The organism is Bacillus sp. M5A3_1b (assembly GCF_053345335.1).
Genome location: NZ_JBKEZY010000001.1, coordinates 1,086,473 through 1,142,690, shown reverse-complemented (window position 1 = coordinate 1,142,690; position 56,218 = coordinate 1,086,473). Strand labels below are relative to the sequence as shown.

At 37.5% G+C, this 56,218-nt stretch carries 45 protein-coding genes, 22 tRNA genes and 2 rRNA genes (1 of these 69 only partly in view); 54 read left to right on the top strand and 15 right to left on the bottom strand.

Features of this window, described 5'->3' with window-relative positions:
* The 27 genes from ACLBWW_RS06165 to ACLBWW_RS06035 form a co-directional block, all read left to right on the top strand.
* Positions 1-85 (top strand): 23S ribosomal RNA (locus tag ACLBWW_RS06165); the annotation flags it as partial.
* 101 nt (positions 86-186) lie between these two features.
* Positions 187-302: ribosomal RNA gene (gene rrf / locus ACLBWW_RS06160) — 5S ribosomal RNA — on the top strand.
* Positions 303-307: 5 nt separating this feature from the next.
* Positions 308-383, top strand: a tRNA-Val gene (locus tag ACLBWW_RS06155).
* 4 nt (positions 384-387) lie between these two features.
* Positions 388-463: transfer RNA gene (locus ACLBWW_RS06150), tRNA-Thr, on the top strand.
* Positions 464-473: 10 nt separating this feature from the next.
* Positions 474-549, top strand: a tRNA-His gene (locus tag ACLBWW_RS06145).
* 21 nt (positions 550-570) lie between these two features.
* Positions 571-651 (top strand) — tRNA-Leu (locus ACLBWW_RS06140).
* Between the two features lie 29 nt (positions 652-680).
* Positions 681-755 (top strand) — tRNA-Gly (locus ACLBWW_RS06135).
* A gap of 16 nt (positions 756-771) precedes the next feature.
* Positions 772-860: transfer RNA gene (locus ACLBWW_RS06130), tRNA-Leu, on the top strand.
* 3 nt (positions 861-863) lie between these two features.
* Positions 864-937 (top strand) — tRNA-Arg (locus tag ACLBWW_RS06125).
* Between the two features lie 10 nt (positions 938-947).
* A tRNA-Pro gene (locus ACLBWW_RS06120) sits at positions 948-1,021 on the top strand.
* A 14-nt stretch (positions 1,022-1,035) separates the two neighbouring features.
* Positions 1,036-1,108 (top strand) — tRNA-Ala (locus ACLBWW_RS06115).
* 20 nt (positions 1,109-1,128) lie between these two features.
* Positions 1,129-1,205 (top strand) — tRNA-Met (locus tag ACLBWW_RS06110).
* A 4-nt stretch (positions 1,206-1,209) separates the two neighbouring features.
* Positions 1,210-1,286 (top strand) — tRNA-Ile (locus tag ACLBWW_RS06105).
* 17 nt (positions 1,287-1,303) lie between these two features.
* Positions 1,304-1,396, top strand: a tRNA-Ser gene (locus tag ACLBWW_RS06100).
* A 27-nt stretch (positions 1,397-1,423) separates the two neighbouring features.
* Positions 1,424-1,500, top strand: a tRNA-Met gene (locus ACLBWW_RS06095).
* Between the two features lie 3 nt (positions 1,501-1,503).
* Positions 1,504-1,579, top strand: a tRNA-Asp gene (locus tag ACLBWW_RS06090).
* A gap of 14 nt (positions 1,580-1,593) precedes the next feature.
* Positions 1,594-1,669 (top strand) — tRNA-Phe (locus ACLBWW_RS06085).
* Between the two features lie 14 nt (positions 1,670-1,683).
* Positions 1,684-1,759, top strand: a tRNA-Thr gene (locus tag ACLBWW_RS06080).
* Positions 1,760-1,769: 10 nt separating this feature from the next.
* Positions 1,770-1,845, top strand: a tRNA-Lys gene (locus tag ACLBWW_RS06075).
* Between the two features lie 13 nt (positions 1,846-1,858).
* A tRNA-Gly gene (locus ACLBWW_RS06070) sits at positions 1,859-1,929 on the top strand.
* Between the two features lie 10 nt (positions 1,930-1,939).
* Positions 1,940-2,016, top strand: a tRNA-Ile gene (locus ACLBWW_RS06065).
* A 7-nt stretch (positions 2,017-2,023) separates the two neighbouring features.
* A tRNA-Asn gene (locus ACLBWW_RS06060) sits at positions 2,024-2,098 on the top strand.
* A gap of 6 nt (positions 2,099-2,104) precedes the next feature.
* Positions 2,105-2,195: transfer RNA gene (locus ACLBWW_RS06055), tRNA-Ser, on the top strand.
* 5 nt (positions 2,196-2,200) lie between these two features.
* A tRNA-Glu gene (locus tag ACLBWW_RS06050) sits at positions 2,201-2,272 on the top strand.
* Positions 2,273-2,478: 206 nt separating this feature from the next.
* Complete coding sequence (locus tag ACLBWW_RS06045) at positions 2,479-3,009, top strand: sigma-70 family RNA polymerase sigma factor (RefSeq protein ID WP_048541170.1); 531 nt, start codon at positions 2,479-2,481, stop codon at positions 3,007-3,009.
* Positions 3,002-4,030: a DUF4179 domain-containing protein gene (locus ACLBWW_RS06040; protein WP_098077645.1), complete on the top strand. Its 1,029-nt coding sequence runs from the start codon at positions 3,002-3,004 to the stop codon at positions 4,028-4,030. The genes ACLBWW_RS06045 and ACLBWW_RS06040 overlap by 8 nt, the downstream gene beginning before the upstream one ends.
* Positions 4,031-4,608: 578 nt before the next feature.
* Complete coding sequence (locus ACLBWW_RS06035; RefSeq protein WP_048541166.1) at positions 4,609-5,553, top strand: L-lactate dehydrogenase; 945 nt, start codon at positions 4,609-4,611, stop codon at positions 5,551-5,553.
* A 326-nt stretch (positions 5,554-5,879) separates the two neighbouring features.
* Here ACLBWW_RS06035 and ACLBWW_RS06030 read toward each other — a convergent pair whose 3' ends face one another.
* Both ACLBWW_RS06030 and ACLBWW_RS06025 read right to left on the bottom strand, forming a co-directional pair.
* Positions 5,880-10,103 carry a S8 family serine peptidase gene (locus tag ACLBWW_RS06030; protein WP_048541164.1) on the bottom strand — a complete coding sequence of 1,408 codons (4,224 nt, stop codon included), beginning with the start codon at positions 10,101-10,103 and terminating at the stop codon, positions 5,880-5,882.
* Positions 10,104-10,135: 32 nt separating this feature from the next.
* Positions 10,136-10,741, bottom strand: coding sequence for a CalY family protein (locus ACLBWW_RS06025; protein ID WP_098047218.1), 606 nt, complete (start codon positions 10,739-10,741; stop codon positions 10,136-10,138).
* Positions 10,742-11,212: 471 nt separating this feature from the next.
* Here ACLBWW_RS06025 and glgB point away from each other — a divergent pair, with 471 nt between their 5' ends.
* From glgB to glgP, 5 genes are all read left to right on the top strand, one after another.
* Positions 11,213-13,150: a 1,4-alpha-glucan branching protein GlgB gene (glgB, locus tag ACLBWW_RS06020; protein WP_000382600.1), complete on the top strand. Its 1,938-nt coding sequence runs from the start codon at positions 11,213-11,215 to the stop codon at positions 13,148-13,150.
* Complete coding sequence (glgC, locus tag ACLBWW_RS06015) at positions 13,098-14,228, top strand: glucose-1-phosphate adenylyltransferase (protein ID WP_000057613.1); 1,131 nt, start codon at positions 13,098-13,100, stop codon at positions 14,226-14,228. Before glgB ends, glgC begins: the two co-directional genes overlap by 53 nt.
* Positions 14,229-14,246: 18 nt before the next feature.
* Positions 14,247-15,281, top strand: a complete 1,035-nt coding sequence (gene glgD, locus ACLBWW_RS06010; RefSeq protein ID WP_000504143.1) for a glucose-1-phosphate adenylyltransferase subunit GlgD — start codon at positions 14,247-14,249, stop codon at positions 15,279-15,281.
* Between the two features lie 113 nt (positions 15,282-15,394).
* Complete coding sequence (gene glgA / locus ACLBWW_RS06005) at positions 15,395-16,825, top strand: glycogen synthase GlgA (RefSeq protein ID WP_002203738.1); 1,431 nt, start codon at positions 15,395-15,397, stop codon at positions 16,823-16,825.
* An 18-nt stretch (positions 16,826-16,843) separates the two neighbouring features.
* Positions 16,844-19,252 carry a glycogen phosphorylase gene (gene glgP, locus ACLBWW_RS06000; protein WP_048541156.1) on the top strand — a complete coding sequence of 803 codons (2,409 nt, stop codon included), beginning with the start codon at positions 16,844-16,846 and terminating at the stop codon, positions 19,250-19,252.
* A 120-nt stretch (positions 19,253-19,372) separates the two neighbouring features.
* On the opposite strand, the gene ACLBWW_RS05995 is transcribed toward glgP, so the two are convergent.
* From ACLBWW_RS05995 to ACLBWW_RS05985, 3 genes are all read right to left on the bottom strand, one after another.
* Positions 19,373-19,507, bottom strand: a complete 135-nt coding sequence (locus ACLBWW_RS05995) for a hypothetical protein (protein WP_000911073.1) — start codon at positions 19,505-19,507, stop codon at positions 19,373-19,375.
* Between the two features lie 76 nt (positions 19,508-19,583).
* Entirely contained in the window at positions 19,584-20,306 is a 723-nt protein-coding gene (locus tag ACLBWW_RS05990) for a lipase family protein (protein ID WP_048541154.1), read from the bottom strand.
* Positions 20,307-20,480: 174 nt separating this feature from the next.
* Positions 20,481-21,263 (bottom strand): TIGR00266 family protein, encoded by a 783-nt coding sequence (locus ACLBWW_RS05985; protein ID WP_001147830.1) that lies wholly within the window; start codon positions 21,261-21,263, stop codon positions 20,481-20,483.
* Between the two features lie 321 nt (positions 21,264-21,584).
* Between ACLBWW_RS05985 and cspD the strand changes: the two genes are divergently transcribed.
* Entirely contained in the window at positions 21,585-21,785 is a 201-nt protein-coding gene (gene cspD / locus ACLBWW_RS05980; RefSeq protein WP_001193052.1) for a cold-shock protein CspD, read from the top strand.
* A gap of 43 nt (positions 21,786-21,828) precedes the next feature.
* Here the strand turns inward: cspD and ACLBWW_RS05975 are convergent, their stop codons facing one another.
* Together ACLBWW_RS05975 and ACLBWW_RS05970 are read right to left on the bottom strand one after the other, a co-directional pair.
* On the bottom strand, positions 21,829-22,560 hold the full coding sequence (locus ACLBWW_RS05975) for a yteA family sporulation protein (RefSeq protein WP_048541151.1): 732 nt from the start codon (positions 22,558-22,560) through the stop codon (positions 21,829-21,831).
* A gap of 148 nt (positions 22,561-22,708) precedes the next feature.
* The gene (locus tag ACLBWW_RS05970) at positions 22,709-23,662 is read right to left on the bottom strand and encodes a 1,4-dihydroxy-2-naphthoate polyprenyltransferase (RefSeq protein ID WP_447613933.1); all 954 of its coding nucleotides are present in this window, start codon (positions 23,660-23,662) and stop codon (positions 22,709-22,711) included.
* 194 nt (positions 23,663-23,856) lie between these two features.
* On the opposite strand from ACLBWW_RS05970, the gene ACLBWW_RS05965 reads away from it, so the two are divergent.
* From ACLBWW_RS05965 to ACLBWW_RS05890, 16 genes are all read left to right on the top strand, one after another.
* Positions 23,857-25,251 (top strand): isochorismate synthase, encoded by a 1,395-nt coding sequence (locus tag ACLBWW_RS05965; RefSeq protein ID WP_048541147.1) that lies wholly within the window; start codon positions 23,857-23,859, stop codon positions 25,249-25,251.
* The gene (gene menD / locus ACLBWW_RS05960) at positions 25,248-27,002 is read left to right on the top strand and encodes a 2-succinyl-5-enolpyruvyl-6-hydroxy-3-cyclohexene-1-carboxylic-acid synthase (protein ID WP_098131966.1); all 1,755 of its coding nucleotides are present in this window, start codon (positions 25,248-25,250) and stop codon (positions 27,000-27,002) included. The genes ACLBWW_RS05965 and menD overlap by 4 nt, the downstream gene beginning before the upstream one ends.
* Positions 26,999-27,811 (top strand): 2-succinyl-6-hydroxy-2,4-cyclohexadiene-1-carboxylate synthase, encoded by an 813-nt coding sequence (menH, locus tag ACLBWW_RS05955; RefSeq protein WP_048541143.1) that lies wholly within the window; start codon positions 26,999-27,001, stop codon positions 27,809-27,811. The genes menD and menH overlap by 4 nt, the downstream gene beginning before the upstream one ends.
* A gap of 68 nt (positions 27,812-27,879) precedes the next feature.
* On the top strand, positions 27,880-28,698 hold the full coding sequence (gene menB / locus ACLBWW_RS05950; protein WP_000963888.1) for a 1,4-dihydroxy-2-naphthoyl-CoA synthase: 819 nt from the start codon (positions 27,880-27,882) through the stop codon (positions 28,696-28,698).
* A 323-nt stretch (positions 28,699-29,021) separates the two neighbouring features.
* Positions 29,022-30,467, top strand: a complete 1,446-nt coding sequence (locus ACLBWW_RS05945) for an o-succinylbenzoate--CoA ligase (RefSeq protein ID WP_447613932.1) — start codon at positions 29,022-29,024, stop codon at positions 30,465-30,467.
* Positions 30,468-31,574: an o-succinylbenzoate synthase gene (menC, locus tag ACLBWW_RS05940; protein WP_048541139.1), complete on the top strand. Its 1,107-nt coding sequence runs from the start codon at positions 30,468-30,470 to the stop codon at positions 31,572-31,574.
* Positions 31,575-31,809: 235 nt separating this feature from the next.
* Positions 31,810-32,508, top strand: coding sequence for a response regulator transcription factor (locus ACLBWW_RS05935; RefSeq protein ID WP_048541138.1), 699 nt, complete (start codon positions 31,810-31,812; stop codon positions 32,506-32,508).
* Positions 32,501-33,607 (top strand): HAMP domain-containing sensor histidine kinase, encoded by a 1,107-nt coding sequence (locus tag ACLBWW_RS05930; protein ID WP_048541136.1) that lies wholly within the window; start codon positions 32,501-32,503, stop codon positions 33,605-33,607. Before ACLBWW_RS05935 ends, ACLBWW_RS05930 begins: the two co-directional genes overlap by 8 nt.
* Before the next feature lie 82 nt (positions 33,608-33,689).
* Positions 33,690-34,550 carry a M15 family metallopeptidase gene (locus tag ACLBWW_RS05925; RefSeq protein ID WP_098131965.1) on the top strand — a complete coding sequence of 287 codons (861 nt, stop codon included), beginning with the start codon at positions 33,690-33,692 and terminating at the stop codon, positions 34,548-34,550.
* A 275-nt stretch (positions 34,551-34,825) separates the two neighbouring features.
* Positions 34,826-35,926 carry an amidohydrolase/deacetylase family metallohydrolase gene (locus ACLBWW_RS05920; protein ID WP_048541131.1) on the top strand — a complete coding sequence of 367 codons (1,101 nt, stop codon included), beginning with the start codon at positions 34,826-34,828 and terminating at the stop codon, positions 35,924-35,926.
* On the top strand, positions 35,904-37,007 hold the full coding sequence (locus tag ACLBWW_RS05915; RefSeq protein ID WP_048541129.1) for a DgaE family pyridoxal phosphate-dependent ammonia lyase: 1,104 nt from the start codon (positions 35,904-35,906) through the stop codon (positions 37,005-37,007). Before ACLBWW_RS05920 ends, ACLBWW_RS05915 begins: the two co-directional genes overlap by 23 nt.
* Before the next feature lies 1 nt (position 37,008).
* Positions 37,009-37,764, top strand: coding sequence for a 2-dehydro-3-deoxy-phosphogluconate aldolase (gene dagF, locus ACLBWW_RS05910; RefSeq protein WP_044793624.1), 756 nt, complete (start codon positions 37,009-37,011; stop codon positions 37,762-37,764).
* Positions 37,757-38,773, top strand: a complete 1,017-nt coding sequence (locus tag ACLBWW_RS05905; protein WP_098642132.1) for a sugar kinase — start codon at positions 37,757-37,759, stop codon at positions 38,771-38,773. Before dagF ends, ACLBWW_RS05905 begins: the two co-directional genes overlap by 8 nt.
* Positions 38,773-39,498 (top strand): GntR family transcriptional regulator, encoded by a 726-nt coding sequence (locus ACLBWW_RS05900; RefSeq protein WP_098088832.1) that lies wholly within the window; start codon positions 38,773-38,775, stop codon positions 39,496-39,498. The genes ACLBWW_RS05905 and ACLBWW_RS05900 overlap by 1 nt, the downstream gene beginning before the upstream one ends.
* A gap of 199 nt (positions 39,499-39,697) precedes the next feature.
* Positions 39,698-41,023 (top strand): gluconate permease GntP, encoded by a 1,326-nt coding sequence (gene gntP / locus ACLBWW_RS05895; RefSeq protein WP_447613931.1) that lies wholly within the window; start codon positions 39,698-39,700, stop codon positions 41,021-41,023.
* A 169-nt stretch (positions 41,024-41,192) separates the two neighbouring features.
* Positions 41,193-41,390 carry a YjcZ family sporulation protein gene (locus ACLBWW_RS05890; protein ID WP_001290407.1) on the top strand — a complete coding sequence of 66 codons (198 nt, stop codon included), beginning with the start codon at positions 41,193-41,195 and terminating at the stop codon, positions 41,388-41,390.
* Positions 41,391-41,440: 50 nt separating this feature from the next.
* On the opposite strand, the gene ACLBWW_RS05885 is transcribed toward ACLBWW_RS05890, so the two are convergent.
* From ACLBWW_RS05885 to ACLBWW_RS05855, 7 genes are all read right to left on the bottom strand, one after another.
* Positions 41,441-43,414 carry an FtsX-like permease family protein gene (locus tag ACLBWW_RS05885; protein WP_098131964.1) on the bottom strand — a complete coding sequence of 658 codons (1,974 nt, stop codon included), beginning with the start codon at positions 43,412-43,414 and terminating at the stop codon, positions 41,441-41,443.
* Positions 43,411-44,163 (bottom strand): ABC transporter ATP-binding protein, encoded by a 753-nt coding sequence (locus tag ACLBWW_RS05880; protein ID WP_000393249.1) that lies wholly within the window; start codon positions 44,161-44,163, stop codon positions 43,411-43,413. Before ACLBWW_RS05880 ends, ACLBWW_RS05885 begins: the two co-directional genes overlap by 4 nt.
* Positions 44,164-44,183: 20 nt before the next feature.
* Entirely contained in the window at positions 44,184-46,139 is a 1,956-nt protein-coding gene (locus ACLBWW_RS05875) for an FtsX-like permease family protein (RefSeq protein ID WP_447613930.1), read from the bottom strand.
* A gap of 73 nt (positions 46,140-46,212) precedes the next feature.
* On the bottom strand, positions 46,213-48,186 hold the full coding sequence (locus ACLBWW_RS05870; RefSeq protein WP_048541116.1) for an FtsX-like permease family protein: 1,974 nt from the start codon (positions 48,184-48,186) through the stop codon (positions 46,213-46,215).
* A 94-nt stretch (positions 48,187-48,280) separates the two neighbouring features.
* Positions 48,281-49,303 (bottom strand): sensor histidine kinase, encoded by a 1,023-nt coding sequence (locus ACLBWW_RS05865; RefSeq protein ID WP_048541114.1) that lies wholly within the window; start codon positions 49,301-49,303, stop codon positions 48,281-48,283.
* Positions 49,304-49,305: 2 nt separating this feature from the next.
* Positions 49,306-50,001 carry a response regulator transcription factor gene (locus ACLBWW_RS05860; protein WP_000276736.1) on the bottom strand — a complete coding sequence of 232 codons (696 nt, stop codon included), beginning with the start codon at positions 49,999-50,001 and terminating at the stop codon, positions 49,306-49,308.
* Positions 50,002-50,250: 249 nt separating this feature from the next.
* The gene (locus tag ACLBWW_RS05855; protein ID WP_048541112.1) at positions 50,251-51,123 is read right to left on the bottom strand and encodes an AraC family transcriptional regulator; all 873 of its coding nucleotides are present in this window, start codon (positions 51,121-51,123) and stop codon (positions 50,251-50,253) included.
* Between the two features lie 306 nt (positions 51,124-51,429).
* On the opposite strand from ACLBWW_RS05855, the gene ACLBWW_RS05850 reads away from it, so the two are divergent.
* Positions 51,430-52,200 (top strand): ABC transporter ATP-binding protein, encoded by a 771-nt coding sequence (locus tag ACLBWW_RS05850; protein WP_000859659.1) that lies wholly within the window; start codon positions 51,430-51,432, stop codon positions 52,198-52,200.
* Entirely contained in the window at positions 52,187-54,136 is a 1,950-nt protein-coding gene (locus ACLBWW_RS05845; RefSeq protein ID WP_048541109.1) for an ABC transporter permease, read from the top strand. The genes ACLBWW_RS05850 and ACLBWW_RS05845 overlap by 14 nt, the downstream gene beginning before the upstream one ends.
* Positions 54,137-54,203: 67 nt before the next feature.
* On the opposite strand, the gene ACLBWW_RS05840 is transcribed toward ACLBWW_RS05845, so the two are convergent.
* A complete protein-coding gene (locus ACLBWW_RS05840) occupies positions 54,204-54,770 on the bottom strand; it encodes an epimerase (protein ID WP_088110437.1) in 567 nt (188 codons plus the stop codon).
* A 200-nt stretch (positions 54,771-54,970) separates the two neighbouring features.
* Here ACLBWW_RS05840 and ACLBWW_RS05835 point away from each other — a divergent pair, with 200 nt between their 5' ends.
* The 3 genes in view from ACLBWW_RS05835 to ACLBWW_RS05825 are tightly spaced (at most 28 nt apart) and all read left to right on the top strand, a layout consistent with a single transcriptional unit that may run on beyond the window.
* Positions 54,971-55,549, top strand: a complete 579-nt coding sequence (locus ACLBWW_RS05835; protein ID WP_048541104.1) for a class I SAM-dependent methyltransferase — start codon at positions 54,971-54,973, stop codon at positions 55,547-55,549.
* Positions 55,549-56,163 (top strand): DedA family protein, encoded by a 615-nt coding sequence (locus ACLBWW_RS05830; RefSeq protein ID WP_048541101.1) that lies wholly within the window; start codon positions 55,549-55,551, stop codon positions 56,161-56,163. The genes ACLBWW_RS05835 and ACLBWW_RS05830 overlap by 1 nt, the downstream gene beginning before the upstream one ends.
* Positions 56,164-56,191: 28 nt before the next feature.
* A protein-coding gene (locus ACLBWW_RS05825; RefSeq protein WP_048541099.1) for a response regulator transcription factor crosses the window boundary here: on the top strand, positions 56,192-56,218 show its 5' portion. 675 nt of this gene lie beyond the right edge of the window; the window shows 27 of its 702 coding nt (coding positions 1-27); the start codon lies at positions 56,192-56,194; its stop codon lies beyond the right edge, outside the window.

Sequence of the window (56,218 nt, the reverse complement as noted above, 5' to 3'; positions counted from 1 at the left end):
AAAGATGATCAGGTTGATAGGTTCGAGGTGGAAGCATGGTGACATGTGGAGCTGACGAATACTAATAGATCGAGGACTTAACCATATAATATGAAGCAATGTTATCTAGTTTTGAAAGAATATAAAAAACTTGTTGACTTTAAAAGTTAAATAAGTTACAATAATTCTTGTCTTAAATGAATACAGTCTGGTAATGATGGCAGAGAGGCCACACCCGTTCCCATACCGAACACGGAAGTTAAGCTCTCTAGCGCCGATGGTAGTTGGGACCTTGTCCCTGTGAGAGTAGGACGTTGCCAGGCAATTCGGAGGATTAGCTCAGCTGGGAGAGCACCTGCCTTACAAGCAGGGGGTCGGCGGTTCGATCCCGTCATCCTCCACCATTTAGCCGACTTAGCTCAATTGGTAGAGCAACTGACTTGTAATCAGTAGGTTGGGGGTTCAAGTCCTCTAGTCGGCACCAGAAAATCATGGCGGTTGTGGCGAAGTGGTTAACGCACCGGATTGTGGCTCCGGCATTCGTGGGTTCGATTCCCATCAGTCGCCCCATTTTTCTTTAAAAATTAATATGCGGGTGTGGCGGAACTGGCAGACGCACTAGACTTAGGATCTAGCGCCTTTGGCGTGGGGGTTCGACTCCCTTCACCCGCACTTTTAATAAAATAACTCATACATGTCTTGCGGAAGTAGTTCAGTGGTAGAATACAACCTTGCCAAGGTTGGGGTCGCGGGTTCGAATCCCGTCTTCCGCTCCAATTTTCAATATGACATGCCGGGGTGGCGGAACAGGCAGACGCACAGGACTTAAAATCCTGCGGTGGGTGACCACCGTGCGGGTTCGACCCCCGCCCTCGGCACCATATGCGCCCGTAGCTCAATTGGATAGAGCGTTTGACTACGGATCAAGAGGTTAGGGGTTCGACTCCTCTCGGGCGCGCTTTTATTAACGGGAAGTGGCTCAGCTTGGTAGAGCACCTGGTTTGGGACCAGGGGGTCGCAGGTTCAAATCCTGTCTTCCCGATTTTCCAAAAACACGGGGCCTTAGCTCAGCTGGGAGAGCGCCTGCCTTGCACGCAGGAGGTCAGCGGTTCGATCCCGCTAGGCTCCACTTATTTTAATATATTTTATGGCGGTGTAGCTCAGCTGGCTAGAGCGTACGGTTCATACCCGTGAGGTCGGGGGTTCGATCCCCTCCGCCGCTACCATAAAGGACCTTTAGCTCAGCTGGTTAGAGCAGACGGCTCATAACCGTCCGGTCGTAGGTTCGAGTCCTACAAGGTCCACCACTAAAGCTTTATATCTCGGAGGTATACCCAAGTTCGGCTGAAGGGATCGGTCTTGAAAACCGACAGGCGGCGAGAGTCGCGCGGGGGTTCGAATCCCTCTACCTCCTCCATTTTTTCTAAATTAAATATTTTATCATCGCGGGGTGGAGCAGCACGGTAGCTCGTCGGGCTCATAACCCGAAGGTCGCAGGTTCAAATCCTGTCCCCGCAACCAAATGGTCCCGTGGTGTAGTGGTTAACATGCCTGCCTGTCACGCAGGAGATCGCCGGTTCGACCCCGGTCGGGACCGCCATTTTTTTACATAAAGGCTCGGTAGCTCAGTCGGTAGAGCAGAGGACTGAAAATCCTCGTGTCGGCGGTTCGATTCCGTCCCGAGCCACCATTTTGAAGTCGCAAGCCGACTTAGCTCAACTGGTAGAGCAACTGACTTGTAATCAGTAGGTTGGGGGTTCAAGTCCTCTAGTCGGCACCACTTTCAAAATGAGCCATTAGCTCAGTTGGTAGAGCATCTGACTTTTAATCAGAGGGTCGAAGGTTCGAATCCTTCATGGCTCACCATTTACAATTTAATGCGGGTGTAGTTTAGTGGTAAAACAAGAGCCTTCCAAGCTCTGGTCGAGAGTTCGATTCTCTTCACCCGCTTTTCAATTATGGGCCTATAGCTCAGCTGGTTAGAGCGCACGCCTGATAAGCGTGAGGTCGATGGTTCGAGTCCATTTAGGCCCACCATAATTATTCCGCAGTAGCTCAGTGGTAGAGCTATCGGCTGTTAACCGATCGGTCGTAGGTTCGAGTCCTACCTGCGGAGCCATATTATAGAGAAGTACCCAAGTGGCTCAAGGGGCTCCCCTGCTAAGGGAGTAGATCGCGAACGCGGTGCGAGGGTTCGAATCCCTTCTTCTCTGCCAGAATTGGCCCGTTGGTCAAGTGGTTAAGACACCGCCCTTTCACGGCGGTAACACGGGTTCGAATCCCGTACGGGTCATACTAAAAGAGATAGCATAATCTGCTATCTCTTTTTTGTTTTGTAAAAGCGGACTTTGGATAGTCTGCTTTTTTTATGGATTTTTTGTGGCATTAGTGCTTGATAGTAATCATTGCAATAAGTTGTAGGAGATATATATACACTTATTTTTGCAACCTTTTTATTCTCTCATTCGACTATATTAGTAAAGGGAGGAAGAAATAAAAATGGACATAGCCTATCTAGTAAAACAAGCGACAAGAGGAAATGATCAAGCATTTGAACAACTTATTACTTTTGTTCGCCCAAAACTATATCGAACAGCTTATTCTTATGTAAGAAATGAACAAGATGCACTGGATATATACCAAGAAACAATTTATGAAGCATATCTTTCATTGAGAAAGTTAAAAAAGCCGGAGAAATTTCAAAGTTGGATTACTAAAATTCTTGTTTTTAAATCCATTGATTTTGTAAGAAAATCCTCTAGACAACTTGTTGCGAATGATGAAATGTTTTCTAATTTATGTGCAGAAGAGAGCATGAATAAATTAGAGCAATCGTTGGATTTAATCGAGGCATTTAATTTCTTAGATCCTACTTACAAAACTATTATTGTATTAAGGTATTATCACGATTTATCTATTAAGGAAATTGCTGAGGTTCTTAATTCTCCAGAAGGAACGGTAAAATCTCAATTACATCGAGCAAAGCAAGCTTTACGCCCCATTTTAAAGGAGGGATATAGTTATGAATAAAGAAGAATTTAATCACCATATCAATGATATTCCTATACCAGAAGACAGGTTAATTCAAAGAGAAAAAACAGCCATTCTTCAAGCTAAGAAAAATCAATACCGTAGAACCAAAACAATCAAGTATTCTAGTCTTGTTGCTTGTGGAATATGTGTTTCTCTCTTAGGTTTTGGATTCATTTCTCCTACTATGGCAAAGACATTATCGAGTGTTCCAGTTATAGGCCCCATTTATGCGCAATTTAATGATATTGCTTCTGATAAAATTGAAAAGGATGAGCTTGCTACATCAATTGAAAGACAAGATAACCATAGTGGTTTAACGATGAATGTGAAAGAAGCTGTTTACGATGGTGGACGTTTAGTGATCACAGTTGAATACAAAGGAGAAAATACTATTTCAAATACCAATGAAGAGAAAGCTGGACTTAGTTATGTAACCATTAATGGGAAAGAAGTCAGATCTGCAATTGGTTCTACTTCACAGAAATCAAAAGAAGGAAACACCATTATCGAGCAGCATGAATTTACTCTGGCTAATTACGGTGAATTTGGTGATAAAATTGATGTTTCCGTCCATGGGGAAGATTTATTTGGAAAAACAGGAACATGGAACGTAGCATTTCCTCTCACAAAAGTTGAAGGTGAGATTCATAAATTCACTCCTAATATAAAAACATTAACGAAAGATAATTTATATGCATTAACAGTAAATCAAGTAACCTTTTCTTCACTTTCAACGAGGATTGATTTGACCTTTGATTATCCAAAAGAAATGGAAGTTAATGATAGCTGGCCAGCACTTGATTATACAGTTACTGATGATAAAGGAAAAATCTACGAAGGAGTCAGCTTGCAAGTTGGTAGTACGGGACTATATGGACACCATATTGTTTTAGCTCTTCCGCCGATGGATAATCCTCCAAAATCCTTAACAATTGAGCCCGCGTATCTTAATGGTCTAAATGATACATTAAAAAATGGAGGTGCTGAAGATTTAAAAACGACTGTGTTGCTACAATAATTAAAGAGCTTTGCTAGGTTCACATGTTTATTGACTGTTAATAAGTGACGGTATGTTAATTTGACGTGTATGGAAAAAACATCGCTGTCCAGCTAAGATAAATTTGTATCCGTATAATCAAAAAACGCTATTCTTTTGTAGAAATATACAGAAAGGATGGCGTTTTTAATGCTGTTATTATTGTCGAGTTTTGTCGGTAAGTCGATATATTGCAAAAATCGCTGATATAATTTGAGTTACGGTCGATATATTCTAAAAATCGCTGATATATTTGGAGTTACGATCGATATATTCTAAAAATCGCCGGTATAATTTCACTTACCGACAAAAACCACAAGAAGAACCCTTTCACAATCTAAAGAAAACACCTAATTTGGTATGGATTCCACACCTATTCCAATAACTTTACACTCTATGTGAAAAAGTTCACAAATAGGTCATAATTTGTGAAGTAATTCACAATTATACGTGCTACAATATGAATGTAAAGAAGTTAAACAACATTAAATTAGTATTTTAATTAATTACTTAAACAATCATAAAAAAATAGATGTGAACAATAGAGAGGGGAAATTACCATGAAAAAAGGTATCAATCGTGTAGTATTAGTAGGAACAGGAGCTGTAGGTTGTAGTTACGCTTACTCAATGATCAACCAAGGTGTAGCTGAAGAATTCGTATTAGTAGATGTTAATGAAGCAAAAGCAGAAGGGGAAGCAATGGACTTAAGCCATGCGGTACCATTCTCTCCATCACCAACAAAAGTTTGGAGCGGTAGCTATGCAGATTGTAAAGATGCAGATCTAGTTGTTATCACTGCTGGATTACCACAAAAGCCAGGTGAAACTCGTTTAGACTTAGTTGAGAAAAATACAAAGATCTTTAAACAAATCGTGCGCGGCATTATGGATAGCGGGTTCGATGGAATTTTCTTAATCGCTACAAACCCAGTTGATATTTTAACTTACGTAACTTGGAAAGAATCTGGTTTACCAAAAGAGCGTGTAATCGGTTCTGGTACTACTTTAGACTCTGCTCGTTTCCGTTACATGTTAGGTGACTACTTAGATGTAGATCCACGTAACGTTCATGCTTACATCGTTGGTGAGCACGGTGACACTGAACTTCCAGTATGGAGCCACGCTACTGTAGGTGTACAAAAGTTAGAAACAATCTTAGCTAACAACGAGCAGTACAAACAAGAAGACTTAGATAAAATCTTCGAAAATGTACGCGATGCAGCTTATCATATCATCGAACGTAAAGGTGCAACTTACTACGGAATCGGTATGTCACTACTTCGTGTAACTAAAGCAATCTTAAGCAACGAGAACAGCGTATTAACTGTATCGGCATACCTTGAAGGTCAATATGGTGAGAAAGATGCTTTCGTAGGTGTTCCAGCTGTTATTAACCGCGAAGGTGTACGTGAAATCGTAGAACTTGAGCTAAATGAAGAAGAAAAAGCGAAATTCGCTCATTCTGTAAAAGTATTAAAAGAAACAATGGCACCAGTACTATAATAATTGCTAAATAATTCAGAGGCGGGAAACTGCTTCCTACCTCTGAGTTTTTATATAATTTAATATAAATTCCTTTTCCGGTTTCCCTTGTATATCCCCAATATACCCCTTTTGCTGGATAAGGGTCGTTTATAGAAAAGAGCACTCTACTTTATATAGAGTGCTCTTTATTATCCCGCTATTTGCCGGGCAGTAAGATCCCCACCTCAAAATGCAGCGAAAGCAACGAAGTTAGTTTGGTGATCAACTGCTCGTAAAAGCCCGATTGGTGAGGGCTAATAATCAGTGGGGGATGAACACCCCCCACTGATTAAAGTTTCACTTTATCATTTTTTAGGTGTTAATCCTAATTTCTTTAAAATATCTGCCAGTGTACCGCTTTTTGATTTTTCAACAGGTATTTGTGATTTAGATGCATCCGGTCCTTTTTTCAAGAAGTTCTTTTCAACGAAACGAATATCTTTTTCGTCGACAATGCCATCTTTGTTAAGGTCGCCGTCTTTTACAGATAGTCCTTTTTTACCATAGTTGCTAGCGATAATTTCAGCATCTTTTATATCAATTACTTTATCTCCATTTACATCACCGGCAAGATTTTCATCAGGTCGTGCATAATAATATTGGCCAAGCAGCTTACCATCTTTTTCAGTACCTAATTTCGTTGTTAGTCGGCTTGTTAAATGCCCTGGAACCTCCACGTATAAGTTATAATCACGTTTATTAACAGGAAGTCCATTTAGTTTAAAGTAACCGTATTTATCAAGTGAGCCTTCAAACTTATGACGGTAAGAATCCGTTGCATATACTTTTACACCAAGCTTTGTATAATCGAATTTCTCATCTAAATATCCACGTTCATTTAAGAATGCACCAGGTTTAATATTTCCTTCTACTTTTGAGTTTAAAGACATAACTGAGAATGTTTGATCTTGAAGGACACGCATTCTATTTGGCTCTGATTCACCTTGTTTCCAGTAAGCAAACACTGCTAAATCTAATTGAGCATTTGCTTCATAAAATTCATCATTTTCTACTTTGAAAGTTACATCAATGAACGGGAAATCACCATCTAATCCGCCGAAGTTTTTATCATCAATAGCCCCGCCTACTGTAACAGAACCTTCTTCTAGTTTCGGTTCATTTACTTTTGCTGTTACCCCTTTTTCGGAAAGGAGCTTTTCAAAAGCAGGATTCAATTTCGCATTTGCAAATTTGAAGTTTTTCTCTAGGAATTCTACGTTAAATTCTCCAGACACAAATTGTTTTACATGTTTGGCGTTTAGCGTCACAGTGAATTCATCATCTTTATATAATTCCTTTTTATCGTAACTAGCTTTTGCATATTGAGCGCCTTGCGGGATAAACCAATAGTTATTTACACCGCTCGGGTAGTCAGGACCTGCAGTTGCATAATCGAAAATATATACGCCTGTATTCATTGGGCCTTCCACCTTAAAGGATTCAGGAGTAATGCCAACTTTAAAGTCACCATTTGCATTAATAGGCAAAAACTTATGCAAGTATGGAGAATAATCATAGTACATAACACCGTTCGCTTCTTGCGTAATGTTAAATCCTTTTCCTTTTAAGTAGTCAACGTTAGAATCATATACATTTCCTTTAATCCATAGTGCTTTTTTACCGTCTTCTACTGTATAGTTTTCTTCATTTAATTCATAAATACCAGGCTGTAATCCAGTTAATTTCACTTCTGGCGGTGTATTATCAATTACGACATAATCGCCTTTCACACGTGCTTTTCCGGCTTTATCATAGCCAACAAATTCAATTGTGTAATCACCTTCTGGTAAGTCGATTTTCTCATCACCAATTGGTTTTGCAGGATCATTTGTAAAAGGATACACTCTGCCGTTAAAGAATGAATCTAAGTAGTAATACACGTCCGTTTTTAGTCCACTCGTGTTTAACGTTCCGATGAAGCCGAGAGCCTTATTTGTTTTCGAATCTTTCACGATAAGATCTAACGTCTCCAGTTCGCTATTTAATTGGAATGCCCCGTGCAAATACGATTCACGGTATGGATTGAATGTAGATGTATCAGTTGAGATTGTTTTTCTTGATAACAGTGCATTTTCAATACCAGGCTCTGATACACGAATAGAGAACGGAATTTGATACGTTTCTTCTTTATTTTTCGTGTTTGTAATATGGATGTATCCTTCATATCGGCCTTGCTTTGCACCAGCTGGAATATTAATTTTTGCTTCAATTTCATCTGATTTGCCGGCATCAATCGTAATTGTTTCAGCAGTAGAAACTTTTACACCGTTTGCGGCAGCATCGTTAATAGCAGAAGATGCTGGTGTATAAGAAATTTCTGTTTTAAATTCTTTCTTCTCTTGTTTATTGCGATTTTTAACTTTAATTTTTCGTTTTTGTTCAAGAGATTCCCCGTCTTTTTGATAGTACTTACCGAATGCAATGGATCCAGTTTCTTCAGGTACTTCAATCACTTCATCATTTACAATTGTTTTTGTCGTATCTAACACTTTAAAACTTGTTTCCGTATGAACAGAGTTATAAGCATCTACTCGTCCAGCTCCCACTTCATATACGGAATACTTTTCTTTTAAATCATCAGCTGTGTTCATAAGAGATGCTTTTACATCGAATGGAGAGTATTCTGGATGTTCTTGTAAAATAAGAGCAGCAACGCCAGCGATATGAGGAGATGCCATGGATGTTCCTTGCATACGTTCATAGGAAACATCGTAGTTTTCGCCCTCTTGTGGGTCGTTAATATATTCAGGTACTGTTGAAAGTACCGCAACACCAGGTGCTGTAATATCCGGTTTAATATCATCATTTGATGTAACAGGGCCGCGTGAGCTAAAGTCTGCAAGATGATCGCCTTCTGTTTGAATGTAATTGATTTCATCGAAAGTAAAGGATGTATTACCTTGTTCGATTTGAGCTTTTAGTTTTTCACCATCTTCTTTCGTTAGGCGGAATGCTGGAATGTATTTTGTGCTTTCGCCAACGTAGAAAGGGATTTCTCCGTCCACATTGTTATAAATAATAACTGCTTTTGCACCAGCTTGTTTCGCATTCGCGATTTTTTCATCAAATGAGAGTGTACCACGTGCAACGAGAGCAATTTTTCCTTTTACATCTTTTTTACTAAATTCGTCAGGCGTACCGATTCCGACAGATTCAATAGGTAAGGATTGTCCTTTGAAATCTTCTATTTTATCAGTGAAGTTTTTGCCGAATAAAATTAGGTTAGGGAATTGTAATTGTCCAGCATGACTTGATAATTTCGGTAAGGAAATAGAGCTATCACTTGCTCCAACTGTAATAGCAAATGGAGAAGCACCTGGTGATCCGAGTGTCGCTGGATTTGGACCAGAGTTCCCAGCAGCAACGACTGTAACAACACCAGAAAGCATCGCATTATTAACAGCGATAGACGTTGGATCAAGCGGATTGTTGTTATCGTCACCTAACGATAAGTTAATGACGTTCATACCGTCAGAAATAGATTTATCAATTGCAGCGATAATACCAGAACTATCTCCGCTTCCGTAAGGACCGAGTACACGATAGTTATACAGTTCAATGTCAGGTGCAACACCTTTTACAGCTGAATCTGATTTGTTTTTCTTTTGCGCAGAAACGATACCTGCTACGTGAGTACCATGCGCAGTGTAGAAGGAAGAACCACGATCATCAAATTCAGGAGCACCAGATTGTTGCCACTCTGCATACGTAGTCTCCATCGGATCTGCATCGTTATTAATAAAGTCCCAACCTTTTACAGAGTTTGGGTCTATTTTGCTAGAGTCCTCGCCATTTTTTGCACGGTATCCTTTATAAACATCTTTTAAGTCAGGATGATTGTAATCAATACCTGTATCTAATACACCAACTTTAATTCCTTTTCCAGTAATGCCCTCGCTATGTAACTTATCGACTCCAATTTGTGGAATGCTATCTGTTAGTTTTTGAGGTGCTTTCTGCTCTGCTTGTTTCGGTAAATTTAATTTCACTTCGTAATCTTTCCAAATACGCTTTACAACGCCAATTCGTAACAATTCTTCCACTGTATTTGCAGGTAACGTTAGAGCAACCCCATTTATAGCATGCTTATAAGAACGTTTAATTTGTACAGACTGGAAATTCCCTGATTTTACTGATGAGCTGAATTGATAAAGACGTTTGAGTCCTTTTTGGAATTCCTCATGTTCTTGATCAATACGTGCTTTTATATTTTCAGGAGCAGCTTGTAATCCTTTTTCTTTTTGTTTTAATTCATTAATCTTTACTGGAGCCGTTTGAAATTCTACAATGATATTTACTGGTTCGGAACTACTCGTATTAATATCTGGGGAAATAGTAAAACCAGGATTGGCATCTAACGTTTGTAATGCTTGGCGCTGTTCTTTAGAAAGTTTTGATAGTAAAGACTGGGCGTTTGAAGAGTCAATTTGGTTAATAGGGTTTTCAGCAAGTACATTGAACGGAAGGGTAGTTGAAAATAGAACACCAGCCGTTACAATTCCGGTAACAAAACGATTTTTCTTTTTCATATATAGGCCTCCGATAATTTATATTTTAAAAATTATTTCTCCACGCCTGGTGTTTGTTCTGCATGGAATGTCCAGTTTAGCTGCAGGGAATCACCTTGGAATTTATTTTGATCTTGGTCGTTGTCTTCAAAGGAGAAGAGAACGTGTAAATAATCTGTTTCACCAGATTTAATACCATCTATTAAGTTATGACGTTCTAGAGAAGTAGCTACATCCTCCGGTTTCATAGTTTTTAATTCTGATAGTTTTGTTTCCCACAAAATTTCATGATCATCGTTTGGATTAGATGGCTTTCCATCATTCACTAAAAATTTGACGGTGATGTGATCACCTAAATCTTCACCAGCATTATTTTGCTTTGCATCTGTAACCTCATAGGATGTTTCAAGTGCTACTTTTGCAATATCTAATGTTCCTTTGTTTTCAAGCTTGAAATTTCTTTCAATCAAATCACCTGGTTTTAAATCTTTCACATTAACAATTACGCTTGGGTTAATAGAAAGATCTAGTGTACCAGCTTGAAATGAGTTACTAGATGTTTCAGAATCACTGAAATAGGCGAATACACCGCCGAATGTAAGGGATAAGCCAAGCGTTGCTGTGACAACTCCCATTCCAACTTTTTGTTTTAATGACATAAGAAAGCCCCTTAATATAATTTTTTATCGAACTTTCGCCTGGAGCATGGATAGAGTAAACATAGTGTTTCAGTATGAATTATAGTTGCGAAGGTTCTATGTTCTTTATTGAGAACAAGTATATGCTTATGAATTTTCCATTTCAATAAAATTGTGACGAAAAATGTTGAGAAACATTTTTTTATGACAGATTATTTTGTTACGATTTTAAATGATAACTAGCGAGTAAAATAGGATAAATCTAATGAAATAAAGGTTGAGAAATAAATAATAGGATGAAAGACTAGTAGAGAATGAAGCGTTTGCAATGAATATTCGTCAAAATTCGATATTTTACACAATAAATTTGAATATTTTAAGCGGAATTAAAGAAAAAAACGAATATTTTTAAAAAAATAACAAGGATATTTCAGTTTTTCGCAGAAATGATAAAGAGTAAAAAATTTCTGTCATCTTAGTGAGGTGAACATATTGGATGTAATAAATTGTGAAGAAGTGAAACGAGATGAGTTTCATACAGAAAAGTACTATGACAGTTATAACATCTTTGGGGCACATATTGTGACGGAAGATGGGATGCGAGGTGTACGATTCACAGTATGGGCTCCTCATGCGAAAGCAATGAGTGTTGTTGGAGATTTTAATGAATGGGATTATGAGCAACATAAGATGCTACAAGTGACAGAAGAGGGGATTTGGTCCTTGTTTGTACCGCATATTGAAGAGAATGAGATATATAAGTATGCGATTGAAACGATGGATGGTGACGTTATTTTAAAAGCAGATCCTTACGCAGTATATGCAGAAGTAAGACCAAATACGGCATCTGTAGTTTTTGATATAGAGGGATATGAATGGAATGATAAAAACTGGATTCGTAAGAGAAAGAAAAAATCGATTTATAAAGAAGCGATGACAGTTTATGAATTACATTTCGGTTCTTGGAAAAAGAAAGAAGATGGCGCTCTGTATTCTTATAGAGAAATGGCCGAGGAGCTCATTCCGTATGTGGTGGAACATCAATTTACACATATTGAAATTATGCCGCTTGTTGAGCATCCATATGATCGTTCTTGGGGATATCAAGGGACGGGATATTATGCAGCGACAAGTAGATTCGGCACGCCACATGATTTGATGTATTTTGTCGATGAATGTCATAAATATGGAATCGGTGTCATTTTAGATTGGGTGCCGGGGCATTTTTGTAAAGATGCTCACGGTTTATATTTGTTTGATGGGACACCGACTTATGAATATAAAGATATAGATGTACAAGAAAATCTAGTATGGGGAACTGTTAATTTTGATTTAGGGAAGAGGGAAGTACGTAATTTTTTAATTTCAAATGCGTTATTTTGGATGAAGTACTTCCATATTGATGGTTTCAGGGTGGATGCAGTTGCGAATATGCTGTACTGGAATAAAGAAGGACAAGAGCAAAGTAATGAGTACGCTGTTTCATTTTTACGAGAGTTAAATGAAGCGGTGTTTGCAGAAGATGAAGATTTTCTTATGACAGCAGAAGATTCAACAGCTTGGCCACTTGTAACAGCTCCAACGTATGAAGGTGGGCTTGGGTTCAATTACAAATGGAATATGGGCTGGATGAATGATGTGCTGAAATATATGGAGTGTGCGCCTGAGTATAGGAAGTATATTCATGAGAAAATGACGTTCTCTTTAATATATGCTTACTCTGAAAATTTCATATTACCGCTTTCTCATGATGAAGTCGTTCATGGGAAAAAGTCGTTATTAAATAAAATGCCAGGAGATTACTGGGATAAGTTTGCTCAACTTCGTTTATTATATGGATATTTCTTTACTCATCCAGGTAAGAAATTACTCTTTATGGGTGGAGAATTCGGGCAGTTTGATGAGTGGAAAGACCTTGAAGATTTAGATTGGAATTTACATGATTTTGAAATGCATCGTTATATGCATGATTACTTTAAAGAGCTCATAGCATTGTATAAGCGCTCCAAACCACTTTGGCAGCTTGATCATTCACCTGAAGGATTTCAGTGGATAGATGCTAATAATCATGAGCAAAGTATTTTCTCGTTTATCCGCCAAGGGGATAAACAAGAAGATGCGTTAGTTGTCGTATGTAATTTTACGAAAGCTACATATGAAAACTATAAAGTAGGTTTGCCAGATTTCGAGTATTATAACGAGATTTTAAACAGTGACGCTGAGCAATATGGCGGATCGGGGCAAGTGAATAAGAAACGTCTCAAGACGATTCAAGAACCGTATCATAATCAAGCGGCACATGTAGAAATTACAATTCCACCATTTGGCGTATCCATATTACGACCAGTGAAGACGAGAAAGGGGAGCAAAAAACAAGATGGCTCAAAAGCAAAAGTGCGTAGCAATGTTACTAGCAGGGGGAAAAGGTAGTCGATTAAGTGCATTAACAAAAAATTTAGCCAAGCCAGCTGTTCCATTTGGTGGTAAATATCGCATTATTGACTTTACGCTAAGTAACTGTGCGAATTCTGGTATTGAAACGGTTGGGATTTTGACGCAATATCAACCACTCGAACTTCATAATTATATCGGAATCGGCAATGCTTGGGATTTAGACCGAGTAAGCGGTGGAGTCACAGTGTTACCTCCTTATGCGGAGTCTTCAGGTGTGAAGTGGTACACAGGTACAGCAAGTGCCATTTATCAAAACTTAAACTATTTAAGTCAGTATGAACCAGAGTATGTTCTGATTTTATCAGGCGATCATATTTATAAAATGGATTACAGTAAAATGCTAGATTACCATATTGAGAAAGAAGCGGACGTTTCGATTTCTGTTATTGAAGTGCCGTGGGATGAGGCGAGTCGCTTCGGTATTATGAATACGAACGAAGAGATGGAGATTGTTGAATTTGAAGAGAAACCGCAATTTCCAAGAAGTAATCTTGCATCAATGGGAATTTATATTTTTAACTGGGCAATTTTGAAAGAGTATTTAGAAATGGATGCAAGAAATCCTGAATCTAGTAATGATTTCGGAAAAGATGTACTTCCGCTTTTATTAGATGAAGGGAAAAAGCTTATGGCGTATCCGTTTGAAGGATATTGGAAAGATGTTGGAACGGTGAAAAGCTTATGGGAAGCGAATATGGATTTACTTCGCGATGAAACATCGCTGAATTTAAACGATCGTAATTGGCGTATTTATTCTGTGAATCCAAATGAGCCACCTCAATATATTGCAGAAAAGGCAAAAGTAGAAGAATCACTTATTAACGAAGGATGCGTCATTGAAGGGGACGTGAAGCATTCTGTATTATTCCAAGGGGTGACGGTGGAAGAAGGTAGTATGGTTATTGATTCTGTCGTTATGCCAGGAGCGAAGATTGGTAAAAATGTTGTGATTGAAAGAGCGATTGTTGGATCGGAAATGGTTATTGAAGATGGAACAATTATTCGTCCAGAAAAAAATGTCGACGATGTAGTACTCATTGCTGAAGGGAAATAGAAAAGGGGGATGAAATGAATGGGAGAAAAAATGTTAGGAATTATTAATGCAACGGGAAGTTTTCCTTCCTTAAAGAAAGTAACAGGGCATCGTTCATTAGCGGCGTTACCATTTGGGGGCCGTTATCGACTCATTGATTTCATGCTTTCAAATATGGTGAATTCTAATATTCATAGTGTAGCGGTTTTTACAAGTCATAAAAACCGTTCACTAATGGACCATGTTGGTTCAGGAAAACAGTGGGATTTAGATAGAAAAAGAGACGGACTGTTTTTATTCCCGCCAAATTGCCAATGTGACCAAGATGAATTTGGATCTTTTGCACATTTTAGAAGACATATTGATTATTTTTTAAGAGCTAGAGAAGAATACGTTGTTATTACGAATAGCCATCTCGTAACAGCATTAAATTTTCAAGCGGTGTTAGAGCGACATATACATACGGCAGCTGATATTACTGAAGTTTGCCATGAAGGGGTTTCGCTTCAAACATACGTGTTAAAGAAACAATTATTGTTAGATTTATTTGAGACATATAAAGATGTGGAGCAATACAGTTTATTTGATGTAGTGAGAGAAAAGCGCGGAAAATCACTGCATATTGCTACGTATGAGCATACAGGATATGTAGCTATTATTGATTCAATTGAAAGTTACTATAAACATAGCTTAGAAATTTTGCAACCTGCTATTTGGAAGCAATTATTTAAGAAAGAAGCACCGATCTTTACGAAAGTAAAAGATGAACCACCAACTCGTTACCTGAAGGGTGCAGCCGTGAAAAATACAATGATTGCAAACGGCAGTATTATTGAAGGAGAAGTAGAAAATAGTGTTATCTCCCGTTCTGTTAAAATTGGAAAAGGCTCAATTGTTCGTAATAGCATTATTATGCAAAAGAGCAAAATTGGAGATAATTGTATAATAGACGGTGTTATTATTGATAAAGACGTGAAAATTGGTGACGGTGTTGTACTAAAAGGAAACGCCGATGAGCCATATGTTGTAGAAAAAGGAAGTATTCAAAGCAGCACGATTAATAGTTATTCTTAAAAGAATCAGTGGGGGTTTTTCCTCCACTGATTAAAGCATTCATTCAAATGAAAACTCGAAGGGAGGAAGCTGCAAGGGAAGTCGTATAAGCTTTTCGTGCAGTGGGACAACAAGTGAATATTTTATTTGCAGTATCAGAATGTGTACCATTTGTTAAATCGGGAGGATTAGCTGATGTAGCAGGTGCGCTCCCAAAAGAGCTGAAAAAATTAGGTGTGGACGTTCGCATTATACTTCCAAATTATAGTCTTATTCCGCAAAAATTAAGGGATGGATGTACGTTACATAAAGTAATTAACGTCCCGCTTGGGTGGAGAAATCAATATTGCGGAATTTTAAAAGGTGAGCAAGACGGGATTACGTATTACTTAATAGATAATGAATATTATTTTAAGAGAGATTCTTTATATGGTCATTATGATGACGGAGAGCGTTTTTCTTATTTTTCGAAAGCAGTTTTAGAGTGTATTCCGCATCTTGATTTCGAAGTGGATGTTCTTCATAGCCACGATTGGCATACAGCTATGGTGAATTTCTTACTGCGTGAAAAGTATCAAGATAATCCATTATATGAGCATATTAAAACGGTGTATACGATTCATAATTTGCAGTTCCAAGGTGTATTTCCTCCTGAGGTGATGTATGACTTGTTAGAACTTGGTGATGAATATTTTCATAGTGAGCAGCTAGAGTTTTATGGAAATGTGAACTTTATGAAGGGCGGAATTATTGCTTCTGATCAAATTACAGCGGTTAGCCCGACATACAAAGAGGAAATTCAATATGAGTTTTTCGGTGAGAAGTTAGATGGGTTGTTACGAAAAAATAATGGTAAGCTTAGCGGCATCGTAAATGGAATTGATACGAGCGTATATAATCCAGAAACAGATTCGTATATTACTGCTCAGTATGATGCAGAGTCATTAGAGGAAAAGAATGAAAATAAACGCGCCTTGCAGCGTTATTTTGGTTTGCCAGAAAAAGAAGATACACCAATTATTTCGATGGTAACGAGATTAACGAAGCAAAAAGGTCTTGATTTAGTACGTACTGTATTCCGCGAAATAATGGAGGAAGATGTGCAATGTATTATTTTAGGATCAGGTGATTCTGAATATGAACAATTCTTTGAGTGGATGGCATACGAGTATCCTGAGAAGGTAAAAGTGTATATCGGATTTAATGAAGAACTAGCCCACCAAGTGTATGCAGGAAGTGATTTATTCTTAATGCCATCACTATTTGAACCGTGTGGACTTGGACAACTTATCGCATTAGCGTACGGTACAATTCCAATTGTAAGAGAGACAGGCGGATTAAATGATACTGTACAATCTTATGACGAAGAAACTGGAGAAGGAAATGGTTTCAGTTTCACGAACTTTAATGCGCATGACATGTTGCACACGGTTCTTCGTGCAATTGAATTTTATCATGATAAACCGGTATGGGAGCAGCTTGTAAAACAAGCGATGACTGAAGATTATAGCTGGGAGAAATCAGCTCTTGCCTATAAGAAATTGTATAAAAGTCTCATGGAATAACATGTAGGTGGTGAAGAAATGTTTACTCATGTTGAAAGTTTCAAATCAGCTTTTCTAGAAAAGTTAGAGACGATGTATGGTAAAAGTTTTAAAGACTCTACAACTCGTGATCAATACAATACGCTTGGGTACATGGTACGTGAGTATATGAATAGTCAATGGATTGCAACGAACGAAAGTTATCGGTCTGGAGAGCAAAAGCAAATGTATTACTTATCCATTGAGTTTTTACTTGGGCGTTTGCTTGGAAGTAACATATTAAATTTAGGCATCAGGGATGTATGTGAGCAAGGACTTTCTGAGCTTGGGATTTCTTTGCAACAGTTAGAAGACGTGGAAGCAGATGCAGGTCTTGGAAATGGTGGACTTGGACGATTAGCAGCCTGTTTCCTTGATTCACTTGCATCTTTAAACTTACCAGGTCATGGCTGTGGAATTCGTTACAAGCACGGCTTATTTGATCAAAAAATTGTTGATGGTTATCAAGTTGAATTTCCAGAACAGTGGCTTCTTCATGAAAACGTATGGGAAGTAAGAAGGCATGATCAAGCTGTAGAGGTAAGTTATTTCGGCAATGTTGAACCGCTATACATTGATGGGCGTTTAGAGTTCAGGCATACGAATGCAGAAGTGATTATGGCAGTACCATATGACGTTCCAGTAGTAGGTTATGAGACGAGTACTGTAAATACACTCAGACTTTGGAATGCTGAACCAGTTCCTTTCCCGCAAAATTGCAAAGATATTTTGAAATATAAGCGTGAAACAGAGGCGGTATCGGAGTTTTTATATCCAGATGATACGCATGATGAGGGGAAAATACTTCGTTTGAAGCAACAGTATTTCCTCGTATCGGCAAGTTTGCAAAATATCGTTCGTATGCATAGAGAAAGATATGGTGACCTTCGTCAATTACATGAGAAAATTGCGATTCATATTAATGATACACATCCAGTTTTGGCGATTCCAGAACTAATGCGTATTTTATTAGATGAAGAAAAACTAGCATGGGAAGAAGCTTGGCACATAACAACGCAAACGATTTCTTATACGAATCATACGACGTTATCAGAAGCGCTTGAGAAGTGGCCAATTCACATTTTTAAACCGTTATTACCGAGAATTTATATGATTATTGAAGAGATTAATGAACGTTTCTGTCATGAACTTTGGGAACGTTATCCATATGAATGGCATCGTATTGAAGAGATGGCGATTATTGCGCATGATCTTGTGAAAATGGCTCATTTAGCAATTGTCGGTAGCCATAGCATAAATGGTGTAGCAAAAATTCATACGGAAATTTTAAAGCAACGTGAAATGCGATTGTTTTATGAGTTTTATCCAGATAAGTTTAATAATAAAACGAATGGAATCGCTCATAGACGTTGGCTAATGAAGGCGAATCCACAGCTGACGAACCTTATTTCAGAGGCGATTGGAACAGAGTGGAAGAAAGAACCGATTAAGCTTCAAGCGCTGCAAACAGTTCAATACGATGCGAGTTTCCAAGAGAAATTTGCAGAGGTAAAACAAGAGCGTAAAGAGATTTTAGCGGAGCGTATTCATAATAAAATGGGGATTACAATTGATCCTAATTCTATTTTTGATGTGCAAGTAAAAAGACTACATGCTTACAAAAGACAATTATTAAATGTTCTTCATATTTTATATTTGTATAACCGTTTGAAAGAGGATGCTAGTTTTACATTTTATCCGCGTACTTTTATCTTTGGAGCGAAAGCATCACCTGGCTATTACTATGCGAAAAAAATTATTAAATTAATCAATGAACTCGCTAGGAAAGTGAATAATGATCCGTACGTAAGCCAATATATGAAAGTTATCTTTCTAGAAAACTATCGAGTGTCTTTAGCGGAAGATATATTCCCAGCCGCGGATGTGAGTGAGCAAATTTCAACCGCGAGTAAAGAAGCATCAGGAACAGGGAATATGAAATTTATGATGAATGGTGCTATCACACTCGGAACGTTAGACGGAGCTAATGTTGAAATAAAAGACCGGGTCGGTGATGATAACTGTTTCATTTTTGGCTTAACAGCGGAAGAGGTTCTTCATTACTATCAAAATGGTGGATATCGTGCAAGTGATTATTATCACCACAATATGCATATTAAAAAAGTAGTAGATCAGTTAACGAATGGTTTCTTTGCACATTCGGGAGCTGAATTTGAAGCAATTTATGATTCTCTCGTAATTCAAAATGATGAATACTTCGTTCTGCGAGATTTTGGTCCATATGCGGAAAGGCAAGAAGCTGTTGGTAGAGCGTATGAAAACCGAACGAAGTGGCTAGAAATGTCGATTTTAAATATTGCACAGTCTGGTCATTTTGCGAGTGATCGAACGATTTTACAGTATAGTAATGAGATTTGGAGTATTGGTAATGCAGTTACACAGTATTAAGTGAAAGTCCCTTTTGAAGGGACTTTTATTCATGGAGACAAAGTATATTCACTTTTAAAAGAGGAATATAATTGCTAAAAACCGAGCTTAATCTCATTAAGCTCGGTTTTCTTTTTTTGCTTAAGAAAGAAATGGGATAGCGGTATATATGATACCTGTTCCACCATATTCTCCCGTCGCAAAGTATGAAAATGTAAAGAAACCTGTAAACGTAAAAATTACAATGAGAAAAAGTGCAAAGATAAATTTTAGCATGTAAGGTCCCCTCATCCAAAAATAATTTCATATATTATTATAGTATAAGGATATAGGGTTTCCAATCATTACCTGGTTAAAAATGAGAAGTCAGACATGTTTTGTATGTTGTCATGGCATGATTATTTGTAATAGATTTTGTGTTTTTTGTAAAAGTCATGTTGTGATGAACGTGTGCATATTCCCAGTCTTGGTCATTAAAATGGACATTGCGCGGAGGGAGAAGAGGAACGACATCAAATAGATTAACGAAGCGAAAGCTACTAGCTACTTGTAGTTTATAATAATTACGAAATGCAATATCGCCCACTTTGGGAGAGGCAAATGTATAAAGACCGTACTGTGCGAAGGCGGTATTGATACGCGCATCGAGTATATGTAGTGTGGCGAGCGCCCCGCCTAAGCTATGACCTGTTGCAAGGAGTTTTTTATGGGCTGGTAGTGATACGAGCATATCCATAATAGAATCTCGGCAAGATTCATAAATGGAAAGAAAGCCGTTATGGACATTTCCGCTGTTTAAAGCATATGGGTATGGTTTTTGGTTAACGAGTGAATCGATAATCCAGTCTGTATCTGTTTGTGTTCCGCGAAAAGCTACAATAATCGTATCCTCAGATTCTAGTATGAATCCGAACCATTCTGTCGTTTGAATGGTTTTTCCTTGAAAGCCTTGTACATATTGAAAACCATCCGGTATTTTGAAAATCCCATTTTGTTTATATTGTTCATACGTTAACTCACAACAAGAAGCTAACAATATGGCGGTATCTTTATCGAAGGATAAAGGAGTACGCATTAAGGAAGCCCTCCTTAAGAAAAGGTATAGTTCAATATATGCAGTGAGGGACTTGATTCATTCTTTTGGAGGGGGCAAATAGTTTGTATCGCGTATATAAATTAGTGGATGAAATTATAGCGACTTATGGACGAATCATGCCAAAATAAAACAGCACCCTATAAGGGCACTGTTTTACTCTTTTCCATCTAATAAACGTCCAAGTCCGCCTAAAACGCTGCCTTCACCGCTGTTTTGAGCTGCTGGGCTTGTAAGGCGTGCTGCTAAACGGCTAAGTGTTAAGGACTGAATCCAAACCGTTCCAGGACCTTCTAACGTTGCGAAGAATAAACCTTCGCCGCCAAATAGAGCTGTTTTTACTTTTCCAACGAACTCGATATCGTAGTTAACGTCTTTTGTCATGGCAACGAGACAACCTGTATCGATGCGAAGTCTTTCGCCAGGTTTTAATTCACGCTTATATACAGTTCCTCCTGCATGCATGAAAGCGAGTCCATCACCTTCAAGTTTCTGCATGATGAAACCTTCACCACCGAAGAAACCAGTTCCAATTTTTTTCGTAAACTCAATTCCGATAGAAACGCCCTTTGCTGCACAAAGAAACGCGTCTTTTTGACAAACGACTTTTCCTTGATATTGTGTTAAATCAACAGGGATGATTTTTCCTGGATAAGGAGCGGCGAATGATACGTGGCGCTTGCCATGACCTGTATTTGTAAAGACAGTCATAAACATACTTTCACCTGTAACAAGACGCTTACCAGCGCCCATTAATTTACCGAATAGACCACTAGATGGGCCAGAACCATCACCGAAAATGGTTTCCATTTCGATATGATCTTCCATCATCATCATTGCGCCAGCCTCTGCGATAACGCTTTCTTCTGGATCTAATTCAATTTCAACAAACTGCATATCATCGCCATATAATTTATACTCGATTTCATGTGCTTGCATTTTTTCACCCCATTATATGTAGTAATTATATTGTACAGAAATCAAAGGAATTAGAATACTGTAGATTTGTTAATTTTTGAATAAAAATAGAATGAAAATTTAAGGTTATACTAGGATTATAAAAAACGATGGATTGAAAGTGTTCTCATTTGACGTTTTTGACATAGCATGATATAGTGAAAATACTATTGAGCTACATAATGTGGTACGGAAATAAAGCACGTTGTATTAAAGGCTGTAAGCTTGTTATACATTCATGTCCTTTATATCCACCTTTTCATGTGGATTCATAGTTTCATTTTTATTTAGGAGGTACATGACATGCAAACAGGTAAAGTTAAATGGTTTAACGGCGAAAAAGGTTTTGGCTTCATCGAAGTTGAAGGCGGAGAAGACGTATTCGTACATTTCTCAGCTATCCAAGGCGACGGCTTCAAAACTTTAGAAGAAGGTCAAGAAGTTTCTTTCGAAATCGTTGAAGGAAACCGCGGACCACAAGCAGCTAACGTTACAAAAAACTAATTAGCTAGCGAAAAAAAGCATTCCGAATTTCGGAATGCTTTTTTTATTCTTTGGAGCTAGATTCATTTGAAGATAACTCGCCTTTGAAAGTACGCTCTTCAAAGTCATCAAGCATTTGTTCATACTCTTCATGTTCTTCTGTGGCGAAAACTTGAGGATTTTTGCCATACATGTCTGTTCCTATAAAATTTTCGAAATCCTCTACATACCCAACATTTTCTTCACTATTTACGTACATGCCATTATAGTTTTTGGAATCCTGTCTTTCTAAATCGGACGGTGTTTCTGATGTCCCATAATTTGCGACATCTTGCCATGCATCTTCAGCATCGTATTCTACAGAATGATCTTCGTCGTGCTTGTGAAAAGAAGGAGCCAACACCTCTTCTTCAACTGGTCGCGTGTTCATATTTAATTTATTTGTAGTGTGCTGAATACATGTTGTAGCGGTTGGCATTGCCTCTAATCTTTCAAACGGAATTTCTTCGCCAGATACTTCGCAAATTCCATACGTACCTTCTTCAATTTTTTGCAGGGCATGTTTTGTATCTTCTAGCTGCTTATGCCAAAATTCGATGAGCCCGAAATCTTTCTCACGTTCGTACAATTCTGTAGCCATATCACCTGGATGATTGTCATAGCTAGATAATTCTCCAACAGAATCGCGTTCAGAAGCACGATCTGTATTCTCATGAGTTTGTATTGTTTGTTCAACTTCTTGCTGTTGTTTTTCTAAAATAGATTTAAATTGATTTATTTGTTGTGGAGTTAACATAGGCGTCCACCTTCCTACAATTCAGTTTCTTTACATAGTATGAGCGTCGAGAGGAGGAATTATGAGCTGAAATTGGTATATGAAAAAGGAGCCACGTTAGCAGCTCCTTTTTATCCCGCATTAACGGGCAGTTGATTAAAGTTTCACTTTATAGGAAATATCCAAGCAATAATCCGATTCCCATGAGGAGACCGAAGATTGTATTTGTTTTTGCTGTTGCAATCATCGCAGGTACCATTTCCATTGGAATACTTTTGCCGATAAAGCCTTTCGTCGCTTTCAATGCTTTCGGTGCACTTAAAAATACGATAAGCATCCATGGTGATACGATGTTAACGATAATTAGAGCGATTGTCCAAATATAAGAAACGATGAACATAGAAGCGAGTACACCAACGGCTCTTTCGCGTCCAACGAGAATTGCTAACGTTTTACGACCGTTTTCTTTATCGCCATCTAAGTCACGAATGTTATTAGCTAGTAAAATGGCACCAATTAAAATGGAGCTTGGAATAGATAGTAAAACGACTTCTGATGTTACAGTTCCAGTTTGAATAAAGAATGAAATTCCAATAATAATGACACCCATAAATAATCCGGCTGTTAACTCTCCAAATGGTGTATATGCAATTGGAAGTGGGCCACCTGTATAAAGGTAAGCAACGGCCATACAAACAAGACCGATTGCAGCAAGCCACCAGCTAGAATTCATACAAATATAAACACCTAATAGTATTGCGATCCCGAAAAATCCAAATGCTAAGTTAAGCACCGTTTTTGGCTGAATGCCATCGCGAACGATAGCGCCGCCGATACCAACTGACCCTTCGTGATCGAGTCCTCTTTTATAATCAAAGTATTCATTAAACATGTTTGTTGCTGCTTGAATGAGAAGACAAGCGATAAGCATCATAAGGAAAAGAAGGAGATGTATTTGATTTATACCTCCGACCTGCATCGCATAGGCTGTTCCGATGAAAACAGGAACGAAAGCTGCTGTTAATGTATGGGGACGTAGTAAACTCCACCAAATGCGCCAGCCGGTTTGCTTACTTGGCTTTGGCGCCGTAGGAGAGGAATTCGTTTCGACGTTCATTTCCATGTTGAATCCTCCTTTGGTCACATATTGTACACAACTAAGTGTAGAAAAAGCATCATTTAGTGTCAACGTTTATTTTCTAGGAAGAGAAGGTGAATTTCTCAGAAATGCTAAACGTTGACAGGCCTTTCGTTTGAGGTGTATCTTAAAATCAAGCGTAATTATGACTATTTTTCGCCCATAGGGGGGAGACAATTGTGATTCAAACGAAACAAATAGGCTTGCAAGAAGTTCTTAGTGCAGCCATTAAGCGTGCAACTGATGAAAAAATATTGGTGAGCTTCGTAAAACAAATAGACTGGATAGATCCGCTTCTGTTTTATGCAGCAGGAAAAAGGATCTCATTCGAAAATAGATGTTATTTTGCAGACCCAGCTCAGCATGTAATATTTGCTGGAATTGGCTCTGTTTTCACTATAGCAACTTCTTCTAACAAACGCTTTCAAACGGCTCGTGACGAGTGGGACAAAGTAAAAGAGAAAGCATTTGTACAAAGAGAAAGATACGAATTTGGCACAGGTCCTCTTTTATTTGGTGGATTTTCATTTGACCAAGAAAAAGAGAAAACCGACTTATGGAAAGAATTTGATGATACGACATTTTCACTACCGGCATTTTTATTAACTGTAAAAAATGAAAAAGCATGGTTAACAATGAATACATTCGTTTCAGCAACTGATTGTGCAGAAACTCTTTATAACGAAATTGTTTCTTTAGAAGAGAAAATTTTTGGGGAGAGTAAATGTGCACTTGAAGGATCGAAATTAACAGTTACTTCTAAAGTAGAAGTAGATCCGAAAGGCTGGATGAAGGCCATTGAGAAAGTGCAAGATGAGATGAAGCAGGGGAACGTGCAGAAGGTTGTATTAGCGAGGGAGCTAAAAGTAGAAATGGATCATCATATTGATTCTGCTCTTGTTTTAGAAGCACTTCGCATTGGGCAACCAGATTGTTACGTATTTTCTTTTGATTATAAAGGAGCATGCTTCTTAGGAGCCACGCCAGAGAGATTAATTCGCAAAGAAGATGAGAAGTTTACTTCGATGTGTCTTGCTGGTTCAACTGGTCATGGTCAATCTATAGAAGAAAGTAAACGAAATAGTAATGCGCTTCTTCATGATGAAAAGAATTTAGCTGAACACGGTTATGTTGTGAACATGATTCGAGGAGTACTAAATGAGCACTGCGAATCTGTTAATATTCCGGAAAGTCCGGGATTATTAACAACGAAAAACTTAATTCATTTATATACGCCTGTAGAGGCAAAAGGCGATGCAAGTCTTTTAACAATGGTAGAAGAATTACACCCAACACCAGCTCTTGGCGGGACACCTCGTTTGGAAGCGATGAAACTGATTCGTGATGTTGAATTGTTAGACAGAGGGTTATATGGTGCACCGATTGGCTGGATAGATGATGAAGGAAATGGTGAATTTGCGGTTGCACTTCGCTGCGGATTATTAAATGGTGCGAAAGCATCCTTATTTGCTGGGTGCGGGATTGTAATTGATTCAGTACCGCAACTTGAATATGAAGAAACAAGCTTGAAGTTTAGACCGATGCTTGGTGCTTTGGAGGAATTAATGAAATGAACAATCATATAGAAGCATTATCATATTATTTAGGCGCGTTCGTGGATGAACTGACGCGTCTAAATGTATGTGATGTTGTCATTAGTCCAGGCTCACGGTCAACACCGATTGCTCTACTAATGGAACAACATGAAGGAATGAACACATATTTACATGTAGATGAAAGATCAGCGGGATTTTTTGCGCTCGGTATCGCAAAAGCAAAAAAACGCCCTGTTGCGTTATTATGTACGTCAGGAACGGCAGCAGCAAACTATTATCCAGCTGTATGTGAAGCTTTTCATTCACGAGTGCCGCTTATCGTCTTAACGGCAGATAGACCGCATGAATTAAGAGATGTTGGTGCGCCACAAGCGATGAATCAATTCAATTTATACGGTACATTTGTGAAGCAATTTACAGAGATGGCACTTCCAGAAGCGAGTGAAGCGATGTATCATTATGCTCGCATGACGACGCAGCGCACGATAGCAAGCGCACTTCTAGCGCCGCAAGGACCTGTTCATCTTAATTTTCCAGTTCGCGAGCCGCTTATCCCAAATTTCTCATTAGAAAGTTTATGGGATAAAGGACGCGGGGAATATACAGGATTAGTTCAGCAAGGGAACGTGATGATGCCGAGTGAATATGTAGATTCTCTTGTAGGGCGCCTTTCACATATGGAAAAGGGGCTTATTATTTGTGGAGATGATAGTCATTCAGAAATCGCAGCGTTTGCGGCAGAACTAGCTGAGAAAACGGGATATCCAATATTAGCGGATCCACTTTCTAACATTCGTAGCGGACATCACGATAAAACGATGGTAATCGACTGTTACGATACATTTTTACGAAATGAGCTATTAAAAGAAACGTGGAAGCCAGAAGTTATGATTCGTTTTGGTGGGATGCCTGTTTCGAAAGCATTAACGCAGTTCATCAAAAAACAGACGAAAGCTGTTCATATCGTTGTTGACGAATCTGGACAATGGAGAGATCCAGCTCTCGTTGCGACAGAGGTTGTCCAAGCAAGTGATATTGCGTTTTGCGGTGCATTAATAGAAAAACTGCCAGTTATGAAAAAGAATGATTGGTTCGGAATGTGGCAACATATAAACGAAAAAACGAAGGAAACGCTTCGTGAAATGGAAACATATGAAACTGCATTTGAAGGGAAAGTTATTACGGATATCGTCCGCGTACTACCAGAAGGGGCAACATTATTTGCGAGTAATAGTATGCCAATTCGTGATACAGATTCATTCTTTTTCACATCGGATAAAAATATTCAAGTGATGGCAAACCGTGGTGTAAACGGGATTGATGGAATCATTTCGACAGCTTTAGGAGCGAGTATTATTTGCGATCCGCTCGTATTAGTTATTGGTGATTTATCATTTTATCACGATTTAAACGGATTATTAGCCGCAAAATTACATGAATTAAATATAACGATTGTCGTTGTAAACAATGATGGTGGCGGTATTTTCTCATTCTTACCACAATATGAGAAAAAGGAACATTTCGAATCATTATTTGGAACGCCAATTGGACTTGATTATGAGCATGTTGTCAAAATGTACGGCGGTTCATTTAGCCGTGTAAATGGTTGGGAGCAATTCCGAGAAGAGGTACAAAAAGGAACGACGACGGAAGGTTTACACGTTGTAGAAATTTGTACGAACCGTGATGAAAACTTAACATTGCACCGTAAATTATGGGCAAAAACGCAGGACGTAATTACTACATCGTTGCAAGGTGAATCAAAATGAACGTAACGCTGCAAGGTGTATCGTATGAATATGAAGTAGTCGGAAGCGGGGAACCACTTCTACTTCTTCATGGTTTTACGGGAAGCATGGAAACGTGGCGTTCCTTCGTTCCTTCTTGGAGTGAGCAGTTTCAAGTCATTTTAGTAGACATTGTGGGGCACGGAAAAACGGAAAGTCCTGAAGATGTAACTCACTATGATATTCGAAATGTAGCAGTGCAAATGAAAGAACTATTAGATTACCTTCATATTGAAAGAGCGCACATACTTGGCTATTCAATGGGCGGTAGACTGGCGATTACGATGGCATGTCTATATCCAGAATATGTACATTCTCTTTTATTAGAAAATTGTACAGCTGGGCTCAAAAGTGAAAATGAGAGAGAAGAACGTCGTGAAAAAGATGAGCGACTTGCCGATAAAATTGAGCGAGAAGGCATCAATAGTTTTGTAACGATGTGGGAAAATATTCCGCTGTTTGAAACGCAAAAACTTTTAGCACAAAACGTACAAGAAGCAGTGCGAAAAGAAAGACTTGCTAACAATCCAAAAGGAATTGCAAATAGCTTGCGCGGCATGGGAACAGGGGCTCAGCCTTCATGGTGGAACGAGCTGCAAAACTTAAAAATACCTGTTCTTTTAATGAACGGGGAGCATGATGAAAAGTTCTTTCGCATATTAAAAAACATCGAAAAATGCGTCTCTGACGCGAAATTTGTGAAAATTGATGGTGCTGGCCATGCAATTCATGTGGAACAACCGGAAAAGTTTGATACAATAGTAAAGGGATTTCTAAAAACTATGCAGTGATGCTTGTTCATCTAAGAAGGAAGCTACACTTATAGAGGAGATCAGAAATATACAAGGAGGTAGTTGTAATGGCTATTGAATGGGTAAAAGAAGGCAATTACGAAGATATTATTTATTCAACATACAATGGTATCGCAAAGATTTCGATTAACCGTCCTGAAGTACATAACGCATTCCGTCCTAAAACGGTAATGGAGTTAATCAACGCTTTTGCACACGCTCGTGATGATGCAAATGTTGGCGTTATCATTTTAACAGGTGAAGGTGGACGTGCATTCTGTTCTGGCGGCGACCAAAAAGTTCGCGGTCATGGTGGATATGTAGGTGACGACCAAATCCCTCGTTTAAACGTATTAGACTTACAACGTCTAATTCGCGCAATTCCTAAACCAGTTATCGCAATGGTAGCAGGTTATGCAATCGGTGGTGGACACGTACTTCATATCGTATGTGACTTAACAATCGCTGCAGACAACGCTGTATTCGGGCAAACAGGTCCTAAAGTAGGAAGCTTTGACGGTGGATACGGAGCTGGTTACTTAGCTCGTATGGTAGGCCACAAGAAAGCTCGCGAAATTTGGTACCTATGCCGTCAATACAGCGCACAGGAAGCGCTTGATATGGGCTTAGTAAACACAGTAGTACCATTAGAAGAACTTGAAGCAGAAACAGTACAATGGGCACAAGAAATCTTAGCAAACAGCCCAATGGCACTTCGTTTCCTAAAAGCTGCATTCAACGCAGACACAGACGGTCTAGCTGGTATTCAACAACTAGCTGGAGATGCAACGTTATTGTACTACACAACTGACGAAGCAAAAGAAGGTCGTGACGCGTTCAAAGAAAAACGCAGTCCGGACTTCGGTCAATTCCCTCGTTTCCCTTGATCAAACCAAAAGCGGAAGCGGCTCGCTTAGAATGTGAGGGGGATGGAGCTTCTGACGAAGAGGCGCTTTTTGCCTCGTAGGAAGAAATGAAGCCACCGAACATTCTAGCCGCTGTAGCTGGATGAAACCAAAAGCGGAGCCGACTGTTTAGCCTCGTAGGCTAAGGTTCTTTCGCACAGAAAGTGTTTTTTACTTTCTCGTGCGGAAGGTTCTTAGACGGAAGGGGCTAGGAGGCACAGCTAGATGAGATCAACCGGAAATAAAACAACTAAGAGACTTGATGTCATATCAAGTCTCTTTCTTTCATGAAAGGAGAATGTATGATGGAGACGATGCCAAATTGGTTAAAGCAACGTGCATTTTTAACACCAGATCGCACTGCAATTGAAATAGAGGAAGAGAAAGTTACTTTTATGCAGCTGCATGAAAAAGTAGTATCTGTTTGTGAACACCTCACGCATGTAGGAGTGAAGCGTGGGCAAAAGGTGGCTGTTCTGATGAAAAATGGTATGGAGATGATTACAGTTATTCACGCCCTATCTTACGTAGGTGCAGTAGCTGTGCTTTTAAATACGCGTCTTTCAAGAGAAGAGCTACTTTGGCAAATCGATGATGCTGAAGTTATATGCTTAGTGACGGATCAAGATTTCGAGGCTAAGGATGTTCTTGTATATTCGTTCGCCGAAGTGATGAATGGATCGAAGGCGGAAGCCTCTATACAAGAAGAATTCTCTTTAGAAGAAGCGATGACAATCATTTATACGTCAGGGACGACAGGAAAACCGAAAGGCGTTATTTTAACGTACGGCAATCACTGGGCAAGCGCAGTCGGTTCTTCGCTTAATTTAGGACTTCGTGATGATGATTGGTGGTTAGCTTGTATGCCAATGTTCCACGTTGGCGGGCTATCTCTTTTAATGAAAAATGTTATGTACGGAATGCGTATTTTACTCGTTCCGAAATATGATGCTGATTTTATTCATAAAGCACTTCAAACGAGAGGTGTTACGATCATTTCTGTCGTTTCTAAAATGTTAACTGATTTATTAGAGAGACTTGGAGAAGAGACATATCCATCTTCTTTACGATGTATGTTACTTGGCGGAGGACCAGCGCCGAAACCGTTATTAGAAACTTGTGTAGATAAAGGAATTCCTGTGTATCAAACGTACGGTATGACAGAAACGTCGTCGCAAATTTGTACGTTATCAGCAGATTATATGTTAACGAAAGTAGGATCAGCTGGGAAACCACTATTTCAGTGCCAACTTCGTATTGAAAAAGATGGCGTAGTAGTAACGCCGTTTGTGGAAGGCGAGATCGTAGTAAAAGGACCAAACGTAACAGGCGGTTACTTTAACCGTGAAGATGCGACACGCGAAACAATTCAAAACGGATGGCTTCATACTGGTGACCTCGGTTATTTAGACGAAGAAGGATTTTTATACGTACTAGATCGCCGCAGTGATTTAATTATTTCTGGCGGAGAGAATATATATCCGGCTCAAATTGAAGAAGTGTTACTCTCTCATCCAATGGTAGCAGAAGCTGGTGTTGTCGGTATGGCTGACGATAAATGGGGACAAGTACCTGCTGCTTTTGTTGTAAAAAGTGGAGAGGTAACAGAAGAAGAAATTCTGCATTTTTGCGAGGAGAAATTAGCAAAATATAAAGTGCCGAAGAAAGCATGTTTCTTAGAGGAATTACCACGAAATGCTTCGAAAAAATTGTTAAGACGAGAGTTAAGACAATTAGTGGAGGAGATGTAAGTGGAAATAAAAAAAGCGACACTTCATATAACGGAAATGCCACTCGTCATTCCGTTTGCTGCAAGCTACGGAACGTATGAAAAGCGTGAAAGTATCGTCATTGAATTAGAAAATACGGACGGATACATTGGATTTGGCGAAGTTGTTGCGTTCTCTGAACCGTGGTATACGGAAGAAACGGTGAAGACAGCGCTACATGTACTTCAAGATTTTTTAATACCGGATTTATTAAAAGCTGAGATTTCTCATCCGAATGAAGTGCCAGGTTTGTTCCAGCATATAAAAAGAAACCGAATGGCAAAGGCCGGAATTGAAGGAGCTGTTTGGGATTTATATGCGAAGCGTGAACAGAAATCACTAGCGACGTTACTTGGCGGAACTAGGACTGAAATTGAAGTAGGCGTTGTGATTGGTATCAATACAATTCCGGTTATGTTAAAACAAATCGAGAAGTATGCAGAAGAAGGATATGAGCGTTTTAAAGTGAAAATAAAGCCAGAGCATGATTACGAATTATTGAAAGAAATTCGTAAAGAGTTCCCGCGCATCCCGTTAATGGCTGATGCAAACTCAGCCTATACGTTAGCAGATACGGAGAAGCTGAAACGACTAGATGAATTTCAATTGATGATGATTGAACAACCGTTAGCGGATTACGATTTTCTCGACCATGCACAGTTGCAAAAGAAAATCGAAACGCCGATTTGTTTAGACGAAAGCATCCATAGTTTAGAAGACGCGCGCGTTGCGATTACGCTTGGCAGTTGCCGAATCGTTAATATTAAACCAGGGCGAGTGGGTGGATTAACAGAATCTATTCAAATCCATAATTATTGCATGGAGCACAACATACCCGTTTGGTGCGGCGGTATGGTAGAAATGGGGATTTCACGAGCACAAAATGTTGCGCTTGCTTCACTGCCAAACTTTACGATTCCAGGTGATATATCTGCCTCTAGTAGGCACTGGGAGAAGGATATTATTTCGCCGGAAGTGATGCTTGAGGGCGGAAAGGTGATTGTACCGCAAAGTGTTGACACTGAGTATGAAGTAAATCGAGGAAGGCTGGCGGAAATCACGAAGCAGCGGATTGTGTTTGAGCGGTAGGTTGAGTCTTTCAAATAGCGGGCGAATTTCGTCGGTAATTGTCGGTAAGTCGATATCCCTTGTCGAAACGTCGATATATTAAAAAAATCGTTGATATATTTCAAGTTGTGTTCGATATATTTGAAAAATCGTCGATATAATTTCATTTACTAAGGTTACTCTCATGAGTAACCTTTTCGTATTGTACAAATGGGATAGACTAGTTTACAATCGAGCGTATATAAGGGGGAGTAAAATGAAGCGCATTTCAATTTTAATAGTGGATGATGAGGCAGAAATTGCTGATTTAATTGAGATACATTTAGAAAAAGAAGGTTATCACGTCGTGAAAGCAGCTGATGGAGAAGAGGCAATTCAGGTTATTGAAACGCAGCCAATCGACTTAGTGGTTCTAGATATTATGATGCCGAAAATGGATGGGTATGAAGTGACGCGCCAAATTCGCGCGAAGCACCATATGCCAATCATTTTCTTAAGTGCGAAAACGTCTGATTTTGATAAGGTGACAGGTCTTGTATTAGGCGCAGATGATTATATGACCAAGCCTTTTACACCGATTGAATTAGTTGCGCGTGTAAATGCACAATTACGCCGATTTCTTACGTTAAATCAGCCGAAAGTAGCGGAGAATAAATCTGCTTTAGAGGTAGGCGGAGTCGTTATTGATCCTGAGCGAAGAACAGTAAATGTGTACGGAGAACAAGTTGAATTAACACCGAAAGAGTTTGATATTTTGTATTTATTAGCGAGCCATCCGAAGAAAGTGTACAATGTGGAAAATATTTTTCAGCAAGTATGGGCCGATGATTATTTTGAAGGCGGAAATACAGTTATGGTACATATCCGTACGTTGCGGAAAAAACTTGGGGAAGATAAAAGAAAGAATAAGTTAATAAAAACAGTGTGGGGAGTAGGGTATACTTTCAATGGCTAAAAAGATGAGAAGCTTTCGCTCGAAGATGGTTATGCTATTTGCGTTAAGTATGATATTTGCTGGTGGCGTAACGTATATCATTTATGAAGGATTACGGATTTATTATAAATTAGTCGTTCGTTTTGAGGATCCATTAGCTCAATTTCGTTCCATGGTAAGACAAATTGGGGATGTTAATTTCTTTTTAATTATTTTCATCCCTCTATCCATTATGTTTTTCTTCTTCCTTACTAGACCGTATGTAAAATATTTTGATGAGATTTCGAGCGGGATTCATCATTTGGCGAACGGAGATTTTACAAATGAAGTGCGCGTGTCATCAAATGATGAGTTTGGATATATCGCACGTGAAATAAATGTAGCGAGTGAAAAATTAAAGGAAGCAGTAGAACGAGGAGACTTTGCAGAAAGTAGTAAAGACCAACTCATTGTTAACTTAGCTCACGATTTAAGAACGCCGTTAACATCTGTTTTAGGATATTTAGATTTAATTCTTAAAGATGAGAATTTGACGAAGGAACAAATTAAACACTTTTCCACAATTGCTTTTACGAAGTCCGAAAGGCTGGAAAGTTTAATTGATGAATTATTTGAAATCACAAGAATGAATTATGGGATGCTGAAGCTGGACAAAAGACCAATTGATGTAGGTGAATTGCTTATTCAGTTAGATGAAGAATTGTATCCGTTATTAGAAAAGAAGGAATTAGAAGCGAGATTGAATATCACGCCGCAGTTACCTATTAACGGTGACGGGAAATTATTAGCGAGGGTATTTGAAAATCTTTTAACGAATGCGATTCGCTACGGGTATGATGGAAAGTTTGTTGATGTGAACGGGTATATTGAAGGTGAAGAGGTAGTCGTACAAATTATTAATTACGGAGATAGCATTCCAGAAGAAGATTTACCGTATCTTTTTGATATGTTTTATACAGGTGATAAGGCAAGATCAGAGCAACAAGGTGGTACAGGCCTTGGGCTATTTATTGCGAAAAATATTGTTGAGCAGCATGACGGGAAGATTTCTGCTGAAAGTAATGTGATTAGAACGATATTTGAAGTGAGATTGCCAAAAGAAGAAATCGAAGCAATTTAATAAAAATTTAAACTTTATCCCACTTTTTATTTTAATAGTTTTTTCTATTCTATACGTAAGTTACGTTAAGGAGGAACTAGAGATGAAAAAGTGGGTATTTATTTCTCTTTTTATAGCATGCACAATCTGCGTAGGCTTTTATATATCACCATTATTTCAAAAAGAGATCGATGTTAAAGTTGCAGAAAAAGATAATACGGTAAGAGCTGCGAATACGGAAAATATAGAGGTTACAAAAGAAGACATTTATAAAGGGGATCTGTTATTAGTTAATAAAGATTACCCAGTAAAAAAAGACAGTATTAGGTCTGATATTATAAATGTAAATCACAATAGTGAATTAGTAAGAGGTTATGTGATATTTGATAGAAATCTTCGTTTATCAAAGGATGTTGTGAGCAAGTTTTTGAACGTTGTCGATGCAGCTGGGAAAGATGGCGTACAGCATTTCTTAATGAGTAGCGGATATCGAGATTTTCAAGAGCAAGAAAAGTTATATGAAAAAATGGGCTCTGACTATGCACTCCCGGCAGGGTATAGTGAACATAATTTAGGATTATCACTGGACGTTGGATCAACGCAAAAGAAAATGGAAAAAGCGCCTGAAGGAAAGTGGATTGAAGAGAACGTATGGAAGCAGGGCTTTGTGTTACGTTATCCGAAAAATAAAAGTCATATTACAGGCATTCAATATGAGCCGTGGCATATACGTTATGTCGGCTTACCGCATAGTGCCATTATGCAAAAAGAGAAAATTACATTAGAGGAATACTTAGACTTCTTAAAAGAGAAAAAAGAAATTTCAACGAATGTAGAAGGTAAGAAATATACGGTTTCTTATTATAAAGTGTCCGGGAACATGAAAGTGAATGTTCCGGTAAATAAGCAGTATGAAATTTCGGGGAACAATGTGGACGGGGTTATTGTGACGGTTCAGGAATAGATAAAGAGGTTGTTCCCTTTTGGAGCAGCCTTTTCGTATATAAGAAAGGGATTGTTTTTTTTGTCAGTAAATCGATATGTCTTGTCGAATCGTTAATATAATTTCCTAAACTATCATTATTTTGAGGGGCATCTTTTATTTCACTTTTAAACATTATAACGTTATATTTACTTCTTCTTTTTTTTGTGTTACGCTAAACGTGTGAAAGAGATATAAAATGAAATTTTAATGTAAGCGTATTCTTATGGCTTCTTATAGAAAAGGGTGGAAATACAATGACAGAACGATTCGTACTACGTAATGTGAAACGTGTGAACGGGGAAGAGATTGACATTGTAATTGAAAATAATAAAATCGCACAGGTGACGAAAGCAGGTGCTGGCGAGGGTAGAAAGGTTCTTGATTACTCAGGTACTTACGTATCGAGTGGCTGGATTGATTTACACGTTCATGCTTTTCCAGAGTTTGATCCGTATGGCGATGAGGTGGATGAAATTGGCGTTAAGCAAGGGGTAACGACAATTGTTGATGCGGGTAGCTGCGGAGCTGATCGCATTGCAGATTTAGTACAAAGTAGAGAGCAGGCAAAAACGAATTTATTTGCCTTTTTAAATATTTCTCGCATCGGTTTGAAACGAATTGATGAATTATCCAACATGGAATGGATAGATAAAGAGAAAGTAATAGAAGCAGTAGAAAAGTATAAAGATGTAATCGTTGGGTTAAAGGCGAGAATGAGTAAAAGTGTCGTTTGTGACAGCGGAATTGAACCGCTTCATGTAGCGCGCTCTTTATCCCGTGAAACATCATTACCGATTATGGTACATATCGGTTCGGCGCCTCCTCGCATTGAGGAAGTTGTACCTCTTTTAGAAAAAGATGATGTCATTACACATTACTTAAACGGGAAAGAAAATAATTTGTTTGATGAAGAAGGCAAACCGCTACCTGTATTAATAGATGCAGTGAAGCGCGGTGTTCATTTAGATGTTGGTCACGGTAATGCTAGTTTTTCTTTTAAAGTAGCAGAAGCGGCGAAGCGTCACGGTATTGCCTTTCATACAATTAGTACAGACATTTACCGGAAGAATCGTATACACGGTCCAGTGTATAGTATGGCTCACGTTCTTTCGAAATTCCTTTACTTAGGGTATCCGCTAGAAGAAGTAATAAATGCGGTGACGAAAAATGCGGCAGAGTGGCTGAAGAAACCAGAGCTTGGCCGTATTCAAGAAGGCGATATTGCAAACTTAACTTTATTTACGGTGAAAGATGAACCGATTACGTTAATTGATTCAGAAGGGGATCAGCGCATTGCTGAAAGAAGGATTGATACGAAAGGGGTTGTAATCAATGGGTCATTCATTGAATGCTAAGTACGGATTAAAAAGAGTAATTAATGCGAGCGGTAGAATGAGTATTTTAGGTGTATCCGCTCCTACAGATACAGTTATGGATGCGATGAAACATGGCGGACAAAATTATGTGGAAATTGCAGATTTAGTAGATAAAGCAGGAGACCATATTGCGAGAATTCTAGATTCAGAGGCAGCAGTCGTTGTGAATTCAGCATCGAGCGGAATTGCGCTTTCTATCGCTGGTATCGTTACAGAAGGAAATCGCCGTAAAAGTGAAAGACTTCATCAAGAGGTCATCGCGAAAAACGAAGTGATTATGTTAAAAGGTCATAACGTTCAATACGGTGCTCCTGTTGAAACGATGATTTACTTAGGCGGGGGTAAACTTGTAGAAGTTGGCTATGCAAATGAAGGGAAAGCAGAGCATATTGAAGAGGCGATTGGTGAAAATACAGCAGCAATTCTGTATGTGAAGTCACATCACGCTGTGCAAAAAAATATGATTTCTGTTGAAGAAGCATGGGAAGTTGCGCAGCGAAATAACATCCCACTTATCGTCGATGCGGCAGCTGAAGAAGATATTCAAAAGTATGTGAAGTATTCAGACCTTGCCATTTATAGCGGTTCAAAGGCAATTGAAGGACCGACTTCTGGTATTATCGGCGGAAAACGAAAATATATCGAGTGGCTGAAAGTGCAATTACATTGCATCGGAAGAAGTATGAAAGTTGGTAAAGAAACAACTTTCGGCTTACTTCAAGCACTTGATGAGTACGGAGTAAAAGAAGATAAGAGTGAGCAAGAAAAAGAATTATTACAAGTACTTATGCCGCTAAAAGAATTAAATGGTGTAAATGTAACAATCGTTCAAGATGAAGCAGGAAGAGCAATCTTTAGAGCACGTATTCATATTAACGAGAACGAGTTAAATAAATCAGCAAAAGATGTTGTAGCAGCATTACGCGAAGGGGAAATCGCAATTTATACACGTGATTACGGAGTAAGACAAGGATTCTTTGATATCGATCCACGTCCACTTCAAGGTGATGACATACATGTAATTGAAGAAAAAATGAGAGAAATTGTAGGGGGAAACTAAAATGACAAACATTCAAAAACGTTTTTATAAAGGCCGCGTAGCATTAAATGTATTAGCGAACAATATCGAAAATGCGAAAGACATTTTTGAGGCAGCAGAAGGTTATGTAGTAGTCGGAGTGTTATCAAAAGACTACCCAACAGTAGAAGAAGCCGTTACAGCGATGAAAGCATACGGAAAAGAAATTGATGACGCAGTATCAATCGGACTAGGAGCTGGAGATAATCGCCAAGCGGCAGTTGTAGCAGAAATTGCGAAACATTATCCTGGTAGCCATATTAACCAAGTGTTCCCTTCAGTTGGAGCGACACGTGCAAATCTTGGCGGAAAAGATAGCTGGATTAATAGTTTAGTATCTCCAACAGGAAAAGTAGGGTACGTAAATATTTCTACTGGTCCAATTAGTGCAGCTGGAGAAGAAAAAGCAATCGTTCCAATTAAAACAGCGATCGCACTTGTACGCGATATGGGCGGAAATTCATTGAAATACTTCCCAATGAAAGGGCTAGCTCACGAAGAAGAATATCGCGCAGTTGCGAAAGCTTGTGCGGAAGAAGGATTTGCATTAGAGCCAACAGGCGGAATTGATAAAGAAAACTTCGAAACAATTGTACGTATTGCGCTTGAAGCAAACGTAGAGCAAGTGATCCCGCACGTGTACTCTTCTATTATTGATAAAGAAACTGGCAATACGAAAGTAGAAGATGTTCGCGAATTATTAGCAGTCGTGAAGAAATTAGTTGATCAATATGCGTAAGAAAATTGCAGCATTCGGCGAAGTAATGATGCGCCTGCAAGTACCAGGATATGAGTTATTGTCGCAAGCTAACACATTAAATTACTCCTTTTCTGGTACAGGTGTGAACGTTGCAGCAGCACTTTCTCATCTCGGACATGAAGGCTTTCTTATTTCAACTTTACCGGAAAATTCTGTAGGGGATGCTGCGGTATCACATATTCAAAAGTTAGGCATTCGGGCACCGTTTATTTCAAGAGGCGGTAAATATGTCGGCATGTACTTTTTAGAAAATGGATTTGGAGCACGTGCAAGCCGCGTTACATATTCAAATCGATTAGAAAGTAGCTTCAATACGGCATGTGAAGACATGTACCAATTTGAAGAAATCGCAAAGGAAATTGATATCGTTCATTTTTGCGGCATTACACTTGCGATGAATGATACGGTGCGCCATCATATGAAATCTTTAGCGAAAGCAGTGAAAGAAAACGGAGGTACTGTCGTTTTTGATTGCAACTATCGTCCATCTCTTTGGGGAGAAGACGGATATGAGCAGGCGAAATCGCATTATGAAGAAATGCTAGCTCTTGCTGATATCGTTATGATGAACGAAAAAGATGCAATGTTCGTTCTTGGAATGAAAACAGAAGAGACGGAGCGAGAAGCACAACTTATTGATCTTATTCCAAAAGTGGCTGAAACATATCATATCGCTACAATTGCTGGTACACATCGCTCTATTAATAGCGATAATACACACTCGCTTCGCGGGTTTATATGTAAAGATGGTGCGTTCACTTTTGCAAAAACACTTACGTTTTCTGTATATGATAGAATAGGTGCTGGAGATGCTTATACGAGCGGAATTATTCATGGCGAGATAGAAGAGTTTGCACCAGAGAAAGCTGTTTCATTTGCGTCAGCAGCTGGAATGCTTGCACATACAATCGTCGGTGATACGCCAATGTCATCAGAGAAGGATATACTTCGGGCAATGACGGCATCAGTAGGTGATGTAGAAAGGTAGTGGGTGTAACGGTGAACGTAACGAGGAAAAAAGGACCATTATATTTACAAATAAAAAATATTATTCGTGATCGAATATTGCATGGTGTATATGCGATTCATACGAATATTCCTTCCGAACCGCAGTTAGAAGAAGAGTTCAAAGTGAGCAAAATTACAGTGCGTAATGCGATTAAAGAACTTGCTCAAGAAGGATATTTAGAAAAGAAAAGCGGTAAAGGAACGAAAGTTATCCGCAATACTTCTGCGACAAAGTTGTCAAAGGGTAAGAAATTTACAGAAGTGTTAGTGGAAGAAGGATATAAAGTACAGAAGAAATTGCTCAAAGCAGAAATCGTTCATAATGAAGAAGGAACGGTGCCATTTCGATTATTCGGTAAGGAAAGTTTTCGTATCGAACGTTTATATACGTTACATGATGCACCGTATATTCATTATACGCACTATTTCTCGGCACACATGGCAAGTACAGATTTATCGGACTTTGACTTGCAATCGCTTTACGATTTAGTGGAAGACCGAGGTATACATTTAGAAAACTTCAGAGATGAATTCGCTGTTGGGCTTGCGCCTAGTTTTGTTGCAGAAGCGTTAGGTGAAAAAGAGGGGACAGCGCTATTAAAACGTATGCGCTATTCTTACGATGAAGTTGGCGAAGTAATTGAATATAGCGAAGGCTACTACAATACAGAAATGCAGCATTATGTAGTAAATTATGACGTATAAAAAAGAGGGAGTTTCCCTCTTTTTTTATCCCGCGTTAACGGACAGTAAAACTCCCACCTCAAAATTCAGTTGGAGCAAAGAAGTTAGGTGGGAGATCGACTGTCCATAAACGTCCGATTGGTTCAACTAATAATCAGTGGGGGATGAACAAAACCCCCACTGATTAAAGTTTCACTTTATAAAGTAAGGGGAATGGGAGATGGATATATACTTATTAATCGTCACATTATTTGCAATCGCGATTGTTATTTTAGGGGTATCATGGTGGAAATGGCATGCATTTATTAGTTTAACAGTTGCGAGTTTATTTTTAGCTATCATGTCTGGATTGAATTTGACGAAAATAGTAACTGCCTATGAAACTGGTGTTGGTAGTGTACTAGGGCATTTAGTTGGTATTTTAGCTCTCGGAACAATTTTAGGAAAAATGATGTCCGATTCAGGGGCCGGCATGCAAGTGGCAGACTTCTTTATTCGATTTTTCGGTGTAAAGAAACTACCTTGGGCTATGTTATTTGCAGGATTTGTTATAGGGATTCCGGTATTTTTTGAAGTGGGGATCGTCATTTTATTACCACTTGTTATTTCCATTCGAAAAACGACGAAGCAAAATATATTATTAATTGCGTTACCTGTTATTGCTGGATTATCTATTGTTCACGGGCTCGTGCCACCACATCCAGGGGCGATGACAGCAATCGGTATTTATAACGCGAGCTTAGGAAAGGTACTTTTATATTCATTAATTATCGCGTTACCAACAGCCATTATCGCAGGACCGATATTTGCAAATTGGGTACATAAAAGGGTTATACCTGAAAATGAACCAGAGCTTATTCGAGTTACGACTGTCTCAACTGATTTACCGAGTCGTAAAGTTTCATTCTTTATTATTTTATTACCAGTTGTATTGATGATTTTATCAGTAGTCGCACCATATATTTCATTACTGAAAAAGATAACTGAATTTTTCGTCTTTATAGGAAGCCCAGTAATCGCTTTACTCATTTCATGTTTTGCAGCGTTTTATTTACTTGGCATGAGACAAGGCATTAATAAAAAGATGATTAAAAAATTAACAGACGATAGTTTATTACCGGTCGGTTCTATTATTTTAATTATCGGTGCAGGCGGTGGATTTAAACAAATATTAATTGAAAGCGGCGTTGGAACAGCGATTGCGCAAATGGCAGAACATATATCGTTATCACCAATTGTATTAGCTTTCATGGTAGCTGGATTAATTCGAATTGCAACAGGTTCAGCGACAGTAGCATTAACGACAGCAGCAGGGATTGTTTCACCAGTTATTCAGCACATGTCAGGTGTAAATTTAGAATTGCTCGTTATAGCAACAGGTGCAGGATCATTAATGTTTTCTCACGTAAATGATGCAGGATTTTGGCTTGTAAAAGAGTATTTAGGATTAACGGTGAAGGAAACGTTTAAAACGTGGACGGTGTTGGAGACATTGTTATCATTTATTGCATTTGGCTTTGCGCTTTTATTAAATATGTTTATTTAGAAGATACCTTAACTGGTATCTTTTTTTTGATGAAGCCCATTTCCAAAAACAAGCCCGTTTTTAGGTAAGCCAAGCTTCCTATTCGCCCTGAAAACATACTATAAATGGAATCCCCTCATTTAGAGCAAGGTGAACTTGTTATGAATGATACTAAAGGAGGAATAGAGTAATGAGCGAAAAGTGTGAACACAGACATGATGATTGTAACCGCAGAAACCATGGTTGCGGAGGCGGTTTTGCGCTTCTAATCGTATTGTTTATTTTATTAATTATCATCGGTGCTAGCTGCTTCGGCGGAGGCGGAGGCGGTTGTGGTTATGGTGGTTACGGCGGTTATGGCGGCGGCTATGGTGGATATTGCTGCTAATTAAAAACTATTGAAAATAGCCTTGTGCATTATGCACAAGGCTATTTTATTCATATTTTTATATGCTGTGATAATTTATTAATGTACAGAGAACGGATTAAGAAGAAGAAAATGATCTCAATAATCCCGAATAAAGTGAGTACGATTAATGTCTCTTTCAGTAATGAGAAAGAAAACATGCTTTGTAAAAACTTAATGGCGAATATTGTATGAATACCAGCAACAATATAAGGAACGAAAAATAATATTCCTAATTGAATCGTTGCAGAACGAAACATTTCTGATTCTGTTAAGCCAAGTTTTGTAATCGTAATATACTTTTGTCTTTCAGTTGTTAAGTCGTTATACATACGGAAATATAAAACACTAGCCGCACCGATAAAGAAGATAAAGCCAAGAAATGCCCAAATAAAGAATTGAGCAACTGCATTTCCTTTACCGTAAATGAGTTCATCCGTAGCTGTATATATGAAGAAAGGAACTTGAGCGTTCTCTTCTGTATGCTTTTCGTAGAACTTACGTGCATCACCACTAATAACACGTAACATATTTTTTGTTGGAACGATTGCATTTTCCCAGTTTTCTACGAAGTAGTTATAGATTACGGTTGTTTCAATATGAGGAATCATATTATCAAATACATAATCTTGTACGACAGCTAAATGTGGGAATGCAAAGGATGGTTCTATTCCCTTATTAATAAACCCTTTAATATGAAATTCTTTTTTATTAGATCCAAGTGTAATCGTATTATGCTTTGCAAATGGATTAGATACGAGATTGAGAAGTTCTGGTGAGTGGCGAGAAATAATATACACTTGTGTAGAATCAAGTGTTATTTCCGGTCTTTTCAATTGTTTAGCAATTGCGTTATAATCACTCATCTTCATAAGCATAATGTCTTCTTTTGAAGCTGTATCTTTTACTACTGTAAACTTATATTTTCTGTACTGAAAATTATTATTTGTAAGCTCAGTTTCAATTGTAGTAATATGCTTTTGTTCAAGGGAATTGTCACCTTCTGATGTATAAGTGAAGGGGACGGGATATCGTTCTAGTACCGATGCTGTTGTATTGTTATTAGCAGCGAATAAACCAATAATAATTGTAAATGCAAGTGCAGATAGCATAGAAACGATAAAGAGTACATTAATATTACTACGGGTACGAGAAACTAAATCTGAAATCCATAACATATTTATTTGTTTCAAATAAAACTTTCTTCGTTTCTTTAAAATATAGATGAAAAGAAGAAATGTTTGTGAAAAGAATAAATATGTCCCGACTACTACGAGTGGCAAAATAGATAATATAATAAAGAAGACAGATCCATTTTGGGCATTTTTATCTGTTACATATCCTTGTGGATAACCGGCGATATAATAGCATAGCCCTAAACAGATTAAAGCGAATAAAGAAATGAGTATAGATGGTCTTTTTTCAGCTTTCATTTTTTTGTTACCTTTAATGAGCTTCGCTGTTTTACGAGTACGAATAAACATCGGTGTAAATGTAGAAACGATTAAAAATAAAATGATAAACGTTACGGTTGTAACGATAATCGCTTCGGTTGGCCAATATAAATAGAGGCCTTTCGCACCTGTTAATTTCGAAGTGACTAATAAGAAGAAGTTAGAAAATACAAGGCCACCTTGAATACCGATAAAGATAGACAGTATCCCGATCATCATGTTTTCAGTAAATAACAGTCTTTTTAATTGTCTTTGTGAGATACCAAGAATAGTGAGTATCCCGAATTGTTGCTTTCGTACATTAAAAAATGATCCAACTGAATATAAGAGAAAGAAGAACGAGAACAAAACAATAATAAACTGTGCAGTACTAGCCGAATTCATAAGAGGATCTCGTTCTTGAAAACCTTGTACACTTTGTAAACGTGGATGGAACGCATATACAGTAAATGAAAAGAAAACCATGATAGAAAATGCGCTGCTTACAAAATAAGCGAAATATGCTTTCGAATTACGCGAGACATTTTTAAATGCAAATTGCCAAAATGTCATCCACGTCTTCCTCCTAATAAAGCTAAAACATCTAATATTTCTTGATAAAACTTCTCGCGATATAGTCCGCGGTGAAGTTCATTGTAAAGCTCTCCATCTTTAATGAAAATGACGCGGTTACAATAACTTGCTGCGAACGGATCGTGCGTAACCATTAAAATTGTTGCATCTTCTTCTTTATTCAATTTCGTAAATAACTCCATTACATCGATTGCTGCTTTTGAATCTAAGTTTCCCGTTGGTTCATCAGCAAGTAGAAGTGAAGGGTGATGAATAACAGCACGAGCTACTGCGGTACGCTGTGCTTGTCCCCCAGAAACTTCAAAAATACGTTTATCCAAAATATGATCAATTCCAAGTTTCTTGGAAATGTTATCAAGCTTTTCATCCATTTCCTTTAATGGAATATTATCTAATGTTAAAGGTAGTACGATATTTTCACCGATTGTTAGTGTATCTAGTAAGTTGAAGTTTTGGAAAACAAATCCTAACTCTTGGCGGCGGAAAATAGCTAACTTCTCTCTACGAAATGTGTGCGGTTTTTTTCCGTTAATCACGACATCACCAGAAGTAGGGGAATCAATTGTAGAGATAACGTTTAAAAATGTAGATTTACCACTACCAGATGGCCCCATGATAGCAACAAATTCCCCCTTATCTACATGTAAATTTATATTTTTCAAAGCAGTATGAGGGACTTTTCCTTCATACACTTTTGAGACGTTTTTTATGTGTAAAACTTCTTCCATAGTAATCACCTTTCTATCCTTTAAAACTTAATGTGTTGTGATAATTTTTGCATATAAAAGGAACGAATTAAAAGGAAAAATAAAATTTCAACCGTTCCAAAAATCATCAGTACGACTGTAATCTCAGCGAAGAACGAGAGATGTAAAACTTCTTGTAGCATCTTTGTCGCAAACATCGTATGGATCGATGCCATAATGTATGGGACAAAGAACAGAATCGCAAGTTGAATTGTAGCAGATCGTTTCATCTCGGCTTCTGTTAAACCGATTTTTGTAATCGTCACATACTTTTCTTGCTCATTTGTTAAATCTGTATACATCCGGAAGTAAAGAACACTGCCAGCACCGATAAAGAAAATAACACCTAAGAAAGTACCAATTAAGAAGAAGGAAGCGACATTGAGTTTAGTTGTGTATAGAGAATCACTTGCTTCACTTGCATGGAATGGTGGGTGCTCAGCCTTAATCGCTTCATTATCATTATCAATTTTTGTTATAAATTCCGAACCGATGTTATGTGCTTTTTCCCAATCGTTAACTTTAAAGTTATATACACTCATCTGTTTTGAAACCGATGATAATGCCTCTACATTTTCATCAGATAATACGAGTAATGTTGAGACTAAGCTGTTTGGGAAAGGATTATAATTTTTATATTCTTTTACTTGTAGCTGTAGGCTGTTTTGAGTAAGTGTAAGAATATCTTTCCTGTCTGTATCATAAATTGTGCCAATGAATTGATCATCTATGTCTTTCATAAGGATATAAGATTCATTATTTTTTACGTTGAGATGTTCCCAGTTTAACGCCTTAGCAAGTATATTGTAATCACTTTGTTTAATTGCATAATAGAGCTTTGGGTTCTCTTCAGCCGAAGATACTTCATATATATCCGTTTTAAATTGTTTATAAGTAAATTGTTCTTCGTTAAATTTTTGTTCTAACCAATTCAAATGTTCATCCGCCAACGTATTTTCAGTATGTGATAAATACGTAAAAGGAAAAGGATTTTCCCTTATTGCATCAAACTTTGTGAATTTCCCAAAACCGTATAAGAACGTAATCATAGTGAAAGCGAGTGTTGATAGCATCGCTACAATAAAGAGCATGTTAATATTTGTCCGAATGCGAGCTGCTAAATCAGAAATCCAAAGCATATTAATACGTTTCATATAAAATTTTCTTCTCGTTTTTAATATACGAATGAATAAAAAACTAATTTGTGAAAAGAAAAAATATGTTCCAGCCGCAACGAGTGAAGGAATGACAAATATACTGGTGACGGCGTACAAAATTCCAATTACGTCGCCAAGCGATATGAAATATAGCGGATTTGCTGCTAGTACGTATCCAGATATTAAACATGTCGCACCAAATAGAGAGATGAGCACGGATGCTTTTCTTTCTTTTTGCTTTGTTCCTTCTTTTAAAAGACGTACAGCCTTTCTCGTCCGAATGAGCATCGGCGTAAAAGATGAAACGAGAATGAAGAGTCCAAGAAAGATGATCATAGTTAAAATAATAGCACTCGTTGGCCAATATAAATATAAACCAGGTACATGTGTAATTTTGGCGGTAACTAGTAGAAAGAACTGTGAAAAGACAAGTCCAAGTTGAATGCCGAAAAATATGGAAAGAACACCAATTAGCATGTTTTCTAGAAATACAAGTCTTTTTAATTGTTTTTGAGATATACCAAGTACTGTTAAAATCCCAAATTGTTTTTTTCGTACTTTTAAGAAAGTACCGATTGAATATAGTAAAAAGAAAAACGAAAAGAAAACAATAACAACTTCTGAAATTGTCATTAATATGTTCAGAGCAGCATTCACGCCTGTCATATGCAATTTAGGATGAAATAAATAAACCGCAAACGAGAAAAAAATTGCAATGGAAAATGCACTACTTACAAAATAGGCGAAATAAGCTCTGGCGTTCCGGGTTACGTTTTTGAATGCAAACTGCCAAAATGTCATTCACCTGAACCTCCTAATATAATGAGCATGAAAAAGGAGGGAAGAGATCCCACCTTCTCATGTAATAACTTTTTTAATGTGTATTAGTATATTGTGATAATTTTTGCATATAAAGCGAACGAATGAATAAGAAAAAGATGACTTCAACTACTCCAAAAATAATAAGAACTGCTGAAATTTCTTTGAATAGTGATAAAGCAATTACGTCTTGAAGCATTTTTGTTGCGAACATTGTATGAATGGACGCCATAACGTAAGGAACGAAAAATAAAATGCTAAGTTGAATGGTTGCAGATCTTTTCATCTCTGCATCTGTTACACCGATTTTAGAAATGGTTACATACTTTTCTTGCTCGTTCGTTAAATCAGTATACATTCTGAAGTAAAGAACGCTACCTGCTCCAATAAAGAAAATGACACCTAAGAATGTCCCGATTAGGAAGTACGCGGCACTACCAGATGTGATTCTGTATAATGAATCTGCTGATTCATAGGAGCGTATAAGAGGGCCTTCGTATTGGAATTCCTGTCGATCTTTTTGTATTTTTTTCATAAAATCATCAGCAATTTCATAAGTCTTTTCCCAATTTTGTACGTTATAATTGTACGCTGCTACGTGCTTTGTTGTATTTGGTAAGTTGTTTATAACAGTGTCAGGTAAAATTAAAGTTTGGTATGAAAAGTTAGATGGGATGGCCCCTGCTTGTTCATAGCCCTTTACTTGTAATTGCGTATTTGTGCTAGAAAGTGTAATAGACTTTCTATTGTAGCTTGGCTCAAATTCGCTGAATAAGGTTACATAAGCGCTACCTGTTAAGACATATGCTTCAGTATCATTCATGAATAGTTGTTTCATTCGCAGGGAAGCTGCGAGTTTATTATAGTCACTTTGTTTCATTGCATATATGTCATTATAAGCTGTTATGCCTTCATCTTCTTTCAGTGGTGTTTCATATAAATCAGCTTTTATTTTTTTATAAGAGAAATTCTCTTTTCGTAATTGTTGTTCAAGCCAATTTAAATGATCATTCACAAAAGGATTTGCGTCATAAGAAAAATAAGAGAATGAAAAAGGTGAACTTCGCGTAACTTCTAGCTTTGTAAACTTTCCCACTCCATATAGGAACGTAATCATTGTGAAAGCAATTGTAGATAGCATTGCTACAATAAAAAGCATATTAATATTCGTTCGGATGCGGCTTGCTAAATCCGAAATCCACAGCATATTAATCCGTTTCATATAAAATTTTCTTCTTTTCTTTAAAATATAAATAAGTAAGAAACTAATTTGAGAAAAGAAAAAATATGTTCCGATTGTAACGAGCGTTGGAATCACGAAAATACTTGAAACCATATATATAACGCCTACTTGCGAGTTTATTGAGAAGAAATATTTAGGATTTCCAGCTAAAATATAACCACTTAATAAACAGATAGCACCAAATAGAGAGATAAATATGGATGGTTTTCTTTCCTTTTGTTTCCTACCATTAGTTTTTAAAAGGTTTACCGTCTTTTTCGTACGAATTAGCATGGGTGTAAATGAAGATACAGCGATAAAGAGACCAAGAAACACAATCATTGTTAAAATGAAAGCATTCGTAGGGATATATAAATATATCCCTGGTAGATGTGTAATTTTCGCTGTTACTAATAAGAAAAACTGCGAGAAGACAAGTCCAAACTGCATACCGAAAAAGATAGATAAAATACCGATTAACATATTTTCCATAAAAACGAGACGATGTAATTGCTTTCTCGATATTCCTAAAACGGTCAAAACTCCAAATTGTTTTTTTCGAACTTTTAAAAACGTACCAATGGAATATAGTAAAAAGAAGAAAGAGAAAAATACAATTACAACTTCTGAAAATATCATTAATCCTGAAATTTCAGCGGTCATGCTAAAGTTTTGTAATTTCGGATGGAATAAGTAAACAGCAAACGAAAAGAAAACAGCAATGGAAAAGGAACTACTTACAAAGTAAGCAAAATAAGCTCTCGAGTTGCGCGTTACATTTTTAAATGCAAATTGCCAAAATGTCATAATATGTACCTCTCGCTAGAAGGTAAATATGTAGTTTTATTGCAAAAAATGTATGAGAGTAAGTTCTCATACATTTTGCTAGCATATGTTCCGATCATGCTTCGGCCACCTTCTCCGTAGTTTCTGCTTGATTATTTGCAGCGTTGTGGAAGATGATTTTAATCGTCGTTCCTTTACCAACTTCAGAATCTAGTTTGACAGAGTGACCTAAATAATCACAAATTTTACTTACAATATAAAGTCCCATACCAGTAGATTCTCCGAATGCGCGACCATTTTTCCCAGTGTAAAACGGTTCAAATACTCTTCGAATATCTTCTTGCGGAATACCAACACCTTCATCGCGAACTTCTAAAATAATATCTTTTCCGTTTCGGTAAGCAGATAGGAATACTTTCTTTCCGCGCTCACCAGAGTAACGAACGGCATTTGTCATTAACTGATAAATAATGAATTTTAGCCATTTCGCATCCGAAGCAACTTTTAAATCGGAATGAACTTCTAAAACAGGGAAGACGCCGTTTCGAATGAAGAGTTCTTTTAATCCATTAATATTTTTTGTTACCGCATCTTTTAATGAAATCGTCTCAACATGGAAATCTTCATGGAAGTTATTTAACCTTGCCATATATAAAGCCATATCGAGCCCTTGATTTAATCGTTCTAATTCTTTTTTGAATTTCGGAATCAAATGTTCATCTTCCATTTCGAGCACCATAAGCTGCATAACAGAAACAGGTGTCTTCATTTGATGCACCCAGTGGTTAATGAATAATTGATGTTCTTGTTGTTTTACTTCATACGATTGTAGTTCTTTTTGGAATAGACGATATTGCGTGCGCACGAGTTCATTTACACCGTGAGGCATCGGAGCAGTCGCTCTTTCAATAAACGCATCTTCCATTTTCTCTGGTTGTTCACTTAATCTATGGTACATTCTACGATTGCGAACGTAACGATAAGCGAGGAAACAAATGAATAAGTATAAGCTTAAAACGATGAAGTAAAACTTATTATTTTGGAATCCATCTACTGCATCATAAAGAACGAAAATGATACCGAAGTTTAATACATATAGTAGAAAAAATGCAAAATGATCACGTAAAAATAGCTTCATGCTTATTCACTCCAAGTTGCGTTAAAACGATACCCAAGTCCACGTACTGTTTCAATAGCATTTTCAATACCAAGCTCATTGAACTTTTTACGAAGACGCGTAATGTTTACGTTTAATGTATTTTCCTCAACGAAGCTTTCGTCATCCCATAGGGCAGCTAATAAATCTTCACGGCTCGCTGTACGAGGGAATTTTGATAATAACATTTCTGCTAAAATTGCCTCTTTCTTCGTTAAAAGAACTTGCTCAGCACCGAAATGAATTTCTGGGCGTTCTGGGAATAATTTTAGTCCTTCTACTTCAACGATACGTTCAGAAATATTTGGCGCATAATCACCGTAAATACGGCGTAATTGACCTTTAATTTTCGCCATTACAACGTCGTAGTGGAACGGTTTTGTAATATAATCATCCGCACCGCTTTCAATCGCCATAATTTGTTCCATCTCGCCAGCACGCGCTGAAATGAAAATAATTGGACAAGTAGATTCATGACGAATTTGGCGACACCAGTAGAAACCATCGAATTTCGGTAAGTTTACATCAAGTAAAACAAGATGTGGCTTCACAGCGTTAAACGATTCCATAATATCATCGAAATTCTCCGCAACAACAGCTTCATAGCCATATTTTTGAATGTGAGATTGTAGTAATGATGAAATATTTGGATCGTCTTCAACGATTAAAATTTTGTACATATGTATATTCCTCCTAAAAAAACAATTGTAGTTATAGTGTATCATGTGTTTCAAGTCTTTTCATTATGTTGAAATGTAGGCTAATAAACAGTATAGGTCAAAAGTGTGAAAAGTAAAAAGGTTATGGGTACAATTTATAATTATTGGTACAGCGAGACTAATGATGGGATATTCCTACGTCGCTTATAAAAAGAACTAAAAATATAAATAAAAGCTGCTTTTCCTTTTAAGGAAGAGCAGCTTTATTTTTTATTTCTTCAAAACCGGTATCCAAATTTCACTTTTAAAGTTTGGAGAGGATGTATCTTTCTGTTCATTCCACAATATTTCTGGTCCTTCTGCTAGTTCATAGTTTGAGGAAGGAAACCATTCGGAATAAATGCGTCCCCATACATTTTGTAATGTTTCAGGAAATGGACCGACAGCTTCAAATACGGCCCACGTTGAAGCTGTGACTTCAAGTTGTGCGAATTGCTCTGGACAATCTTCCGCCCTAGCTACTCCAATGTAGTGATCGAGTTCTCCCTTTTCCTCCATTCTTCCTTCAGAAAAGTTAGTAGAAGCACTAATGATTCCATTCGGTTCCATGTTTGAAAGTGACTTTAACATTTGAATGGACTCTGGATTTAAACTTTTCCACATAGAAGCAATTTCTTCATTTACACCGTTAAATACAATTGGTACGCGTTTTTGTATACCAATAATTCGAAATGGTTCTTTTTCTTTAATTCGATAATTCATTTCATTTCCTCCTTGAATCGATAACTGGAAGGTCATTGGTGAATAAGCTTTCAAAGAACGAATTGTACTTCGAGCTTCTGAAGGTGTTATACCGTGTAAGTTTTGAAAGGCACGTGTAAAGGAATCGGGTGAGTTGTACCCATATTTGATAGCGACATCAATGACTTTTGCATTGCTATCTTTTAGTTCAAAAGCAGCAAGAGTAAGACGTCTACAGCGAATATATTCTGATAGTGATACGCCAGCGAGAAAAGAAAACATTCTTTTAAAATGATATTCGGAGCAGAAAGCTATTTTTGCGACTTCTTTAAAATCAATTTCGTTTGTAAGGTTGTTTTCAATATACTGCATTGCCGCATTCATGTTTTTAAGTGAATCCATATCATGACCTCCTTGTTAAATAGAATAGCAGGAACAAAATAGCTCCATCCGACATTTCATGCACAACTTTGTAGGGGACATTTTTAACCTTACAAAATTGTAATGTTCCTGTAAGGAGAATGAATGGATGGCATGATATCCCAATGTTATAGTAACAAAGTACTTTCGTTCAGTAGGTTAAATTTTGATTTCTCTACTTACCGGCCTTACATAACTGTCATGTTTGTGTAAGAAACATCGATAGTGGCAAGAGTAGAGAGTGTATATAGTTGAAAATAGAGAATAGAAGAAATGAGGGATGTCGAGATGAAAACAGTGTTAGAAGCAAAAAATATTGAAAAAGTGTATGACACGGGTGGTAATAAATTTGCAGCGTTAAAAGGTATAAACTTACAAGTAAAAGAAGGTGAGTTCGTTGGAATTATGGGACCTTCTGGTTCGGGTAAGACGACTTTACTAAACGTTCTTTCTACAATTGATAATGCGACGAACGGTGAAATTTTAATTGATGGAAAAGATATCGTGAAGATGAACGATGATAAGTTAGCGTTATTCCGCCGCGATCATTTAGGGTTCATTTTCCAAGATTATAATTTATTAGATACGTTAACGGTAAAAGAGAACATTGCCTTACCTCTTGCGTTATCAAAGGTGAAAGCAAGTGAGATTGATCGCCGCGTTCTTGAAATCTCAAAGAAATTCGGTATTGATCATATTTTAAGTCAGTTCCCATATCAAGTGTCGGGCGGACAGAAGCAGCGCTGCGCAGCATCGCGTGCGATCGTTACAAGTCCTAGTATGATTTTCGGGGACGAGCCGACTGGAGCGCTTGATTCTAAATCAGCGACAGATTTACTTGAAAGTATGAAGTCGTTAAATGAATATGATAATTCTACAATTTTAATGGTAACGCACGATGCGTTTGCGGCGAGTTACTGTAAACGAGTTATTTTTATTAAAGATGGTGAGTTATATAAAGAATTGCACCGCGGTGAATCAACACGTAAACAGTTCTTCCAAAAAGTCGTTGACGTAATGTCTTCTATTTCTGGAGGTATGGCTGATGACCTTATCTAGCATTGCCCTCCGCAACATACAGCGGAATTTTAAAGACTACTTTGTATATTTTGCATCTATGATCTTTAGTATCGTCATTTATTTTACATTTAAGGCGTTGCAGTATAATTCACAAATGGAAAAAGCTGCGGAAGCTTCTAAAAAAATTAGCGGTGCATTTCAAGTTTCAAGTGTCATGCTAATTATTTTCGTAGCGGTGTTTATTATATATTCGAACGGTTTCTTTACACGAAAACGTAAAAAAGAAGTTGGGCTATATTCCTTATTAGGCATTCGTAAAAGACAAATTGGTAAAATGCTGTTTTATGAAAATATGTTAATGGGATTAATGTCTTTAATTATCGGAATTGCGATCGGTAGCGTTCTTTCAAAACTATTCCTTGAACTACTAATAAGTATGATGGGAATAAACTTAAACGTTCATTTTGAAATACCGATGGCCGCAGTTATTGATACAGCACTTATTTTCTTTGTGATTATTTTGTATACATCACTTCAAGGATATCGTTTAATTTATCGCTTTAAGCTAATTGAACTTTTCCGAGCGGAACGCGAAGGAGAAGCAATGCCAAAAGGATCTGTCATTATGGCGTTAATTTCAGTTTTCTTAATCGGCTCAGGTTATTTCTTAGCGTTAATGTTTATGAAGGCAGTTATGTATGCAAACTTTATGGTAGTTGCACTTTATATATTACTTGCAACAGTATTAGGTACGTATTTACTATTTATGTTCTTTACAGTATTCGTATTGAAACGTGCAAGAAATAATAAGTCAGCGTTTTATAATGGTATGAATATGATAACGACGTCACAGTTACTATACCGTATTAAAGGAAATGCAAAGTCACTTGCGACAATATCTATTTTAAGTGCAGTGACATTAACAGCGGTTGGTACGTCAGTTACGATGTATTACAACACATTTACGCAATCAAAAACATCCATGCCATACAGTTACTCTTATGAGAAAAAAGATGCAGAATTGGATAAGAAAGTAAATGCAATTCTTGTGGAGGAGAAGCAGGATCACCCTGTTAAAGATCAATTTGAAATTGAAACGGTTCCTGTCAAAGGGAAGTTCGAAGGAGATAAAGTTGATTTCATTCTTAATATGAATTACACGATTTCAGAGAAATATCAGTTTATATCTCAATCTGAATTCAACAAACTTGCGAAAAAAATCGATGCTGAAACAGTGAATATAGCTACTGGCGAAGCATTTATATATGATAGTTCTTATATGGAAGGGTATGAGTTTAGCCCTGAATATAAAGGAAATAAAGCGGTATTCCAAATTGGAAATGAAACGAAGACATTGACGATCCAAGGTGTAAATAATACTGCAATTACGAACTTAGGTGAATTAGTTGTTGTCGTTCCAGATGAAATGTATGCACAAGCGAAGCAAGCATTTGGAACACGTGTTGTAAAAAATATTGATGTAAAAGATGAAAGAAACAGTAAAGTATTAACAGAAAAATTAACAAAAGTGATGCCAGCTGGTGAATCAGAAATGGCACCAACATTTAGAGACTTCTACACTGGTTTCCATATGGGACTTGAAGCAACTGGATTAATGATGTTCATCGGACTATTCTTAGGCTTAGTCTTCCTATTAGCGACAGGCTCCATTATTTACTTCAAGCAGCTTACAGAAGCAAGTGCTGACCGTGATCGTTACATTGTCCTTCATAAAGTTGGTGTAACGAAACAAGAGATGAAGAAAGCTATTGCAAAACAAGTGAGCTTTATCTTTGCAATTCCACTAGTAATCGGAATTCTACACAGTTTGTTTGCATTAAAAGGTTTAGGAAACATACTACCATTTGAAATTATGGTTCCGCTTCTAATTAGTATCGGAGTATATAGCATTATTTATATCGGATATTACTTCTTAACAGTTCGTTCTTATTATAAGATTGTGAGTGCGAAGTAATGCAAGAGTTGTTTTTATCTTAGTAAAAAAGCATCCGACTAACATGTTAGTCGGATGCTTTTTTTGTCTATACGTGAGCTTTATTTTCGTCCGAACTATCAAACATGTCCATTACTTTAAAAATACCTTCCAATAGCAAGGTACATAAAATAGCGAAAATTAATACGGCATGAGGTGATAATTCAACTGATGTGAAGTTAAGGTCTGCCAACCAAAAGTAACCTACATAAAAACTTAGAAATGTGCTAACAGCCGAAAGTGTAAATCCTAAAAATCCTAATTCCTTTAATTTTTCCTCAGATAATTTACATAAACGTAAAACAATAGAGAAGAGAATTCCTACTATGAAAAATCCCATACATAATGCGAACAATGATATTATGCTTGGATATTTAATTTCATCAGGTATCCACTTTTTCATTCCCACTATTAAAAAGGTAGGGACAAGAATAGGCAATAAAAGTGGTAGCACTATTTGTATAGCTGCAAATAATGCATTTGATTTATTATCGTTTTGATTATTCATAAAGCCTCCAAAAATGATTTCTATACTAATTCCAAATATCTTAGAGGATTCTAACATAAAAATAGTAACTTCGCTATACAAAATCGGAGTAGGATCATGATCATTCATGGTAAATAAACAAGCTGACTTATTTGTATATGTTTGATTCGCTTATCTTTGGAATTCAATTTTTTATGTTTGTTTATAGTAAAGATGAAGATTTTCTTCATCTTCATAAAATCTTAAGAATTCCCCTCAATATTTGTTAAGAAACGATAGTTATACTTAAACACAAGTTAAAAACTATTGAACGAATGGAGAGAGAGTATATGCAGCTCATAACATTCTTAACTGAATTTATAAAACATCCGAAACATATTGGTGCGGTTGTACCGAGCTCAAAAATATTAGGAAGGAAAATGGTAGATGTAATTGATTTTAATAGAGCGAAATGCATTGTAGAGCTAGGGCCTGGTACAGGAGCTTTTACGAAAGAGATTATGAAGAGAAAGAAGAAGGAGACAATATTTCTTCTTGTTGAAATTAATGAAGTATTTTTTAAAGAGTTAAAGAGAAAATTTAAAGATGAGCAGAACGTGATTGTTATACACGGCTCAGCTGAAAATATAAAGAAGTATATGGAAGAGTTCGATATAGAATGCGTTGATTACGTCTTATCGGGATTACCTTTTACTTCTTTACGAGAAGAAGTTTCAAAGCGCATTTTAAACAATGTAATGGAGGCGATACATGAGACAGGTGAATTTATTACATTTCAATATTCACTTGTAAAAAAGGAATTTATACAGCATTTCTTTCCTGAAATTACGCTAGAAAAAGTGTGGCTTAATTTCCCACCAGCATACATCTTTAGCTGTAAAAAAGAGCTAAGGAGAGCATATGCATAATGGAGTTACATGAATTAATGTCATACATTGAGCAGTATGGTTATTGGGCACTATTTTTTTGTTTATGGCTTGGTATTATTGGTATGCCGATTCCAGATGAAATGATTGTCATGAGCGGTGGATTTGTATCATCAATGGGGATATTAAGTATGATTCCAGCCTTTTTATTAACGTATTTAGGTGTTGTATCAGGTCTTTCTTTAGGGTATATACTAGGGAAAATGTTTGGCATAAAAGTGCTTAATAAAGTGATGAAAAAGAAAAAAGCAAAGTACCTTTTAAAATCACAAGAGATAGTAGAGAAATATGGTCATTATGCATTAGTAATAAGTTATTTTATCCCCGTTGTGAGACATATCGTACCGTATTTGGTTGGAATGAATAATATGTCATTTAAAACGTATGCATTGTATTCCTATATGGCAGGACTTGTTTGGACGCTAGCTTATTTTATGATGGGCTCTGTATTCGGAAAACAGATAGAAACGATTGTAACACTTGCGACGAAATATGGGATGTATTTAGGCGGGGGCATTATGATCATTACTATCATTTCTTATGTGTACATTCAAAAGAGGAATGCAGTAGTGAGTGAAATAAAGCAACATTCATAGTTTGGTAAATGATGCTGGAGGAGATTTTGTGAGTAAAGGAACGATACTTATCGTG

Bases quoted from the DNA above. Each gene is read 5' to 3' on its own strand.
- ACLBWW_RS05925 (WP_098131965.1), top strand. From the start codon at position 33,690: ATGAAAAAGTGGGTATTTATTTCTCTTTTTATAGCATGCACAATCTGC.
- ACLBWW_RS05885 (WP_098131964.1), bottom strand. From the start codon at position 43,414: ATGACATTTTGGCAATTTGCATTTAAAAATGTCTCGCGTAATTCGAAA.
- ACLBWW_RS05875 (WP_447613930.1), bottom strand. From the start codon at position 46,139: ATGACATTTTGGCAGTTTGCATTCAAAAACGTAACCCGGAACGCCAGA.
- ACLBWW_RS06035 (WP_048541166.1), top strand. From the start codon at position 4,609: ATGAAAAAAGGTATCAATCGTGTAGTATTAGTAGGAACAGGAGCTGTA.
- ACLBWW_RS05990 (WP_048541154.1), bottom strand. From the start codon at position 20,306: ATGCGTACTCCTTTATCCTTCGATAAAGATACCGCCATATTGTTAGCT.
- ACLBWW_RS05905 (WP_098642132.1), top strand. From the start codon at position 37,757: ATGCGTAAGAAAATTGCAGCATTCGGCGAAGTAATGATGCGCCTGCAA.
- ACLBWW_RS05995 (WP_000911073.1), bottom strand. From the start codon at position 19,507: ATGCTAAAATTTATCTTTGCACTTTTTCTCATTGTAATTTTTACGTTT.
- ACLBWW_RS06025 (WP_098047218.1), bottom strand. From the start codon at position 10,741: ATGTCATTAAAACAAAAAGTTGGAATGGGAGTTGTCACAGCAACGCTT.
- ACLBWW_RS06045 (WP_048541170.1), top strand. From the start codon at position 2,479: ATGGACATAGCCTATCTAGTAAAACAAGCGACAAGAGGAAATGATCAA.
- ACLBWW_RS06040 (WP_098077645.1), top strand. From the start codon at position 3,002: ATGAATAAAGAAGAATTTAATCACCATATCAATGATATTCCTATACCA.
- ACLBWW_RS05970 (WP_447613933.1), bottom strand. From the start codon at position 23,662: ATGGAAATGAACGTCGAAACGAATTCCTCTCCTACGGCGCCAAAGCCA.
- ACLBWW_RS05920 (WP_048541131.1), top strand. From the start codon at position 34,826: ATGACAGAACGATTCGTACTACGTAATGTGAAACGTGTGAACGGGGAA.
- ACLBWW_RS05880 (WP_000393249.1), bottom strand. From the start codon at position 44,163: ATGGAAGAAGTTTTACACATAAAAAACGTCTCAAAAGTGTATGAAGGA.
- ACLBWW_RS05830 (WP_048541101.1), top strand. From the start codon at position 55,549: ATGGAGTTACATGAATTAATGTCATACATTGAGCAGTATGGTTATTGG.
- ACLBWW_RS05860 (WP_000276736.1), bottom strand. From the start codon at position 50,001: ATGTACAAAATTTTAATCGTTGAAGACGATCCAAATATTTCATCATTA.
- menB (WP_000963888.1), top strand. From the start codon at position 27,880: ATGGCTATTGAATGGGTAAAAGAAGGCAATTACGAAGATATTATTTAT.
- gntP (WP_447613931.1), top strand. From the start codon at position 39,698: ATGGATATATACTTATTAATCGTCACATTATTTGCAATCGCGATTGTT.
- ACLBWW_RS05865 (WP_048541114.1), bottom strand. From the start codon at position 49,303: ATGAAGCTATTTTTACGTGATCATTTTGCATTTTTTCTACTATATGTA.
- dagF (WP_044793624.1), top strand. From the start codon at position 37,009: ATGACAAACATTCAAAAACGTTTTTATAAAGGCCGCGTAGCATTAAAT.
- ACLBWW_RS05915 (WP_048541129.1), top strand. From the start codon at position 35,904: ATGGGTCATTCATTGAATGCTAAGTACGGATTAAAAAGAGTAATTAAT.
- glgC (WP_000057613.1), top strand. From the start codon at position 13,098: ATGGCTCAAAAGCAAAAGTGCGTAGCAATGTTACTAGCAGGGGGAAAA.
- ACLBWW_RS05845 (WP_048541109.1), top strand. From the start codon at position 52,187: ATGACCTTATCTAGCATTGCCCTCCGCAACATACAGCGGAATTTTAAA.
- cspD (WP_001193052.1), top strand. From the start codon at position 21,585: ATGCAAACAGGTAAAGTTAAATGGTTTAACGGCGAAAAAGGTTTTGGC.
- ACLBWW_RS05850 (WP_000859659.1), top strand. From the start codon at position 51,430: ATGAAAACAGTGTTAGAAGCAAAAAATATTGAAAAAGTGTATGACACG.
- ACLBWW_RS05835 (WP_048541104.1), top strand. From the start codon at position 54,971: ATGCAGCTCATAACATTCTTAACTGAATTTATAAAACATCCGAAACAT.
- ACLBWW_RS05975 (WP_048541151.1), bottom strand. From the start codon at position 22,560: ATGTTAACTCCACAACAAATAAATCAATTTAAATCTATTTTAGAAAAA.
- ACLBWW_RS05935 (WP_048541138.1), top strand. From the start codon at position 31,810: ATGAAGCGCATTTCAATTTTAATAGTGGATGATGAGGCAGAAATTGCT.
- menH (WP_048541143.1), top strand. From the start codon at position 26,999: ATGAACGTAACGCTGCAAGGTGTATCGTATGAATATGAAGTAGTCGGA.
- ACLBWW_RS05870 (WP_048541116.1), bottom strand. From the start codon at position 48,186: ATGACATTTTGGCAATTTGCATTTAAAAATGTAACGCGCAACTCGAGA.
- glgD (WP_000504143.1), top strand. From the start codon at position 14,247: ATGGGAGAAAAAATGTTAGGAATTATTAATGCAACGGGAAGTTTTCCT.
- ACLBWW_RS05890 (WP_001290407.1), top strand. From the start codon at position 41,193: ATGAGCGAAAAGTGTGAACACAGACATGATGATTGTAACCGCAGAAAC.
- ACLBWW_RS05945 (WP_447613932.1), top strand. From the start codon at position 29,022: ATGGAGACGATGCCAAATTGGTTAAAGCAACGTGCATTTTTAACACCA.
- ACLBWW_RS05930 (WP_048541136.1), top strand. From the start codon at position 32,501: ATGGCTAAAAAGATGAGAAGCTTTCGCTCGAAGATGGTTATGCTATTT.
- ACLBWW_RS05840 (WP_088110437.1), bottom strand. From the start codon at position 54,770: ATGAATGATCATGATCCTACTCCGATTTTGTATAGCGAAGTTACTATT.
- ACLBWW_RS05855 (WP_048541112.1), bottom strand. From the start codon at position 51,123: ATGGATTCACTTAAAAACATGAATGCGGCAATGCAGTATATTGAAAAC.
- glgP (WP_048541156.1), top strand. From the start codon at position 16,844: ATGTTTACTCATGTTGAAAGTTTCAAATCAGCTTTTCTAGAAAAGTTA.
- ACLBWW_RS05985 (WP_001147830.1), bottom strand. From the start codon at position 21,263: ATGCAAGCACATGAAATCGAGTATAAATTATATGGCGATGATATGCAG.
- menD (WP_098131966.1), top strand. From the start codon at position 25,248: ATGAACAATCATATAGAAGCATTATCATATTATTTAGGCGCGTTCGTG.
- ACLBWW_RS06030 (WP_048541164.1), bottom strand. From the start codon at position 10,103: ATGAAAAAGAAAAATCGTTTTGTTACCGGAATTGTAACGGCTGGTGTT.